A 43,699-nucleotide genomic window follows, 5' to 3' on the forward strand; every position below is an offset into this window, starting at 1 on the left:
TCGGATTAAATCCTTGAACGAGCGTTAACTTTAAATCCTTCGTAAATTTTGTCATACAAAAAACTGCACCTCCAATTGTTAGACTGTGTCTAACAATTGGGGTGCAGTTCACACCCTGAACGGCTTTTCTTATTAAGTTAAATCACGTTTTAAAAACACAGTATATGAAATACATAAAAATACGAACAAATAAAGTAGCAACATACATGATGCAAACGGGAATGTTACTCCATCAATAAAACTTCCGTTCTTTGAAATACTATATAAATCTGTGTTTGCTGGCAATAAATATTTCGCCCAGTTATATCTAGTGGCTGCTAATAACGCAATATTGCCTGATAAAGCAAGGAATAGTGAAATACCAATTGCACCTCCACTAGATCTCGTTAACACAGAAATCATAAATGCAAACGATGCGTACACAACCGTTGGTAACCACGATAAAACATAATATTTACTTGCTTCTACAAAAATGTTTTGTTTTATTATATTTCCATCTTGGAAAATAAACTCACTCCATGCAGGCTGTTGGAATTTATAAATAACAAGTCCACATAAAGCGGAGAAGATCATATTAAATATAAATAATAAAGCTGCAAATATAACGATTGCTAAAAATTTTGCTGTTAAAATTTTAAAGCGACTCGCTGGTCGTATCGTTAAAAATTTATATGTTCCCCAGCTATATTCATTCGCAAAAATTGTACTTGCATACACGAGGATAAATGGGAGCAAAATTGGAAATACGATAAAACCTGTATCTCTCATGAAAGAAAGTGGAGAACTGCTTGCCGGTGCTGTATCCGTATCTAAATGCTTCATCTTAAGCTGGTATTCTTTTACAAGCTCATCCCCTGATTTTTCTGCTAAAATAGCTTCTTTTTTCATGCCAAGCTTTTTCTCAATTTCTACAGTTCGTTCTGTATAATCTACTTTCCATCCTTTTGTTTCCGGTTCAAAATACTTTACCGTAACCCATCCTAATCCGATTATTAATACTGCAATAACTGCAAATGGAATAATCGTTCGCTTCCGCTTAAATATTTTATACAGTTCGTTATATACTAAATTAAACAATATCTTTTCCCCCTGTTAATTCTAAAAATTGCTCTTCTAACGTTTTTCTTTCTTCATATACACGATACACTTGAATATTTTTCTCAAGCAATGTACGAATAACATTTGGGATTTCTTCATCTTTTACATTAATAAGTAATTCATTATCTTTTACTAAAACATCATGCCCTAATATTTCTGCTGCTTTATTCGCATCATCTACACGTATACGGATCGTCTCCATCTCTTCGCTTTGGCTATGCTGAATATTTTGCGTAGCCACATATTCCCCGTGCTGAATAATGATAACTCTGTCACACATTAATTCAACTTCTGAAAGTAAGTGACTTGATACAAGTACAGCTTTTCCTTGTTCATGTGCAATTTTTTTTATGTACATTCTCATTTCATGTATTCCACTAGGGTCTAATCCATTTGTCGGTTCATCTAGTATCAACACGTCTGGATTGTGAATAAGCGCCTGAGCGATTCCTAAACGTTGTCTCATGCCGAGTGAATACGCTTTTACTTTGCGATCAATTACTTGTCCCATCCCTAACAATTTCACTACTTCATCGATACGTTCTTCAGTCACATTACCATTCATTCGTCCGAAATATGTTAAATTTTCATAGCCACTCAAAAAAGGATAAAATTCAGGTGTCTCAATTACCGCTCCAATTTTCGCAGCGGTTTTTTCGAATTGCTGTTTCACAGATTGACCATCAATCCATACTTCACCTTCTGTCATACGGATCATACCAACCATCATTCTCATTAAAGTCGTTTTTCCAGCACCGTTTGGTCCGAGTAAACCGACAACCTCGCCTTTTTTCACTTCAAAACTAATATTTTGTACAAGTGTCTTTGATCCGATTCGCTTCGTTAACCGATCGACTTTTACAATTGATTGTTCATTTGTCATTCTATACAACCTTTCCTTCCCATTCTTTGTCAGGTCTTTTCACTGTAACATGATTATTTTTATGTGTAAAATAGAAAAAAGCATGATTTCTCATGCCCTTTCTTTAAACCGCAACGAATTTTCACCCTTTAAACTTCGAACAAATCGATAACATTGCATCATCGATATTAAAACGACAGTCATAATAATTATACTAATAATTACAACTGCATATATTGTAATTGGCGCACTATTTATTCCTTGTATCCCTGCGATTTTCATAAAGATAACCGTGAATAATTTCAAAAATAGCATCCCATTAATTAATCCGAAAACAAATGCTGCTCCATAAATGAATAATTGCTCCTGACATAATACACATAGTACCTCTTTTCTTTTCATATTTTCTGCTACATAAGATGTAAACTCCTCCCTCCTCACATGCAAAAGAGAGTACATCATTTTATATGTAGTAAAAATACATATGAAAATTAATACAATAAAAAGTGTGTAAAAATACATTTGAAATACAAATGCATCCCCTACTTTCAAAATAGCTCCTTCATTAAATTGTAACGATATCATAAAAAACAAAATCATAGTACTCATAGCAATCCACATAAATTGCTTCATCCTTTTGGTAGCAAATGTTCTAATATTTTTTCTCGCTAACCGACATAAAGACATAACATTCTTCCCCTACCTTATTACATACACATTCTATACTACTAGTGTATAAAAATATGACATTTTAAACATCGCACTACAATCGGAATTTCTTCTAAGTCTTTAGTCCTAGAAAACGAAATGATAAAAAAATCACATTTAGAATATAATTGTAAAAAGGAGGAGATTGCATGCGTATAAAATTACTATCAATCTTGTCTTTATTATTACTCACAAGTTGTAGCCAACTAAAAAACAATGAAATTGCCATTGTTGAGCCATACAAATTAACAAAAGAGCAAGCTTCTATTTTACAAATGACTCCTTTTCAAGAAAGAAATAGCATGTTTTATAACGTTACGCTTAAAAATGATAAAGATGAAATAAATGCTACAATTGATTATTATAACAATGGTAAAAAAACAAAAGAAATTGCTAATATAGCTACCTCACATTTTTCAAAAAAGAAAGTAAAGCTTTCTTTTTTACCACCACATTTCCAATTCGATAAAGATATACAAGAAAAAAGGCAGTGGTATATGAATATTGAAGGTGGTTCAACGCTTGTTCATGAAGAAGAACCACGAAGCGTAAATAGCTCTGCAACTACTACAATTCAATCTATAAAAAATTTAAAATACAATCAAAAAACAACTTTAGCTGCTGTAATTCAAACCAGTAAAGAAACTGTAAGCGTTCCTACCATTGATGAAGAAACAGGTATTGATCTACTCTTAAAAGAAAATGAACACGTTTATCTATTTAGTATCGAGCTAAAAAAAGAACAATAAAGCGGAAATGCAACTTAAGTTGCATTTCCGCTTTATTGTTTAATAAGGTGTACTTTTATAGATTTGAATTAAATCCATTTTCTGTTACTACTATTATTCATCTTCTACTTCTATTCTTTTCTTCTCTCTTGCAATTTTTAAAAACTCTAGCAGCTCTGGATTACTATTCATTTTTTTGTAAGCCACTGACATTTCTGCCACAAAATTAGAATCATATAACTCTTTATATACAACTTCTGTTTTATATAACTTATTTGCCGATACGGGTATTACTGTAATTCCAATCCCTGCTGCTACAAGCCCCATAACTGTTTGATACTCTGTTGCTTCTTGTACAATGCGTGGACTAAATCCAACTTCTCTGCAAAGAGATAAAATTGTATCATACAAAGCTGGCCATACTGGTCTCGTAATAAATACAAACGGCTCATCTCGTAAATCTTCTATATGTATTTCATCTTTCTCTGCAAGTGGATGTGCCTTTGGTAAACATAAGGTGCAAGATAACCTTTGAATTGGCTCTAATTCTAATAATTGTGTTGGAATTGGTGGACGTAAAAAGCCAATATCGATACGGTTATCATGAAGTGCATGAACTTGATCTGGTGTTGACAATTCATGTAATGCAACAGACACTCTCGGAAATTTCTTTCTATATTCCCTAACAATTGATGGTAAAATATCATATATCGCCGCACCTACAAAACCAATTGAAAGTGATCCTACTTCTCCCCTTTGTGCACTTTGTGCAACTTCTACTGCTTTTTCAATTTGTTCAAACGCTTTTTTTACTTCTTTTAAAAACATTTCTCCTGCTTCTGTTAGTTCAACCTTTCTTTTCGTTCTTGAAAATAATGTAACTCCCATTTCTTTTTCTAATTGCTGTATTTGTTGACTAAGTGGTGGTTGTGTCATTTGTAAACGAGCAGCTGCCCGTCCAAAGTGTAACTCTTCTGCCACAACAACAAAATATTGCAAATGCCGTAATTCCATTTTTGGACACCCTTTTCACTTTCGATTAATACGTCTAATATATTAATACCATATAATTTATATATTAGACAAATATTTCGAATGAACGTATAGTAGAAATTGTTAATTCTTTTTTACAATTTTTATGTAAAAAAAGAAAGAGGTGGTTACTGTATGAAATGGTGGAAGTTAAGCGGACAAATTTTATTACTATTTTCTTTCGCTTGGACAGGTGAATGGATTGCAAAACAGGCACACCTCCCAGTTCCAGGAAGTATAATCGGTATTTTTTTATTATTAATTTCATTAAAATTTAACCTAGTTAAAAAAGAATGGATACAGGACGGAGCAGATTTTTTATTAAAAGAACTTATTTTATTTTTCATCCCTTCTGCAGTCGCTGTCATACGTTACAGAGATACACTAACACAATATGGAATCGATCTCATTTTAATTATTATGATTAGCACTCTTTGCGTTACCTTAGTTACAGGACTTTTAACAGAATTGCTACTAAAGCGGAAAGGATCAACGCAATGATCGGATTTCTTTGTTTACTATTAACACTATTCACATATTGGATATCAAAAAAAATGTATCAACGTTGGAATTGGAGTCTACTTTCTCCTCTTCTCGTCTGTCCCATTATTTTAATTGCTTTATTGCTCGGATTAAATACACCTTATGAAACATATGAATCTGGTGGTCACTGGTTAACTGAATTATTAAAACCCGCAACAGTTGCTTTTGCATGGCCAATCTATAAATACTTTGATTTATTAAAGAAACATGGAATGGCTATCTTACTTAATGTCATTGTCGGTTCGTTTTTATCAGTCATTACTTCAGCACTACTAGCAAATTATTTTCAAATTGATTCATCACTAGAACATAGTTTAGCGCCACATATCGTAACAACACCAATCGCAATGGCTATTTCAGAAATGATTGGTGGCATGTCACAATTAACTGCTGTATTTGTCGTTTTAACTGCCTTAACAGGAGCATTGCTCGGTCCTTCTCTCATACGTATTTGCCGTATTAAAACAGCAATCGCAAAAGGTATTATGTTAGGAACAAGCGCAAATGGAACCGGTACATCAAAAGCATTCGAAATCGGTCCTGTGGAAGGAACAATTGCAAGTTTATCTATGCTTTTAACAGCAGGCGCTAGTTTAGTTATCGTTCCGCTTTTCTTGTCTTGGATACATTAAAGAAGCAAGTATTTACATACTTGCTTCTTTATCTATATATTGGCACAGCAATTCATAATCCTCTGGAAAAGCTAAACACAATTGTTCAACTTCATGTATCCCTTTCCAAGCAATTTCATGTATTAACTCATCAGGATCTTGGATTTTCATATTACCGCCTATTTGTTTAACAAAATAATAATGGACATACACTGGAACACCGTATGTAATACCCTCTTTTTCATATATTTTATTTACAACTTCCACATTGTAACCTGTTTCTTCCCAAACTTCCCTAATACAACATTCTTCTAGTGTCTCTCCCTTTTCAAGTCCTCCACTTGGGACAGACCACCTTTTTTCTTCTCCCTCTTTTCCCTGCAGTACCATTAAAACTTCATTTCTTTCATTTACACATACCGCTGCACTACCTATCCATCTCTCCATAAACATCCCTCCCCTACTAAAATTCGCCCTCTTTTTTATTTTCCCCTTGAAAAAAAGAGGAAAATAATAAAACAATGACGAAAAATTACATCAACTTCATAGACAATCCCTTTTTAGAAATTAAAACTGGAAGGATGAAAATATGATTTCTAATTATGTTGTGGAATGTGTCTTTTGTGAAAAAAATCGAAAGCCTCGCCAAGCTATTGTCACCGTTCCCGCCACTACTCAGCTACTAGCCATTGAAAAAGTGCGTGCAGAATGTAAACGTCGTTTCGGAAAAGCTTTATTATTACAAACAGAAATTAAAGAAGAAATAGTTTTTGAACAAAAAGAAAGCTGACCATCAATTGGTCAGCTTTCTTATCCGATCATATTTTCACATGAAGATTAGGGGCATCCTCTTTAAGGATCGGGATTTTCCCATTATGTACGTTCCATAATGGTCATCGAACAATATATTTCTATGCAATTAACTATTGAATAGAATAGGGCAAAACTTGTTCGCATTTTTAGAAAAGGGATAGGGATATAATTCAAGTAGTACTTCGAATACTCGAACTTTACACTCATAATATTAAAACAAATCCTTTTATATGGGAAATATGAATTACCTACATAATTCATTCGTAAAATATATTAATAGTTTGCTATATTAATTTTATCCCGCTATTTGTAAGCAGTCCCCCCTACTTATTATAATTTCACTTTATTCCATCAATAGCATACATCCAGCTAAAACCGGTGTCATAATCATCGAAAACCTCAAAAGCATTCGCGGTGCATAATTTGTAAACTTCGCGCCAATATATGCCCCTAACATGGTCCCAATTAATACTTGCAATAACAATATATAATCTAAATATCCTTCCGAACTATATCCTAGCCCGCCTCCAATTGCAATCGGTAATATAACAAGCATCGTTGTCCCTACAGATTGCTGAATCGTTAGTCCCAATAGAACCATTAATCCAAGTTGAATAAACGGTGCAGAACCAATCCCAAATGAACCAGCCATCATTCCAGTAACTAATCCAAGGCATATACATTTCAACAAGTAGTTAACGGGAAACTCTTTATGTTTATATAAAGACGACTGTTCTTTGTTTTGGAACATAATTAATTTAATAAACATAAAAATTGCCGATAAAAATAACATCCCAGCTGTAAACCAATGAAGAAGATGAGCTGGTATAAGTGAACCAAATTTAGAACCAATATAAGAGCCAATTGCGCCAAATCCCCCAACAATCCCGCCTATAATAAGTGCTACATTGCCTTCACGGTAATGACTGACAACACCTGATAATGTCGTAAACGCCATTGCGGTTAAAGATGTTGCAAGAGCAACATGAATAGGAATATGGAATACTAAAGTGAGTATCGCGATAATAAACCCAGCTCCTCCAGCTCCAACAAATCCTAATAAAATACCCATTACTAACATTGTTATAATAATTGCCACAGACTTTCCCTCCAGTAACACAATTATCCATCATATTTATCCTTACATACAAATAAAAAGCATCCTAAACGGATGCTTTTTATTTCAATGATATGTACTTAATCTTGATTAATCAAAATAACCGCTGGACCAGCGACTACTACTCCAGCTACTTCTATCTTTTCAAATTCCTTTACTGTAATAGATATAACTCCTTCTCTTTCCATCAATTCTTTACTCAGGACATCAGTCGGGATTGCTTTCACCGTCTTACCTCCTTTTCATTTATACAATATGATAAAGTGAAACTTTCATCAGTGGGTTTTTTGTCCGTACTTATTGATTATTAACCCTCAGCAATCGGGCGAATAATCACCCAATGCATCTATATATATGCATCACCTCCGCTTTCATTCCTTATTCCACTCAAAAACCTTCTCCCCCTTCCTTGACATATTGAAAAATAAAAAAGAAGCTATAACATATAGCTTCCCTCCACGTTTCTTTAATCTTTATACACCGTATATTCCATAACTTTACCATCTCTATTAAATTGTAAAACAAGCTGTTCGCTATCTATTGGAATAAAGCCACGTTCAGTCCCAAGATAATACAAAGTGATAACTCCTTCTTCCCCACTTCTCGTTTCCGTTGGGGCTCCTAACAATTGTGTAATTTCTTCATTTGATTTCCCTATTAATTTATATTTTTGTAATAGATCATCTACCATATGTACCCGCTTATCTGCATGATTTAACCATCTATTCTGATTAAACTTTGATGTATATTCATTTACACTTAATTGTACAGTGCACACTATTAATGGTATGAGTGCTACTATTAAAACCCCCAACATTTGCTTCTTTTCTTCATTACGATTTTTAGAAACATATAAAATAACCCTTTGAATCATGACTAATAAAACAAATGGTATGAATACTACAAAAATGCTGCTTACACTTAAGGGTATATGGACCATATCAATGACGAATATAAATACAATGTACATTACTATATACAAACAAAAATAGCCATACAAAATGCTACGCAGCATATCGTTCAGAAAGATCTCCCCTTTTAACTCACTATATAGTTCATCCGGCTAATCATTTCTCGAATCTGTTCTAATTCTTGCTCTGTATATACTACTGTCCCTGTTAAGATTTCATTTCTGAAGAACGTTACAATTTGCTCCCGATCTTTTAATCTAGGTGTTTCCTCACTAGAAAGGTCTACTATTGCTTTTCCATTTTTATTATAAAAATATACAACTGGTTTTACCTTTTCTTTTATACTATTAGCCTGCATTTCATTCAAACAATTGTATAAAATTTTAGATAGTTTCTTCGCCTTATATACTGGATTCCCTTCATTTTTCACTTGTATAGTTGACGAATCTTTACCTACTATATATTCAAATGTCTCTTCTTTATCAACTTCTTGTTGATACTTACCCATTTCATCAATCATAAATGAATATATACCAGCATTTTCTTTCGTTAAACCATGAATTAATTTCTCGTTCCATTCTTTCGTCTCCAGTAGATAAATACCAGTTTTGCACAAGATGAGATGATGGATTCTATTATCGTTTATTTCACTATTATTTTTAATAAAAACATTCGGCATGACTTGAATTTCAGCATCTAATATGATACCTTGCTCTATGAATCCTCGCTTCATATAATGTAATGTTTCGTACGTATTCATTTCAGCACCGTTTTTAGTATATTCTCGTAAATTTGCAATTAATTTTTGAAACATATGTATTTCGTTATTATGTTTATTTTGCATTTCACTACGTTCTTTACTATGCTGCATAGCTAATTGATTTTTCATCATACGCATATTTTCAATTTCTCTATTTGCACTTACTTGTAAATCATTGTATTTTTTCTGTTCCATATTTTTTAAATTATTTTGTTGTTCTTTATGCTCTATCACTGTAGCTGCAATTTCATTTTTATACGTTTCAATCGCTTGTTTCTTTTCAAATTCTACTTGCTGACTCTCTGATTCTAACTGTTTATTTTTATAAAACAGCACAAATGCTACAGCTAATAATATTAAAATCGCACCTATTAGCACATAATTCATATTTTTACTCCTTTATTTCATTTTCGATTATTTTTTATAAATATATCTACTATAGTATACTATGGTTTCGATATAGACTTTGTAAAAGTTGTATATTTTTAATAAAAGGCACCTCTGACGGGGCACCTTTTATTTTCACTCTATTGTACACCATACTGAATATAACTCGGATCGTAGTATATCCATTGATTTGTCCCTAAGCAAAGCCATCCATCTTGCTTACTCCATACTCGATACGATTCACCCTGATGTAACTGTCTTATAACATTTCCATTTAATGATGGAGCATCACGCAAATTTACATTATCACCAGTAATAGTCGCCACATAATGTTTATACTGAATATAACTCGGATCATTATATACCCACTGATTTGTCCCTAAACAAAGCCATCCATCTTGTTCTCCCCAAACTTCATATGTTTCGCCACGATTCAATTGGCGAATTACACTAGACTGTAAAGATGGTCCACTTCTCAAATTCACATTATCTCCATTAATTATAGCAACCCCGTACACTGGAGTTGCATTATTAGGCGGGGAAACATTACCTCCACCACTTGCTCCATTCCCTTTTAAAGCTTCTAATGAAACTGCAGCTGATACATCACAATTTCCTACGCCTGAAATTTGTCCAGAATCTGTGTACTGCCACGCTGTCCATCCACCAGCATCAGCAGGCGGTGTACTCGAGTATTTAGCAATCCAAAGCGGTATATCACTTAATCCGCTAATTCTGAACTCATTAATATACCAAACTCCTGTATATAACATTACATCTTTTCCAGTAGCCTGTTTCACATAATTTATGAAGCTTCTTGCCCAATTCGATATAGCGTTACCAGTTAAATTACTGTTGCTCGGATCTGTTGGTGATTCTAAATCCAGAACTGGCATTAAGTCTGTCTGGTTACTTTGTAATATACTCACAAAATATTTCGCCTCTGAAATTGCATCATTTTGTTCTGGACGTGCAAAATGGTATGCACCAATTAATACATTCGCACTTCGGGCTGCTTGTACATTTTTAGTAAAAGTAGGATCAATGTAGTTTACACCTTCTGTCGCTTTTGCATACGCTGCTGGAATTCCAGATGCCTTCACTGCATTCCAATCAATATTCCCTTCCCAATGAGACACATCAATAAACGTAACATTTGAACTTGATCTGTTTTACATATAAAATCTCCTATCAATTTTTTTACTTCGTATACATACAATATGTACAAGTTTCATAAGAGGACACGACATTTATGCTATAGAAACAAAGAGTAAACATATTTTGTATACAAAATAAAAAAGACCTTGTGTTACAAGGCCTTTTGCAAACTCACTTTATTTTGTAGCAAGTACATATTATAATACAAACCTTGCTCACTTAGTAATTCTTGATGTGTTCCTCTTTCTACTATCTCCCCATCATGCATCACAAAAATTTGATCAGCATCTTGAATTGTAGATAACCTATGCGCAATGGCTATCGTCGTTCTACCTTTTCGCATTTGTTGCAACGCTGTTTGAATAGCCTCTTCTGTTTCTGTATCGATATTAGCTGTTGCTTCATCTAATACTAATACTTTCGGATTCGTTGCTATCGTTCTAGCAAAAGCAATTAATTGTCGTTGACCGCTTGAAAATGCTGCACCTCTTTCTACTACTTCTGTTTCATACTGTTTTGATAACTTTTCAATAAACGTATTCGCTTGCACAAATCGAGCAGCTTCTTTTACTTCTTCATCCGTAATTTCTTCATTATACATACGAATATTTTGCTTTACATTACCAGCAAATAAAAATGCATCTTGCAATACGAGTCCTATTTTCTTTCTAATTTCTCGTTCTTCAAATTTTTCTAAATCTACACCGTCTATTACAATATTTCCTGACTTAATATTATAAAATCGCATTAACAAATTCATAATCGTACTTTTTCCGCTACCAGTATGCCCAACAAAAGCAACCGTTTGCCCTTGTTTCACGTGAAATGATACATTTTTTAAAACGTCACGCTTTCCATCATATGAAAAAGTAACATTTTTAAATTCAATATCTCCATCCACGACTTGAGGATTCTCATTGCCTTTTTGAACCGGTGCTAAATCTTTCTCGTCCATTAAATGAAATACACGTGATGACGAAACAAGTGCCTGTTGGAAAAAGGACAATTTCATCATCATCTCATTTACAGGTTGGAAGAAACGATGTATATAGTTAACAAAAGCATATAAAACTCCTACTTCAACAGGGCTCTTTAAAGCATCAATCCCAAATAAACCTAGTACTAACGCAATAGCTACAATATGCACTAAATCCGTAGCTGGTCGTAAAAGTAATGCGTCTAACTTCAAAGTACGTCGCCCTGCACTATAATGTTTATTATTCACTTCTTCAAACTCTTTTCTCATACGTTTTTCTTGTCTGAAAACTTGAACAATATTCATTCCTTGTATGGACTCGTTCAACTTTGCATTTAACACGCTTAGTTGATTACGTACTTCTAAATAAAAAGCTGCACTTTTCCGGCGATATAATACCATAATCGCAAACATTATCGGAATTAATACGAGAGAAAATAGCGCTAATTTTACATCTAATAAAAACATCGCTACTAAAATGCCTACTAAAAAGACTACATTTTTCACAAATGTTGATAATACACTGACATAAAAATCTTTAATCGCTTCCGTATCATTCGTTATACGAGATACGAGCGTACCAATTGGCGTACGATCAAAGAAACTTAATGACAGCTTTTGAACATGTTCATATACTTCAACTCGCATATCTTGAACAATCTTAAAAGCAATGTTCTGAAAGTACAATAGATTTAAATACGTAAATAATACTTTTAATAAATGAGCAACTATGTAAATTACAAATAAAGTAACGAGCGCTGATCGTTCAAAATCCCGCGGTACTAGGTGTTCATCGAGGAATTGTTTAATTAAAAAAGGACCCATCATTTCCGTTACTGTCGCACCAACTAAAAAGATAAATGCTAAAGATAGCAACCCTTTATATGGCTTCATATAGGAAAGCAATCTACTTAAATCACTTCGCTTCTTCTCTACCATCATACGCCTCCTTTCTCGACTAAAGCTTCTAATTGCTGGCTTTCATACATTTCCTTATACCAGCCGTTTTCCTTCATTAATTCCTCATGTGTACCTCTTTGTACAATTCTACCTTCATCAACAACAAGAATAAGATTGGCATGCTGAATTGCACTTAATCGGTGTGCAGTAATAATCGTCGTTTTCCCTGCTCTTTCCCTCTTTAAGGCACTTAAAATCGTCTCTTCTGTTTTTGCATCTACTGCTGATAAACAATCATCCAAAATTAAAATTTCAGCATTTGTTAATAAAGCACGAGCAATAGAGATTCGCTGTTTTTGACCACCAGATAACGAAACACCTCTTTCCCCTACTACTGTTTCATATCCTTCTGAAAATTGGAGGATGTCATTATGAATACAAGCAATCTCTGCAGCTTCGGTAATTTCATTATATGTAGCATCCGCCTTTCCAAAGGCAATATTCTCACCAATACTTGCTGAAAATAAAAAATGATCTTGCGGCACGTATGAAATGGCAGAACGGACACCATGAAGTGTTATATCTCGAATATCTCGCTTCCCAATTTTTAATTCACCATTAAAATGATCATACTCACGGATTAAACATTTTAATAAAGTCGTTTTCCCTGCGCCTGTACGTCCTACAACTCCTAGTGTTTCACCCTTCTTCAAATCAAAGTGAATATCGGTTAAATGTAACAATTCATTTTTCTTATACGAAAATGAATCAACGGCAAACGAAACATTACCGCTCGCTATTGTATGTACAGCATTTTCGCTATTTACTACATCTGATTTTTGTGAAAGAATTTTTTCTACACGGTCATATGATGCACGCCCACGCTCCATAATATTGAACAACCACCCAAACGCTAACATTGGCCAAACGAGGGTACCTAAATACGTCGTAAATGTAACGAGATCACCTACTGTTAATTCACCTCTTACAACTAATACCGATCCATAACATACTGCGATTAAAAAAGAAAATCCAACGATAAGAGAGATTGTCGGATCAAATAACGAATCAATACGTGCAACTAACACATTTTTATGTACAACATCTTCTGATTTTTTTCGAAACGCCTGCAAATCTTCTTTCTCTTGTCCAAGAGACCGGATTACCTTCATCCCACTCATACTCTCTTGCACTTTATCATTGATTTCCGAAAACGATTGCTGTGCTTTATGAAACCTTTTATGTAATAACGTTCCATAATAATTTGTCGAAATGGCTACAATCGGCATTGGAATTAAACTTAATAATGTTAACTTCCAACTAATTGTAAAACCCATCGCTACGAGTACACATCCTCCGACAGCTAATGAGTCAACAAGCGTCAAAACACCCGCTCCAGCAGTTTGCTGGATCGCTTGAATATCATTGGTCGCATGTGCCATTAAATCACCTGTTCGATTTGACTGATAGAAAGATGGACTCATCTTTGTAAAATGTTCATATAAATTTTTTCGTAATTGGCGAGCTAATTTTAATGAAGACCCGAAAATCATAATACGCCATATGTAACGTAATATGTACATCGTAATACCTACAATTACTAATAATACAACCCATTTTAGTAACTTATCGGTCGTCAATGTTCCATCATTAATTTCATCTACAACGATTCCAATTACTTTTGGTGCTACAAGTTCTAGAAGTGCAACGCCAAACAATAAAATAATTCCAGTTATGTACGCTCGTTTTTCTTGTTTAAAAAACCACGCTAAATTCATAAATACTTTCATTTTTTTCCTCCTCCCTTAAAATGAGCGATGTTTTCAGTTTACCAAAAATACAGAATTTTTAAAAGTTTTAAAAACTATAACTAACAAAAAGAAAGACACTCTTAGCGAGTGTCTTTTAGCGCTTATTTCATTTGTTGCTTGTTCATCGCGCTCATCATTTGATTGATTTTCTTTTGGGAAGGTTTTTGTCCCATTTGCATCATCATCATTTTTAACATTTGTTCGTTAATTGGTGGATTTTTTTGTAAGTAATTCATCATGTATTTGCGGGCAATGAAAAATCCTAACGCCACGCCTGCTACTAGTGCTACTACGCCCACTAGAATACCTAACCAAATTGGCATATATTTTCCTCCTTCATGTTGTCTACCTTACAGTGTACTAAAACCTTTTCAATAAGACAAGATACAATTCGACATTTTTTACACATATGTTCGTACTTGTTTTAGAGGATTCAGCCATCCGTACTTTGTATTTTCATAATCCATCGCTAAAAATGTTAATTCACACTTTCTTAACACCTCAAAGAATGTCGTTTCCATAGAGACATTTCCAGAGGTATTCATACGAATATAGTGCGGTTTCACCATTATTTCGCCGTACTCCGCTCCCGTATAAAGTGTATGTGTATGATGTGTTCTATCATATTTACCAAGAACGCGCAAAGCTTGTTCTAATTTATGATGAATTTTCATTACTTGCAATGGCATCGTTATATACATCATTTGCTTATATAACACTTTTTTCTCCGAAAGGGACCCAGATTCTGAAAATCGAGCAAATAAATCAAAAAACAAATATTCACGACCAAAATAAGCTTTCGCAATATCCTCTTGAATTAAATACAATTCATACGTTTTCATTTTTCCACTCCCAATCTGGACAACCTTTTCTCTTCATTATATATAAGAAAGTTTGCAATGATTGTCTGACTGCGGAGAGATAAAAAACTTTTTCTGTCGAAAAAACTCATTTACATAGAAAAACCTCTCCATGCTGGAGAGATTTTTCTGAAATCATTAAAGCATTTCTTTTACTTTACGAACAACGTTCTCTACAGTAAATCCATACTCTTCCATAATCTTCTCACCAGGAGCAGAAGCACCGAATGTATCGATACCTAACACATCTCCTTCAAGACCTACGTAACGGTGCCATCCGAATGTAGCACCCATTTCAATTGCGAAACGTTTTGTTACTGCTTTTGGTAATACAGATTCTTTGTACTCTGCAGTTTGAGCTTCGAAGCGATCCATAGATGGCATGCTGACAACAGCTGCGTCAACGCCGTCTACTGCTAATGCTTTTTGAGCTTCAACAGCTAGGCTTACTTCAGATCCAGTTGCAAGTAAGATTACATCAGCCGTTTCTTTCTTGCTTGCCGAAACTACATATGCACCTTTTGCTACTTTTTCATACGTATCTTCTTTTGCACCTTCTAATGTTGGAAGGTCTTGACGAGTTAATACTAAAGCAGTTGGTTTGTTTGTAGATTCTAAAGCTAGTCTCCAAGCTGCAACAGATTCGTTACCATCAGCAGGACGGATAACAGAAACATTTGGCATTGCACGAAGCGCTGCTAATTGCTCGATTGGTTCATGCGTTGGACCATCTTCACCAACAGCGATACTGTCATGTGTGAATACATACGTTACTGGCAATTGCATTAATGCTGCAAGGCGAATTGCTGGGCGTAAGTAATCAGAGAATACGAAGAACGTACCACCGTAAGTTTTTAAACCGCCATGTAGTGCAATACCGTTCATTGCTGCACCCATTGCGAACTCACGTACACCGTACCAAATGTTTTTACCGCTGTAATCATCTCTTGTAAAGTCTTTTTCGTTATTCATGTATGTCTTGTTAGAACCAGCAAGGTCAGCAGATCCACCGAAGAATGATGGTACAGACTCTGCAATTGCATTAATTACAGCACCAGAAGAATTACGAGTTGCTGCTTTTGATCCTAATTCATAAGTTGGTAAGTTTTGCTCCCAACCTTCTGGAAGTTGACCGTTCATTGCTGCTTGGAATTCGTTTGCTAATTCTGGGTATGCTTGCGCATATTCACCTAGCATCGTGTTCCACTCAGCTTGCGCAGTTTCACCAACATCTTGTACTGTTTTACGGAAGTTGTCATATACTTCTTCTGCTACATGGAAGTCTTGCTCAGCAGTCCAAGCATATGCTTCTTTCGTTAATTTTGTTTCTTCTACACCAAGTGGAGAACCATGTGAAGCTGATTTTCCTGATTTGTTTGGAGAACCGAAACCAATTGTCGTTCTTACTTCAATTAGCGTTGGGCGTTTTTCGTCAGCTTTCGCTTCTTCAATTGCTTTCGCGATTGCTTCAATATCGTTTCCATCCTCAACACGGATTACTTGCCATCCGTATGCTTTGTAACGATCTTCTACACTTTCAGAGAATGAACGATTTAAATCGCCATCTAATGAAATATCGTTTGAATCGTAAAGCACAACAAGACGACCTAATTGTAAATGAGCAGCTAATGAAGATGCTTCAGCAGAAACGCCTTCCATTAAATCTCCATCACCACAAATAGCGTATGTATAATGATCTACTACATTATACGCATCACGGTTATATTTAGCAGCTAAATGTCTTTCTGCCATTGCCATACCTACAGCAGTTGCAATACCTTGTCCAAGTGGACCAGTCGTTGCATCTACACCAGCTGTATGACCATACTCAGGATGTCCTGGAGTTTTGCTTCCCCATTGACGGAAGTTCTTTAAGTCATCCATTGTTACATCATAACCAGATAGGTGAAGTAGGCTGTATAATAACATTGAACCATGACCTGCAGATAATACGAAACGATCACGGTTAAACCACGTTGGGTTATTTGGATTGTGTTTCATAAATTGAGTCCATAATGTATAAGCCATTGGTGCTGCACCCATTGGCATTCCTGGGTGACCAGAGTTTGCTTTTTCAATCGCATCGATGGATAATGTGCGAATCGTGTTGATAGAAAGTTGTTCGATTGAATGTGACATGCTATTCTTCCCTTCGCTTATATTAGTAAACGTTTTATACATTTATATGATAGCTTCCCACGCAAGATTATACAACATGTATCGACAAATATGTTGATGTTTTTTTGATTTTTTATAAAAAAATCAATGATTCCGGGAATGTATGGGTATTCAATATGACATACTTTTTCATTATTTTTATTTTAAAAAGAAAGAGAATTATCTGTATATTTATACAAATTTCTTCTATACTTACGTTTTTAAAAATATAAAAAGCATCTAACTTCGATGCTTTTCAAATAAGTTAAACAATCCGTTTGCGAATCGAACTTGAAATCAAATCAATTATAATTACCATTAAAATAATACCCAATAAAATAATCCCAACACGAGACCAATTCCGTGAACTCAGCGCAAAAATTAAAGGTGTACCAATCCCTCCTGCTCCGATAACCCCTAAAATCGCAGCGGATCGTACATTAATTTCAAATCTGTATAACGTATACGATAGAAAGTCTGGTAACACTTGCGGTAACACCGCATACCAAAGTATTTGAAAACGATTTGCTCCTGTTGCTAGTAACGCTTCCGTCGGTCCTTTATCTATGTTTTCAATTCCTTCTGAATATAGTTTTCCTAACATTCCAATAGAATGCAATCCTAAGGCTAATACTCCTGCAAAAGAGCCTGGACCAACAGCTTTTATAAATAAAAGAGCCATAACTAATTCAGGAAACGTACGAACAAAACTAAGTACAAATTTCCCAAATCCTGAAGTTAATTTTCCACTACTCATATTCGTTGCCGCCCAAAAAGCAAACGGAACAGATAAAAATGCAGAAATAAATGTACCTAATATCGCAATTGCCAACGTATCAATTAATCCATGTAATAAATCTTCACCATCTGGCAAAGATACATACGACCAGTCTGGAGTCAATATCCCTGTCATAATTGCTTTTGTAATTTCTCCCGCCGTTTCCTTTATTCCCTCTAGCGGTACTCCTGAAAAAGCCCATATATAAACAAATGTAAGTGCTATAAAAATAAACGAGCGATACACACTCGGTTTCTTCGGTTTTGGTACGATTATCGTCGTTTTACTCATTATAATTTCTCCCGCAACAATGTACTTACATAATCAATTACCAATACAACAACAAGAGTATAGATGATAATAGATGCAGTTTGTTGATATTGTAAAAATCCAAGTGTACGATCATAATATAGTCCAATACCACCTGCTCCTACTAAACCTAGGACAGCCGCTGCCCGTACATTCACCTCAAATGTATATAGTACATAGGAAACAAAGTGTGCTTTTACTTGTGGAATGACTCCATAAACAATCCATTGCACCTTATTAGCCCCTACAGCTGTCATCGCTTCTAGTGGGCCAGGGTCAATTGATTCAATTGATTCATACAACAATTTCGCCACGAGCCCAATTGAGAAAAAAGTAAGAGCTAAAATACCCGGAAGTGGTCCTATTCCAAAAATAGCTACGAAAATTGCCGCTAATAATAAATCTGGTATCGTTCGAATAAAATTTAAAATCAATCGAGCTGGACTGTATAAAAATGTACTAGTAAACACATTACTTGCCGCAAACAGTGCAAGTGGAATAGCTAAAATCGCTCCTAAAGTCGTCCCAATAATCGCCATACGTATTGTATCTAACATTGCTGTTGTAATAACTTGAAAATAACTCCAATCTGGCGGCACCATTTCTTTTAACAAATCCATTATATTAGGAAAACCAACTACTAGCTTTGAAAATGATGCGTCGACCTGTATACTACTTCCCCACAACAGTAAAATGAATAGAATAAACGTTAACATATGTTTTAACTTACTCGGCGGCTTCGGTATCGACTTCGAATATATCGTCACATCATTCATTTAGCTGCCACCTCTAACAATTCACTTTTCTGTGCTACGTCACCATAAATTTCAGCAAACTTTTCATCCGTTGCTGCTTCTACTAAACCATCAAAAACAATTTCGCCTGCATGTAATCCAATAATACGCGTCGCATATTGCCTAGCTAAAGCAATAGAATGTAAGTTTACAATTGTTGTAATTCCAAAATCTTCATTAATTTTCTTTAAATCATCTAATACTTGCTTTGTTGTTAACGGATCTAACGACGCAACAGGTTCATCTGCCAATATGATTTTTGCTTCTTGCGCCAATGCTCTAGCTATCGATACACGTTGTTGTTGTCCTCCTGATAATTCATCAGCACGTGCATATGCTTTTTCTAAAATATTCACTCTTTTTAACGCTTGAAATGCGAGCTCCACATCCTCTTTCGGAAACAAACCTAACGTTGTACGCAATGTCGAATGATATCCAACACGGCCAGCTAATACATTCTTCAATACTGTTGATCGCTTTACAAGGTTAAAACTTTGAAAGATCATACCAATATCCCGGCGCATACGTCGTAAATCTTTTCCTTTTGCAGCAGTAATAGACTCACATTCAATCATGATTTCGCCTTCTGTAATCTCATGAAGACGATTTACCGATTTTAGAAGTGTAGACTTTCCAGCTCCGGACAGCCCTACCATTACAACAAACTCACCTTTTTGAATTTTCAAGTTTATATTATTCAATCCTTTTGTACCATTTGGATACACTTTGGAGACATTTCGAAATTCTATCACACATCTTACCTACCTTCTATGTATTCAAAACGGCAAACTAACTGAAAACATTCCCTTTCAGCTAGCTGCCATTTCCATATGTATTATTGCGTTTTTACTTTCTTCCCATATTCACGAACGATGTCAAATTTACTATCATCAGATTTAACATATCCTTCATGTGAATATACTTCTTTAATGATTTTGTGACCTTCCTCATTTTTTCCAATTTCAATGAAAGCATCCTGTAATTTCTTGCTCCACTCTTCATCTAAATCAGAACGTACCGAAATCGTATCGTTTGGAATTTCCTCCGTAAATTTCACTATTTTTGTTTGCTCGAATATATTCGGATAATCTTTTTTTACAATATTACGAGCATCTTGGAATACAACAGCTGCATCTACGTCACCATTTAAAAGAGCAATAAGCGACTGATCGTGACCTTTTAATGTAACAGGTTTCACATCTTTTAACGGATCAATTCCCTCTTTTAATAGAACAGCTGCAGGCCATACATACCCTGCTGATGATGTTACGTCTTGATAACCAATCTTTTTACCTTTTAAATCTTTTACACTATTTATATTAGAGTCTTTTTTAACAACAAACTCAGATTTATAATAATCTACTAAATCTTTTGTAGGAGCTCCTGTTTCATCCTCTACTCCAAAACGTTGTGCTTGTAAAATTACATTTGCAGCCTTCTTTTCATGTGCTAATACGTACGCTGTTGGCGGTAAAAATCCTACATCTACTTGTTTAGATGCCATCGCTTCTACAATTGTATTGTAGTTCGTTGAAATACTAACTTTTACTGGAATATTTAACTTATCACTTAATAGCTTCTCAAGCGGTTTTGCCTTCGCCTCTAACGTATCTGCATTTTGAGAAGGAACAAATTGAACATTTAAAGTCTTCGGTACATACCCTTTTTTCGTATCTTCATTTTTACTTGCACTTGATTCCTTCGTTCCACAGCCACTTAATAATCCCGCTGCTAGTACAACTGTTGTGCTCATTGCAAAAACTTTTTTCAACATATTAATGCCTCCATTTTTCATTGTTATAAAATAACCTTTCATAAACATGAAGAAATATATCACATATTTTTACAAATAATTGATTATTTACAGAATCTTTACACATTCTATACACTCACATTAAAATTCTCTTCACATATTTGATATGATGAATTGGAAGATAACAATAGAAAAGGTGAGTCATATTGGAACAAAATCAAACTGTAACTTTAAACATCTTATTAACAAGCGATATACATGGCACTGTTTATCCTATTCACTACCAAGATAACTCCCCAGCAGAACTTGGTTTAGCTAAAATTTCTACTCTTATAAAAAAAGAACGTTCCCAAAATACAAACGTTCTTTTAATTGATAATGGCGACTTTATTCAAGGAACACCATTTACTTATCATTATGTTACATACGAAAAAAACAAAAAAAACCCAATGTCCTTATTAGCAAATTACTTACAGTATGACGCTGCAATTATCGGCAATCATGAGTTTAATTACGGGATGGGTATATTAAATAACGCTGTGACTACTGCGAACTTCCCGTACCTATCAGCAAACATTTTAGATAAAAACATAAAGAAACCTTATTTCGGAAAACCTTATATAATCAAACAGATTGAATCCAATATAAAAATTGCTATTTTAGGGGTGACAACGCACTACATTACCAATTGGGAACAACCCCATCACATTAAAGACTTACAATTTGAAGATGCATTAGAAACAACGAAAAAGTGGGTTTCTTACATTCGCAAACATGAGAAACCAGATTTACTAGTCGTAGCGTATCACGGGGGAGTTGAACGAGATTTACAAACCGGGGTACCGACTGAAGTTTTAACAGGAGAAAACCAAGGATATGCAATGTGCCATGAAATTGACGACATAGATATTTTATTAACAGGCCACCAACACCGGGAAATTGCTCACACAATGGCTAACGGTGTAACAATTTTACAGACCGGATGTAATGGAAACTCAGTTGGAAAAGTAAAAATAACATTCGAAAAAACAAAACATAAATGGGTTAAAAAAGAGAGTTCTTCTGAATTATTATCTGTACAAGGAGTTGAGGCTGACCAAGATGTACTTTCATTGGTAGCCGATTACGAAGAGAAAACACAAAAGTGGCTTGATCAACCTATTGGAATCATTCAGGGGGATATGCAAATTTCAGATGCTATGCAAACTCGTTTGCATGATCATCCTTTTATCGAATTCATAAATAAAATACAGATGGATATAGCTAATGTATTAATTTCTTGTACAAGTTTGTTCCATAATACATCTCCAGGTTTCCCGGAACATGTAACAATGCGTGACATCGTTTCTAATTATATTTATCCAAACACATTAAAAGTAATTAGAATAACTGGAGCGGATATAAAAAATGCTCTTGAACTCTCTGCTTCTTATTTCACATTAAAAACAGATGGATCCATCACCGTAAGTCCTACCTACATAGAACCAAAGCCACAACATTATAATTATGATATGTGGGAAGGGATTTCATACGTATTAAACATTTCAAAACCAATTGGTGAAAGAGTAGAATCTTTACAGCATAACAGTGCTCCTCTTAATATGAATGAAGAATATGACGTTGTAATGAATAATTATCGTGCAAGTGGCGGGGGAAATTTCTTTATGTTTCAAAACAAACCGGTAGTAAAAGATATACCCACAGATATGTCTGAACTTATCGCTAATTATATATTGGAACATAAAACGATAGAAGCAACAGTTAATAACAACTGGAAAGTTATTAAATAACGATTTTTACATATAAAAAAGATGGGCTTCGCCCATCTTTTAATTTAATTTTGCATTATCTTGCTTTTTTAAAGCTTTTAATTTCGTCGGTGTAACATCTGTACCTTCTTCGTTAACAACTTTAATACCTTTAAGTTCGTTTAACATATTTTGACGAAATCCTTTTAAATATTGTTCACGTAGCGATTGACGCTCACGTTGCTCTTCTTCAGTTAAACCTTCAGCTTTTGCTTTTTTCGCTAAGAAGTTAATGCGTTCAACGAGTTCGTGATTAATCATCTCGAATCCCCCTTCTAATCAAAACTGATTATTATCATACAATAGTTACTCTTCTTTATCAAGCAATTGCTTCGTATACTCTACATATCTACGATGTACAGTCGCCTTTGAAACATTATGACCAAATCCACGTAATGTTGCTGCAATTTCTTCAAACGTGAGTTCACTTTTTCGCAAACGTACAATTTCCTCAATTGGCACTTCTTTTTTCTCTCTTCCTACACTTAAATGACGATTTTTTAAATTTTTTTCTGGACGATAACCTTTTTCTACTGCACGTTGCATACCTCGTTTAATTTTCAAATTATGAATCTTTCTTTGATATTCTTCAACAATACCAATAATATCTAATACCATTGAATCAGAATCCGACAATTGTAATTCACCATTATGTGTATGCGTATATACTTTTATGCCTTCTTTATGTAAACAATGCATTAACGCGATCTTCGCATTTCCTCTACCAAGACGCGTTTCATCTTGTATAAGTAACACATCAATTTGTTCGTCTCGAATTGTATCCAACACCTCTAATATACCGTCACGTTCAATTGTATATCCACTAGCCTGCTCTTCAATCACCTTAGTAACATTCATTTGATAGCGCTCAGCTAAATGCAATAATTCATCTTTTTGACGTAATAATGATGTTTCTTGCGCTTCTTTCGTTGTACTCACACGTGCATAAATAATTGCATTCATTTTGAACCCCCTCTTTCTCCCTATTATTTCCCTATAGTGTAACATAAATCCGCCATTTGTTCGAACTTATGTTTGTAGAATGTTTTTTCACATGTTATACTTATTAATAAGAAAAATGAAAGAAAACGAGGTGTTAGAAAACATGGAAAAGTTAACGAAACGCCAGCAAGACATTCTCGACTTTATTAAGCTAAAAGTACAAGAAAAAGGATATCCACCTTCCGTACGTGAAATTGGTCAAGCAGTCGGCCTCGCTTCTAGTTCTACAGTGCACGGACATTTATCACGATTAGAAGAAAAAGGATACATTCGACGCGATCCAACAAAACCACGTGCCATTGAAATTTTAGGTGAAGACCGAATGGATACGGAAACACAATCTGTTATTCAAGTTCCAATTGTCGGAAAAGTCACTGCTGGTTTACCAATTACAGCGGTCGAAAGCGTAGAAGAACATTTCCCACTTCCAGCTAGTATTGTTGCTGGAGCAGACCAAGTGTTCATGTTACGTATTTCTGGAGATAGTATGATTGAAGCTGGTATTTTCGATGGAGATTTAGTTGTTGTTCGCCAACAGCAGTCTGCATATAATGGTGAAATTGTAGTCGCTTTAACAGAGGATAACGAAGCAACAGTTAAACGTTTCTATAAAGAAAAAGACCATTTCCGTCTACAACCAGAAAACTCTTCATTAGAACCTATCATTTTAAAACAAGTGTCAGTTATCGGGAAAGTAATTGGCGTATATCGTGATTTACATTAAAAATAACAAAAAGAAGATAATTACCTTATTTATATACGGTAATTATCTTCTTTTTGTATTTTGATAGATTTCCATGCATTCTATTTCTTATTAACGAGTTTCGATCGTCACATCTCCCGCAGCCGTTTTACCGCTAATCTTTTTACTACCATTTCCAATTGTTACATTTTTATTTTCTTCATTAAAAATTGTTACATCTCCAGCAGCACTTTGCCCAGTAATTACCGCATCTTGTGGTTTTTCCGATAAAGTAATATCTATATCTCCCGCAGTTGAACTTGCTTCTAGATTATACTTAGAATCATGATCTTGAATATTTATTTCCCCACTTGTTGTTTTTGCGGTCACTCTCCCTAATACCTTCTTAAAGTTCACCTCACCAGCTTTTGTCGATCCCTCCACATTCTTAGCCGTTACTTGTTTCAACTCTACTTCTCCAGCAAGTGTTCTAACACTTACGCTATCACTTTTCACATCACTCATTTCGATTTGTCCAGCAGATGAATTTACTTTTATATCTTGGTAAGAGCGTTCGGGCACAAGGAGAGTCAATTTAGACGTTTGAAACCTAAAATTGTAAAAAGAAAAATCAAATGAAGCACCTTTTTCTCTTTCCCCAATAATTTTTAATGTGTCACCATCTTCTGCGATACGAATCTCTTGTTTACGTACATCTCCCGATTGCTTTACATAAAAAGAAGAGTCAGGAGATTTTTGGACAATAATATCCCCGGCATCTAACTTAACTTCTATATTTTTTAATGTTTCGTTTTTAATTACATTTTCTTTATCGCCTTTTTCAGCAGTTTGTACTGCTTTTTCATATGTTTGGGAAATTCCTATTACTCCAATAATGATACAAGCGATAGCGATTAAAAATAGTTTTTTCATCATTTACTCTCCTTTTATCATTTTGAAGTTCCATATTACATATCGTACACACAATCTCTTAAACCACTTTGTACTATAAAAAGCGATAATACATAACAATAAACCTACCCCAACAAACGTTATACTAACGAAAAGATCCAACCATATAAAAGTACCCATAAATACTTTTCCAATAACGAAAAATGGTGTTACTACACTAGCAATACCACCGATCCAAAAAGAAAATATAAAAGCAATAATTGCGACTAACGGGCCTAACACAATAATAAAATTAAACAAACTAAGTCCAATTGCTGCCATAACAGCTCTTGTCACATTTGAAGTCGATGGATTTTTTTTCATTTCATCGAAGCGATACATCGCAAGTAATTCTTTCGCGATTACTTTCGGAGAACCAAGGCCCTGTATTATTTCCGATTCAGTTTTCCCCTCTTCTAGTCCAAACTGAAAGTGCTCTTCATAATCCAATAAAATATCTTGCCTCTCTTCCTCTGGTAACTTTCTAAGATAACTTGATAATTCTTTAAGAAACCCTTCTTTACTCATCCCATTCCACCCCTTCAATAATTTCTTGTACCCCTTTCGCAAAATCACGCCATTCTGTTACTAACAAATGAAATTGCGTCTCCCCTTGCTCTGTTAATTGATAATATTTACGAGGTGGCCCTTCCGTAGATTCCTTTAAATACGTTTGAAAATACCCTTCTTTCGTCAAACGACGTAATAAAGGGTATACTGACCCTTCCGATATTAAAAATTTATTAGAAATTTGCTGAACAAGTTCATAACCGTAACTATCTTTACGTTTTACAAGTGCTAATACACAAAGTTCAAGCACACCTTTTTTAAACTGAACGTTCAAGTGCCATCCTCCTTTCCTATCTTAGTACTGTTCAATACACGGTACCTGTTTTATCCATAATATACCACTTAGTATTATTTATTGCAAGGTACTAAACTATATTTATTCCCTAAATTTAGAAAATGAACTAACAAAATCCTGAATAAGACTATGTTATAACTAAGCAGCATTCAAAGTTTCATTTCATTTACATTAATATTAGACTTCATTCACTCTTTCCTCTTGAAAAATCCACCACAACCTTATTCACTATAGCTAATGAGAAAAAGCCCCAATACTTATCGGTATTAGGGCTTTTTCTCATTAGCTATATATGAATCGAATTCCTATTTGAGAACCTGCATATGCGACAAATACTTTAATACCATATTTTATTTCTCATCCCCGTTTCCCAAGATTTTTCGCTTAACATCTGATAAATCCTTCGACAACGAACTAAATGCTTTTGCTTGTTCTTCAATGACCTGTTGATTTTTTTCAATAACTTTTTGATATTGTTCTTCGCGCTGTTCATTCTTTTTTTGCGTAGTAAACAGCATCCATACAAATAAAGCTGCGAATGCTCCTTGTTGAATCATTGAATTGAAGATTTGTTCTTCCATCGTTCTCATCTCCTTTTCAAAAATTAAAGAGAATCATACGAGTGATCCTACTCTCATATCCTTATCTCACATTAAAATGTTCTTCTTTTACCCATGTGTTTTGTCCAATGTCAATATAACCATCTTTTCTTGCAAAAATTCCATATGGATAAGATCCATCTACGTTTCCTTTATACTTTCCATTCGGACCATCATATGTGTTAATACCATAACCTGCTGGATATTTTGAGTAAGCATGGAACCACTCTACTTCAAAATGTTCTTCTTTCGCCCACGCTTCCCAACCTAGGCACAACATTTTTTCATTCCCACCATACCAAGCAGCGTCTATAATTAAATATGGCATTTTTGTATTAATGACATTACCTGTGAACCAAGCATCTTTTCCAGGGCCACTATATAAATTGATACCCGATCCTTCTGGGTATTTAGACGTTGCAATTCCTAGTCCTTTTGGTTGTAGTGGTTTATTATTATCTTTGTTAAATGCTTTGTTTATCTTCTCAATGAATTGATCCACTCTTCCTTCATCGAGCATTCGATGTGGGCAATGCTTTCCACTCCACGATTTATGTGTACGTACATTACTAATCGGTATATTGAATTGTTTCATTAACTGAGCAATAACAATTGCTGCATTATCCTCCGCCTTGTAATATCTATCTCCACCGCTTAAAGAGTAACAAATTTCAACCCCGATAGATTTACGATTACCATTCCCGTTACCATCACCAGCATGCCAAGCATTACGATCAAACGGAATACCTTGCACTGCTTCTTTGTCGTCTACTGCAACATGAAACGACACTGAATTATTATTTCCAATCATATACGATATCTCATTTTCTGCTGATGCATCATTGTACGTATTATGTACTGTAATGAATTCTGGTGTCATTGTATTGGGACACTTTATACCATATTTACTTGGATCCACTAATTTTCTTCTAATTTCCATTACTGAACATCTCCTTTTTTTTTTATTTTTTATCATGTAAAATTCCATTGAATTATTAAGTCCATCTAGAAATTAAATGCTCATACATGCCGCATTTTATATAATGAGTTATAATCCTCATATTCAAAAAGGAAAAAGAGCAACCTTTTACATCAGTTGCTCTTTCAAAACTTCCACTCTATATTCCGCCCAGCATTTTACAGATATTACTCTCATCTCAAGAGGTATGATAACAAGTTTTTTCATTCTACTTAATACGTGCAGATTTAAAGATATTATCTTACATTAAAATGCTCTTCTTGTACCCATGTATTTTGTCCAATATCGATATAACCATCTTTTCTCGCAAAAACGCCATATGGATAAGATCCATCTACATTTCCTTTATAATTTCCATTTGGACCATCATATGTGTTAATACCATAACCTGCTGGATATTTTGAATAAGCATGAAACCACTCTACTTCAAAGTGCTCTTCTTTCGCCCATGCTTCCCAACCTAGGCACAACATTTTTTCATTTCCACCATACCAAGCAGCGTCTATAATTAAATATGGCATTTTTGTATTAATGACATGACCTGTGAACCAAGCATCTTTTCCAGGGCCACTATATAAATTGATACCCGATCCTTCTGGATATTTAGACGTTGCAATTCCTAGTCCTTTTGGTTGTAGTGGTTTATTAGAAGGATCAGTTGTACCACCACCGTCTCCTTTTCCTAAGTAATCTAATGGATTCACAGCATTACTCTTATTAACGTTCCAAGACCCTTTATGCAATTCAAAATGCAAGTGTTGACCACTAGAATCCCCTGTGTTCCCCATAATCCCAATAGTTTGTCCTTGTGTAACAGAATCACCTTCTTTTACTGTTCGAGAACCACTACGCATATGGGCATATACCGTTTCCCATGTAATCCCATCAATAGTGTGCACAATCATAATACATTCACCATAACTGGATGAAACATAAGAACGACTAACTCGTCCGCTAGCCGCTGCATAAATTGGATGATAGCCCGATTCAGCAAGGTCTATCCCATGATGATCTGGTCTGCTCCCCCTAAAACCACTTGTTACTCTCGTTGTATCTGTTGGATAAATAAATTTTGCCATAATAATCTTCCTTTCTATTTATAAGTAATATAAAAAGGCACTTAAAGAAGCACCTTTTATAAGATTTTTTCTTAATGTTTAAATTTAATATTTATAATCAAAGAAAAAGAGAACCTTTGTTATTACCTTACATTAAAATGTTCTTCTTTTACCCATGTATTTTGTCCAATATCAATATAACCATCTTTTCTCGCAAAAACGCCATATGGATAAGATCCATCTACATTTCCTTTATAATTTCCATTTGGACCATCATATGTGTTAATACCATAACCTGCTGGATATTTTGAATAAGCATGGAACCACTCTACTTCAAAGTGCTCTTCTTTCGCCCATGCTTCCCAACCTAGGCACAACATTTTTTCATTCCCACCATACCAAGCAGCATCTATAATTAAATATGGCATTTTTGTATTAATGACATTACCTGTGAACCAAGCATCTTTTCCAGGGCCACTATATAAATTGATACCCGATCCTTCTGGGTATTTAGACGTTGCAATTCCTAGTCCTTTTGGTTGTAATGGCTTATTATCACCGCCACCATTTCCTCCATCAAAATCCACATATTGCTTAACAATTTCAGAGTAGAAGAAATTCCCTCCATTTTTATATCGATAGCCACCATTGTAGGCAACAGCAATAGGGTTACTATATTTCACCATAGCACCGGTCGTATTTCCAAGTGATGGCGCAACAACCGTTTTAGAATACAGATCTGCCACCGGTAATGAATGCTGTTTATTGTTAGATGCTAACCAGCGAAGGTAAGCTCGTCCAAAATTATATGATTGAACAATGGCACTTAAATCTGTAATGCCATTTTTCTTCGCATCATCAAAAGCACCCTTTAAATGCTTCACTCCGTAATAAATTGAATCTTTCGGGTTTTTAATTGTATTCATTGCCCACCCTTGTGATTCACTGGATTGCATAATATCAGGTGTCGTTTCAGAATTCCCTCCACTTTCCACCATAATAATTCCAAGCACGTAAGGAACTAACTCAGGTACACCTTGTGCAGAACATTCGCTTTCTACCATTGATTGCCAACGTAACACCTGTTGTGGCAAATTCTTTGTTTTGACTGAAGCAGCTAATAAACTCATCATTAAACATCTCCTTATTTTTCTATTATTTTCGCCTGTAAAACTACTACTTTACTAAATATAACTAGAAGCTAAAGACCTATTAATCCATCAAATCACTTCATATTACTCACCTTCTTTCACACCAAAAAGAGCAACCATAAAAATAGTTGCCCTTTCGTCGAAATCTTATATTACTACTATAAATCACTTTTTCAATACTTTCTGTACACTGCATGTATCCTACAAAAAGGTAACACTAAAATCCATCTAAAAACTTGACAATCTTCCTTATTTCAGCATGTTTTCGGCGTATATAGCCTGTACTATAATGTAATTCAAACGCAATTTGCTCTAAAGTCATTCCATCAACATATTTCATTTTAAGTATTTGATGATCCAGTCCTGTAAACTTATTAATCAAAAGCTTTAAATCATACTCCTCATTCATTTTATGAGCTAATTCATATTCAATTGCTTCAATCCGTCCTTCTACCTTAGCCCCTTCCGATTCAGCGGTTAATCGTACATTTTGCAAATCACCGCTAATCCAACGCTTCAATTCGGCTTTTGATTTATCTAAGTTGTATTCTAAATAAGCAATTTCTTCTTCTAACTTCTTATAATCTTTGAGCCATTCGAACACTTACTGATTCACCCACTTCCGTTCTTTTTACAAAGTCTCTTAATACTAATTTAATAGCATGAATATGCTTATTAGCCTTTTCAATCTTTATTGCTTGTAAATCATCTAGCATTTTTTCTTATGACCTATATTTATTTAACACTTCTTGTAATCTCTCACGCTCTTCATCAGTAGACTGCACGGTTTTTCTTTCCTCTTCTAGATTTGTTGATTCATCATCTTTATATAACCAATCGGGTACAATCTCTTTTCTATTTGAATACTTCCTACCTGTCCCGTTATATTTCTTTTTCTTGCTCATTTCGAAACGTCTATCTAGTATAGCCACATCAACTAATGTTTTAACTTCTTGCTCCTTCCAATTCCTCAATATAGCCTTAATGTAGTTCCATCTTGGCGCATTCTCATCAACAGCTTTATTAATTGCATGCTGAATTAACTCCCCACTAAACAAATTACAAAAGCTCCCCAACTCTGCAATTGCAATTTCACTTAACGGAATGCCCATCCCCTTAATAAAGTTACAACTTACTTTAACCCTCTCATTGATGAATACACGAGATTCTAATTTATCCATATCATCATAATCATTATTATTTCGTTTATTAGTATTTAGTCTATTAGTATTTAGTCTATTAGTATTTAGTAGTTTCTGATTTTCCTCATATGGCTTTACCACATCTTGGTTTTCCATTTGTGGCATGTCCCTTTGTGGCGTTTCGTAAATTTCCGTATCCCACCTTGTAATTTTTTTCGTATTCCCATCACGAACAGGATAACGTTTTACATAACCTAATTCTTTTAATTCCTTAAAACCTGTACGGAGCGAATCTTCTCCATCCTTAGCATGTCGAGCTAATTCACTAATATGAAAAGTCCAATCGTCTGGTAATGTAAGCGCATAGGCTAAGATTCCTTTCGCTTTCCATGACAACCTTTCATCTTTTAAACCAGTATTATTTATAACGGAATAATTACTATCTTTTTTCACTCGAATAATCCCCATACTAGCCACCTCATAAATTCTCAAAAACGGTATTCAATGTTATACTTATCTAGAGATATTTTTTCTTATAGAATCCGCTGCAACGGATTCTTTTCTTATGCATTCATTCAAAACAATCATGCTATCCATATCTATTTTCTTCTAAACCTCTCTTATTCCTCAAGTTCAACATCCACTTGAATTTCGATATTCATTGGAATTTCTTGTGTTATACGAATCACATTTTGACTCATTCCTTTTTGAATAAGCTTTCTAACCTGCTCTTTTGCATCTTCTTTTGTTTTAAATTCACTGACAGTTGGTAACCCTGCTAAACTGCTAGTAATTACTAAAATCTTTCTTTGCATGTTCTTTCCTCCTACTGAATGTCTGCCATATTTATTTGTGAGTTTTTAACTGTAATTTCTTCATTTAAAACAGTTGGAATTGAATATTCTTCATTAATCATTTGTATTGCTCTATCCAAATGATAACGTTTAATAGCTTTATAACTATTCACACCAAATTCCCGATGTAACTGACTATAAATATCTCTATATAACTTCCTTCTAAGGCCGATATCCTGATAAGAATTTGAATTTTTACCTCCCAATAACATAACACCTAACCTTTTTACAGCCCTTGTTATCTCTTCACACTCGATAGCATAAAGCGGCGTATTTTCTCGCAAACCCTTCACCTCAGACTTTATCTCTTGTATCTCCTGAGTATGTCCTTCTAACGCAGCAAATGTTAACTTTAAAACCCCCATTGGGTCCTTTGGCACATTTTGTTGATTTTGTATATATTGCTTCATTCGTTTGAACTCTTTCATAAATTTAATTTTCATTCCAACCGCTTCTCTACTGGTATATCCCATAACAAGTAACGTGAATGCTTCTTCTGTTAAATCATATTTAGGGATTCGCCTATTCTTTGAATTAAAATAAGTGGACTCGTGAAAATTTTCTCCTCCAAACTCTTCACCTACATATACAATTTGTTTTCGAACTTCCTTCAAAACGTCGAAGTGATTTTTTTGAATATCTTCGCAATTACCAAACTATCCGTTACTACTTTGCCATTAACTTCAAATACTAATGAACTATGTACTGATGAGTCAATTAATTGCCCCATCCTCATCTCCTCCTCACTACTAATTTTGGACTATCTTTATTGCATTGAGATAATTTCGCACTACGCATAATTCTTTACTTTCTTTTTACAAATTAACTAGTTATCAGAATTTAAATTAAATACTTTGATATGAACCCTCTTATTAAATCATCATTCAATAATTTGATTATAGGGTTACATTTTAAGTAAATTTCCTCCGATTTCAATTCGCTTCATTTTCTTCAAATTCAAAAAGATATTCCAAACTATGTTCTGGAAAAAAAGTTTTCTTAATTTCAAAAGCTTCATCATAATAAAAACGAAATTTACCATTTATTTTGTCGCTCACTGTTGCGTGGCGAAGTTTCAGATGCGAAGAAATTTGTGTAATCATAATTCTTTTTCTCGCCATCTCTGCACGCAAATTCGGATACATTTACTCACCACCTGTTTTTTGTACGATATTGCGTTCATTTCCATTTAAATATAAACTCAATTTCGTATTTAGTCAACAAAAAAACGTATTTAAATACTCAATTTCGTATGTTTTTCTATTTACTAACAATTTTAGTTAGGTTATGATATATACAGAAATACGCAATATCGTATACATTTTAATAAGAAAGATGGTGAAAGTAATGAAAAAAGCAGAGGTTGTAACACGCTTAATAAAAGAAGCTGGCTATAGTAAAAGAGCCTTCGCCGAAAAAATAGGTCTCCCCCCCACAACACTGCAATCCATGTTATCAAGAGGGATTGGTAAAGCATCTGTTGATAATGTCATAAAAGTTTGTAAGGGATTAGGAATCACTACTGATGATTTAGAAAGACTCGCAACTCAAGAGGACAATACTGTTAAAGAAGAAGTTTCTATTTATGAAACCATCCAAAACGATCAATCAAATATTATTTACATTCCTATCATTGGTTCTGTAGCAGCCGGTACACCAATACTCGCTGAAGAAAATATCGAAGGCTATTTACCCATGCTAAGTACATTTTTAAACAAGCGTAAAAAGTATTTTTATCTTACTGTAAAAGGCACTAGCATGAATCTCGAATTCCCTGATGGTTCTTATGTTTTAGTCGAGGAAACTCCTTATGTTGAAAACGGACAAATTGCTGTTGTAAAAGTCAATGGTTATGATGCTACCGTGAAAAAGATTTCAAAATCCGGAAGCATCATTACTTTAATACCATTGAGTAATGACCCTATCCACGAACCAAAAACTTACGACCTTTCAGCTGAAGATGTAAAAATAATTGGTCGCGTTGTACAGGCAGTAAAGAATTATTAAGTTATAGCACAAGTGATTTAAAAAAAGATAAAATCAATTCTTTTGAAAAGATTTTCTTAGTAACATGATTCAAAATAACCAAAAACAATCCATTATCTAGTAGTTAACATATCCAATAACTTCACTAAAAAAGCCCTGATACCGTAGTATCAAGGCTTTTTCATTTCACAAATTATATAAAACTTACATTTATCTGATAATGTTTTTCTATGATATCACTACTTGTTATTAATTATTGGCTTTTATGTGGCTGTTTTTCATTTTGCAACCACATAAAATTGTAATAATAGGGAATTAAAAAAACCTTGATACGAGTTGTATCAAGGGTTCAAGCCTCTTAGTAAAGAGACATATATTGATCGCGTTCCCATTGGTGAACTTGTGTTCTAAAGATATCCCACTCAATCTCTTTCGCTTCGATGAAGTGCTCAAGTAAGTGTTCTCCTAGTGCACCGCATACTACTTCATTAGATTGTAATGTAACTAACGCTTGCGCTAATGTTGCTGGTAAGTCAACGATACCTGCTTCTTCGCGCTCTTCTTTTGTCATTACATAGATGTTACGGTCTACTGCAGCTGGTGGAGTTAATTTGTTTTTAATTCCATCAAGACCTGCAGCTAATAATGTAGCCATTACTAAATATGGGTTTGCAGCTGGGTCAACACTACGTACTTCTACGCGTGTACTAATACCACGAGATGCAGGGATACGTACTAACGGGCTACGGTTTTGTGCAGACCATGCTACGTAACAAGGCGCTTCATATCCAGGTACTAGACGTTTATATGAGTTTACAGTTGGGTTTGCTATCGCTGTAAATGCTGGTGCATGTTTTAAAATACCTGCGATGAAGTGACGAGCATCATCACTTAATTGTAAGTCACCGTTTGCATCAAAGAATACGTTCTCACCATTTTTAAATAATGATAAGTTACAGTGCATACCTGAACCGTTCACACCGTATAGTGGTTTTGGCATAAACGTTGCGTGTAAACCATGTTTACGAGCAATTGTTTTTACAACAAGTTTGAATGTTTGAATGTCATCACATGAGCGAATTGCATTTGCATATTTAAAGTCAATTTCGTGCTGCCCTGGAGCAACCTCATGGTGAGATGCTTCAATTTCAAATCCCATTTCTTCAAGTTCAAGAACGATATCACGACGACAGTTTTCCCCTAGATCCATCGGCGCAAGGTCGAAGTATCCACCGTTATCGTTTAGTTCTAATGTTGGATTTCCTTTTTCATCAACCTTAAATAGGAAGAATTCTGGCTCTGGTCCAAGATTGAAGTCTGAAAATCCTAAAGCTTCCATTTCTTTTAACACACGTTTTAAGTTGTTACGTGGGTCTCCATCAAATGGAGTGCCATCTGCATTGTAAATATCACAGATTAGTCGAGCTACTTTACCTTTTTCAGCTGTCCAAGGGAAAATTACCCAAGTGTCTAAATCAGGATATAAATACATATCAGACTCTTCAATACGTACGAAACCTTCAATCGAAGATCCATCAAACATCATTTTGTTATCAAGAGCTTTCGTTAATTGTCTCACTGGAATCTCTACGTTTTTAATTACCCCTAAAAGGTCCGTAAATTGTAAACGGATATACTTTACATTCTCTTCTTTCGCCAAACGGAAAATATCTTCTTTTGTGTATCTAGACATTATAAATTCCTCCTTAGTCCCTCTAATCGCCTTCAGAATCAGTTATCTTTAGTGAAAAAATCTTGAAATGTCACCTTGTCGCAATGAAGTTCGATTGAATCTACCTGTATGTTGTAGTTCATCTCGAAGTATTTTGCGAAGCTCAGTTTTTGAAATTTCTTTCGTTTCTTCTTTTACTTTCACTGCTTCTGTTTGATTTTCTTTCATTAGTAACACTTGTTTAATACCAGCCATATTCAGGCCTTGATCTAACAAATCTTTAATTTCTAACAACTTATCTACATCGTTAAATGAAAATAATCTACGATTCCCCTTTGTACGGGTTGGAGAAACAAGATTATGCTCTTCATAGTAGCGAATTTGACGTGCAGACAATTGTGTTAAATCCATAACAATACCAATAGGAAACAGCGGGGCAGAACGTCTATCTTCTTTCATTTTTCAGTTCCTCCTTCGCCTTAACTGCTTCTCATTTTATACCATGTTATGTTTAGTGTCAATAGATGTTAGCTTTTCTCACATGATTTTTTATAATTTTTTTTACGAATTTTTTCATTCTTTTTTCTAATCGCATAAATCATTACTTTTATACGAAAAAAGCTGCCAAAATCGACAGCTTCCCATTAAGAAATTATTAATAAATTCTTTTCAATCAATTCGTCAATCGCAGAACAAATCGCAATTTTAACATGCGAATACGTTAAGCCACCTTGCACATACGCAACATACGGTGGTCTAATTGGACCATCAGCAGACAATTCAATACTTGCACCTTGAATAAACGTTCCCGCCGCCATGATTACATCATCTTCATAACCTGGCATATAGTTTGCATACGGAGTAAAATGCGAATTAATTGGAGATGCATATTGAATCGCTTGGCAGAAGGCAATCATACGGTCTTTATCATCAAATTGAACCGATTGAATTAAGTCTGTTCTTGGCGCATTCCACGCTGGTGACGTGTTCATTCCTAACTTTTCTAAAAACGCAGCTGTAAAAATTGCACCTTTCAGCGCTTGTCCTGCAACATGTGGCGCTAAGAAGAACCCTTGATACATTTCTTGCAGACTGTATAAAGACGCTCCAGCTTCCGCACCAATTCCCGGAGATGTTAAACGATATGCACACGCTTCAACATACTGTTCTTTCCCGACAATATAACCGCCAGTTTTAACAATTCCGCCGCCCGGGTTTTTAATAAGTGAACCCGCCATTAAATCTGCACCAACATGACATGGCTCTTGCTCTTCAATAAACTCGCCATAACAGTTATCTACAAACACAACAACATCAGGTTTAATTTCTTTAACAAACGCGATCATCTCTTTAATTTGAGAAATAGTAAACGATGGACGAGTAGCATAACCTTTCGAACGCTGAATACCGATCATTTTCGTATTATTATGAATCGCCGCTGCAACAGCCTCAAAATCAACAAGCCCAGCACTAGTTAGCGGAACTGCATTGTAACCGATATTATATTCTTTAAATGAACCTACACCTTTCCCACGCACACCAACAATTTCCTCTAACGTATCATACGGTTTCCCAGTGATATACAATAACTCATCTCCCGGGCGTAAAATACCAAATAACGCTGTAGAGATAGCGTGAGTACCTGAAATAATTTGCGGACGAACAAGTCCAGCTTCCGCCCCAAATACATCAGCATACACTTTTTCTAACGTATCACGGCCAATATCATCATAACCATAACCTGTTGTCGGGATAAAATGCGAGTCACTAATTTTATGTTTCCGAAAACTTTCTAATACACGAAACTGATTGCTTTCAATCACTTCATCCGCACGTTTATGTACTTCTGTAATCTGACTCTCTACTTCTTTTACAATTGGAGCAATTTTTTCTCCATTTTTCAAACGATCAAACATTTTTATTTTCTCCTTCTTCCACTAAAAATCTCTTTAATTGCACATTAAGCGATGAATGAGTAAAAATATACCCTGCACAATCATATACAAATTTATCTTCCAGAAACTCCATCTTTGCTAATAGCGTTTCCGTCTTTAAAAGCGTTAATAACTTACCTTCACTCGGAGGGATTTCTACTCGATAACGATCCATTTCTTTCTTCATTTTCATTTCTATCGCTTCTTTTATACGCAATACATCACTTTCTTCAAAAGCACTAGTCATTAAGAAATCACTTTTCGGAAACGGAATAAAGTTTTGATGTAATTCATCTTTTTTATTATATAACGTAATAATAGGAATATGATTAATTTCAAGTTCTGATAATAATCGTTTTACTGTTTTTTCATGCCCTATGTAGTTAGGATCCGCAGAATCAACTACATGTAAAATGACATCTGCTTCCCCCGCTTCTTCCAGTGTCGAACGAAAAGCAGCGATTAATGAAGTGGGTAAATCTTGTATAAAACCAACAGTATCGGTTAGTAATACTGTATAACCAGAAGGTAACGGCATCTTCCTCGTCGTTGGGTCTAATGTTGCAAACAGAAGGTTTTCTTCAAACGTATCAGCTTCCGTTAATCTATTAAACAGTGTCGATTTCCCTGCATTTGTATACCCTATTAACGAAACTTGAAATACTTTATTATCTTTTCTTCTCTCACGATATCTTTTTCGATGTTCCACAACAACTGCAAGTTGTTTCTTTATTTCATCAATACGGGATCGAATATGACGACGATCCGTCTCTAATTTCGTCTCACCCGGTCCTCTCGTTCCAATACCACCACCAAGACGCGATAAGGACAATCCTTGCCCCATAAGACGCGGCATTGTATATTGCAACTGAGCTAATTCTACTTGAAGCTTACCTTCCCTCGACTTCGCACGTTGCGCAAAAATATCCAGTATTAGTTGCGTTCGATCAATTACTCTCGCATCTAATACTGAGGATAAATTCCGAATTTGACTCGGCGTTAATTCATTATTAAATACAATAACATCCGGCTCTAATTCTTCAGTTAACATTGTAAGCTCTTCTAATTTCCCTTTACCTATGTAAGTTGCCGGATGAAACTTTGGTCGTTTTTGCGTTGTTGACACTAACAATTCTGCTCGTGCAGTCTTCGCTAGTGATGCAAGCTCTTTCATGGAATGCATAAATTTTTCATCATCATCTTGTGGCAATTGACAGCCTACTAATATGACTTTTTCTTTTTCTTCCATCAAATATGTTCACTCATCCTTTTCGAAATTTAAACCTTCTAATATAATAGCAGAGGAAGCACATTTCATCTAGTTAGCGGGGGAGAAAATTCATGGCATGGGAGATTTTTAGCATCATAGGCACAATCGCTTTCGCACTAAGCGGAGCCATTGTTGCAATGGAAGAGGATTATGATATTTTCGGGGTGTATATTTTAGGAATGGCAACCGCATTTGGGGGAGGTGCCCTTCGTAATTTATTAATCGGTTATCCGATTGTCGCGTTTTGGCAACAAGACATGTTATTCCAAATCGCACTTTTATCAATGACTATTATTTTTCTTTTTCCAAATAAGTTAATTAGACATTGGAAAAAGTGGGAAAATATCACTGACGCTATCGGCTTATCAGCATTTGCTGTACAAGGAGCATTATATGCCCAAAAATTAAATTTACCAATTAGCGCCACAATTGTAGCAGCTGTTTTAACTGGTATCGGCGGCGGTATCATTCGCGATCTTTTAGCCCGCAGAAAACCTCTCGTTCTTCGAGCTGAAGTATATGCCTTTTGGACAATTTTAGCAGGTTTCTTAATTGGCGCTCAAATTATTGTTAGCGATTGGGCTCTTTACATTTTATTCATTTTAATTGTTTGCTTCCGCATGGTTTCTATTCATTACAAATGGCATTTACCGCACAGACGTATCGAAACGAAAGAACGTTCAATGCATAAATAGCAATCTAACCTCTTTACATATCGTAAAGAGGTTTTTCTTTTCTAACGATTTTTTCTTTATATAATGTTTATACTAATTTTTAAAGTGAGGTGAATACAAATGACAAACCACGTTAATAAAGGAGCTCAAAAAAGCTCAGTAAATCAATTCGGGCACGATCCTAATTCAGCACACGAAAAGAGCGCTAAAATGGAACACTTCCATAAAGCACACCAAGAAAAAGCAAAAAAAGAGTAAACGAACTTATACACAAAAATCGACGCACAGTTTATGTACTGTGCGTCTCCTCTTCGAGCATCAAATCCATACTCGATATTCCAATTAAATCATTTTTATCATAGGCATCTTCTTGCAACAACCGCATCGCCTGTGTACGAATTGATTTTTCAACAATATTCCGTACATACCGCCCATTACTAAACGATGTAATTTGCGACGAATACTTTACAGCATGTAAATGATCCCTAAATTTCCATTCAGCCTCTTTCGATAACTGATATTCACGCTCTTCATACATTCTTTTCCCAATTTCCAACAACTGATTTACCGAGTAATCCGCAAATTCAATAATAAATGGAAAACGAGATTGCAGCCCTGGATTTAATGAAAGAAAGTGATTCATCTCTCTTGAATATCCAGCTAAAATCAATACAAAACCATGTTGTTTATCTTCCATATGTTTTACAAGCGTATCAATTGCTTCTTTTCCAAAGTCCTTCTCTCCTCCTCGAGCTAAAGAATACGCCTCATCAATAAACAAAATACCTCCCATTGCTTTTTTTATTAAGTCTCTTGTTTTTTGGGCTGTATGGCCGATGTACTCTCCTACAAGATCAGCACGTTCAGCTTCAACCAAGTGGCCTTTCGATAGAATATTCATCTCAAACAGCAATTTTCCTATCATTCTAGCAACTGTTGTCTTCCCTGTACCTGGATTCCCTTTAAACAGCATATGAAGTACTTGCTTCTCTGACTTCAATCCCTTCTCTTGTCTTTTTTTATTCACATAAATCCAAGCATATATTTCTTTTATTATCTTTTTTATATCATCCATCCCAACAAGCTTCCCCATCTCTTCTTCAATTCTCTGCAGCATTTCATGTTTAATTGTAGTTTCATTTGAAATTACCGTTTTATTTTCTGCGGCTGGCAAAGAAATTTTCTTTCGATGGTTTAACACAATATTAATTTGATTATTGTTTTTCTTTCGCATCGATTGTTCCATACAATCACCTCATTTTATCCACTCACCAAATATTATTATTCCTGTCCCCCTTGTAAATGCCTATTTTCAGAAAAGTTTGCTATAATATAAGAAATAATTAAGGTGGTGGGACTATGGAGACAACGGAATTCCATGATACAATACAAGCCTTTTCTATTTTTTTATTGAATAAAGGCCGAAAACCCTCAACTATTAAACGTTATGTTTATGACGTTGAAGACTTCGGACATTGGTTAGAAAAAAACAAAAAGCTCCCTTCCAGTAATATATGGGCTACACTTTGTACAAAAGACTACGAAGATTACTTTTCCGATTTAAAAACGAATCGACATTACTCAGAAAAAACGATGCATCGTGTATTTATTGTACTAAATAGAATGCATCATTTTCTAAACATTCCTAATCCATTGAAAAATATGGAGATATCTATTCAACCAGACCGTACACTTCGTAACGAAGATTTCATTTCACCTGATGAAGAAAAAAGGTTAAAGTATATAGTCACTTCATTAGAAGGACTTTCAGAAAAACAACTTCCTGTGCGCCCCTTATTAATGGATCGCAATATTGCTATTTTAAATCTATTGATTGACTACGGTTTATCCTTACAGGAACTTACAGCATTAACAATGCATCACGTTCACTTTGAAACTAACACATTATCAATCCCAGCAACCGCAGGTGTAGAAAGAACAATTACATTAGCAAAAGAAGACAAAAAACAACTATATAATTATTACAAAAGCATCCCGGAACCAGTTCGCCCCAAATACCATAGTGATGATCCATTATTTGTCGCATTCGATTTTAACCGTGGAACATACAGGTGGGTATATGAAAATGATGCACCAAAGGCATTAACGGAAATTGCTATACAAAAAATGATTCGCCTCGAAGTGGCTAGAGCCAATTTACGTAAAGGAATTTCAGGACAACATTTTCGTAACACCTATATTTTAAACTTAATAAAAAAAGAAACTCCTGAATCAGAAATTATAAAACTCGCTGGATTCAAATCAAAAATTTCATTAAAGCGATATTATCAATACGCAGAAAATAGAAAAAACGCCTTATTGTAAGGCGTTTTTTCTATTTTTTCTTTAAACAAACGATTTTACTATGACCATTTAACTAATTTCTGCATCTACTATGATGAGTTTCGTTCACATTTTCGTGAGAAAGGAGAGATTTAATGTCTCGTTATAACGACAATCAAAACAAATTCTCCAAACCATGCTTTCCAAGTAGCGCCGGACGAATCCCAAATACTCCATCAATCCCAATTACTAAAGCTCAACTTAGAACATTTCGTGCGATTATTATTGATTTAACAAAAATAATCCCAAAACTTTTCGCAAATCCATCTCCCCAAAATATTGAAGATCTAATCGATACATTGAACCTACTGAGTAAATTTATTTGTTCACTAGACGCTACTTCCTCCCTGAAAGCACAAGGGTTAGCTATTATTAAAAACTTAATAACTATATTAAGAAATCCAACCTTTGTAGCAAGCGCTGTATTTATTGAGCTTCAAAATCTCATTAACTATTTACTATACATTACAAAATTATTCCGAATTGACCCTTGCACACTTCAAGAGCTCCTTAAATTAATAGCAGCATTACAAACTGCTCTAGTTAATTCTGCTTCGTTTATTCAAGGACCTACCGGACCTACTGGACCAGCAGGCGCTACTGGTGCCACTGGACCTCGAGGTAACACTGGTGCCACTGGACCTCAAGGACCTCAAGGTAATACAGGCGCTACCGGTAATACAGGCGCTCAAGGACCTGCTGGTGCTACCGGCGCTACTGGACCTCAGGGACCTCAAGGTAACACGGGCGCTACCGGCAATACAGGTGCTCAAGGACCTGCTGGTGCTACGGGTGCTACTGGACCTCAAGGTAACACAGGTGCTACCGGCAATACAGGTGCTCAAGGACCTGCTGGTGCTACGGGTGCTACTGGACCTCAGGGGCCTCAAGGTAACACGGGCGCTACCGGACCTCAAGGTGTTCAAGGTAACACGGGTGCTACGGGTGCTACCGGCGCTACTGGACCTCAAGGTGTTCAAGGTAACACAGGTGCTACCGGCGCTACCGGTGCCACTGGCGCTACGGGTATAGGAGTTACCGGACCTACCGGACCTTCTGGCGGGCCTCCTGGACCTACTGGACCTCAAGGTAACACGGGTGCTACTGGTGCTACTGGACCTCAAGGTGTTCAAGGTAACACAGGTGCTACTGGTGCCACTGGCGCTACTGGACCTCAAGGTGTTCAAGGTAACACAGGTGCTACGGGTGCTACTGGTGCTACTGGTGCCACTGGACCTCAAGGTGCTCAAGGTAACACAGGTGCTACTGGTGCCACTGGCGCTACTGGACCTCAAGGTGCTCAAGGTAACACAGGTGCTACGGGTGCTACGGGTGCCACTGGACCTCAAGGTGTTCAAGGTAACACAGGTGCTACGGGTGCCACTGGCGCTACTGGACCTCAAGGTGTTCAAGGTAACACAGGTGCTACGGGTGCTACTGGTGCTACGGGTGCCACTGGACCTCAAGGTGCTCAAGGTAACACAGGTGCTACGGGTGCCACTGGCGCTACTGGACCTCAAGGTGCTCAAGGTAACACAGGTGCTACGGGTGCCACTGGCGCTACTGGACCTCAAGGTGCTCAAGGTAACACAGGTGCTACGGGTGCCACTGGCGCTACTGGACCTCAAGGTGCTCAAGGTAACACAGGTGCTACGGGTGCCAC

General features: G+C 35.4%; 48 protein-coding genes and 1 pseudogene. 11 read left to right on the forward strand and 38 right to left on the reverse strand.

The features are described from left to right. Positions 1-132: 132 nt before the first annotated feature. The 3 genes from ACTFSL_RS29075 to ACTFSL_RS29085 all read right to left on the reverse strand — a co-directional run bounded on the left by ACTFSL_RS29075 (position 133) and on the right by ACTFSL_RS29085 (position 2,647). Entirely contained in the window at positions 133-1,077 is a 945-nt protein-coding gene (locus ACTFSL_RS29075) for an ABC transporter permease (protein WP_000482759.1), read from the reverse strand. Continuing rightward, positions 1,070-1,981, reverse strand: coding sequence for an ABC transporter ATP-binding protein (locus ACTFSL_RS29080; protein ID WP_000180624.1), 912 nt, complete (start codon positions 1,979-1,981; stop codon positions 1,070-1,072). The genes ACTFSL_RS29075 and ACTFSL_RS29080 overlap by 8 nt, the downstream gene beginning before the upstream one ends. 90 nt (positions 1,982-2,071) lie before the next feature. Then, a complete protein-coding gene (locus ACTFSL_RS29085) occupies positions 2,072-2,647 on the reverse strand; it encodes an FtsX-like permease family protein (RefSeq protein ID WP_000050625.1) in 576 nt (191 codons plus the stop codon). A gap of 170 nt (positions 2,648-2,817) precedes the next feature. On the opposite strand from ACTFSL_RS29085, the gene ACTFSL_RS29090 reads away from it, so the two are divergent. Further along, positions 2,818-3,417 (forward strand): hypothetical protein, encoded by a 600-nt coding sequence (locus ACTFSL_RS29090; protein ID WP_001220627.1) that lies wholly within the window; start codon positions 2,818-2,820, stop codon positions 3,415-3,417. A 93-nt stretch (positions 3,418-3,510) separates the two neighbouring features. On the opposite strand, the gene alsR is transcribed toward ACTFSL_RS29090, so the two are convergent. Continuing rightward, the gene (gene alsR / locus ACTFSL_RS29095) at positions 3,511-4,410 is read right to left on the reverse strand and encodes an acetoin biosynthesis transcriptional regulator AlsR (protein ID WP_000423234.1); all 900 of its coding nucleotides are present in this window, start codon (positions 4,408-4,410) and stop codon (positions 3,511-3,513) included. Positions 4,411-4,563: 153 nt separating this feature from the next. On the opposite strand from alsR, the gene ACTFSL_RS29100 reads away from it, so the two are divergent. After that, the gene (locus tag ACTFSL_RS29100; RefSeq protein WP_000872376.1) at positions 4,564-4,929 is read left to right on the forward strand and encodes a CidA/LrgA family holin-like protein; all 366 of its coding nucleotides are present in this window, start codon (positions 4,564-4,566) and stop codon (positions 4,927-4,929) included. Further along, on the forward strand, positions 4,926-5,603 hold the full coding sequence (locus ACTFSL_RS29105; RefSeq protein WP_000578962.1) for an LrgB family protein: 678 nt from the start codon (positions 4,926-4,928) through the stop codon (positions 5,601-5,603). Before ACTFSL_RS29100 ends, ACTFSL_RS29105 begins: the two co-directional genes overlap by 4 nt. Before the next feature lie 12 nt (positions 5,604-5,615). On the opposite strand, the gene ACTFSL_RS29110 is transcribed toward ACTFSL_RS29105, so the two are convergent. Continuing rightward, positions 5,616-6,029, reverse strand: coding sequence for an NUDIX hydrolase (locus ACTFSL_RS29110; RefSeq protein ID WP_000442982.1), 414 nt, complete (start codon positions 6,027-6,029; stop codon positions 5,616-5,618). Between the two features lie 142 nt (positions 6,030-6,171). On the opposite strand from ACTFSL_RS29110, the gene ACTFSL_RS29115 reads away from it, so the two are divergent. Continuing rightward, on the forward strand, positions 6,172-6,372 hold the full coding sequence (locus tag ACTFSL_RS29115) for a DUF3903 domain-containing protein (RefSeq protein WP_000625227.1): 201 nt from the start codon (positions 6,172-6,174) through the stop codon (positions 6,370-6,372). A 366-nt stretch (positions 6,373-6,738) separates the two neighbouring features. On the opposite strand, the gene ACTFSL_RS29120 is transcribed toward ACTFSL_RS29115, so the two are convergent. The 14 genes from ACTFSL_RS29120 to ACTFSL_RS29185 all read right to left on the reverse strand — a co-directional run bounded on the left by ACTFSL_RS29120 (position 6,739) and on the right by ACTFSL_RS29185 (position 21,087). After that, positions 6,739-7,494 (reverse strand): sulfite exporter TauE/SafE family protein, encoded by a 756-nt coding sequence (locus ACTFSL_RS29120; RefSeq protein ID WP_000974657.1) that lies wholly within the window; start codon positions 7,492-7,494, stop codon positions 6,739-6,741. A gap of 98 nt (positions 7,495-7,592) precedes the next feature. Continuing rightward, entirely contained in the window at positions 7,593-7,739 is a 147-nt protein-coding gene (locus ACTFSL_RS29125; RefSeq protein WP_000644411.1) for a BC1881 family protein, read from the reverse strand. A 239-nt stretch (positions 7,740-7,978) separates the two neighbouring features. Further along, complete coding sequence (locus ACTFSL_RS29130; RefSeq protein WP_088338320.1) at positions 7,979-8,527, reverse strand: hypothetical protein; 549 nt, start codon at positions 8,525-8,527, stop codon at positions 7,979-7,981. A gap of 23 nt (positions 8,528-8,550) precedes the next feature. Continuing rightward, entirely contained in the window at positions 8,551-9,570 is a 1,020-nt protein-coding gene (locus ACTFSL_RS29135) for an NERD domain-containing protein (protein ID WP_001110270.1), read from the reverse strand. Between the two features lie 140 nt (positions 9,571-9,710). Continuing rightward, positions 9,711-10,709, reverse strand: coding sequence for a GH25 family lysozyme (locus ACTFSL_RS29140; protein WP_000020118.1), 999 nt, complete (start codon positions 10,707-10,709; stop codon positions 9,711-9,713). Positions 10,710-10,879: 170 nt separating this feature from the next. Then, positions 10,880-12,643: an ABC transporter ATP-binding protein gene (locus ACTFSL_RS29145; RefSeq protein ID WP_440042830.1), complete on the reverse strand. Its 1,764-nt coding sequence runs from the start codon at positions 12,641-12,643 to the stop codon at positions 10,880-10,882. Further along, positions 12,643-14,394: an ABC transporter ATP-binding protein gene (locus ACTFSL_RS29150; RefSeq protein WP_000862451.1), complete on the reverse strand. Its 1,752-nt coding sequence runs from the start codon at positions 14,392-14,394 to the stop codon at positions 12,643-12,645. Before ACTFSL_RS29150 ends, ACTFSL_RS29145 begins: the two co-directional genes overlap by 1 nt. Before the next feature lie 122 nt (positions 14,395-14,516). After that, positions 14,517-14,738: a YneF family protein gene (locus ACTFSL_RS29155; protein ID WP_001123317.1), complete on the reverse strand. Its 222-nt coding sequence runs from the start codon at positions 14,736-14,738 to the stop codon at positions 14,517-14,519. Positions 14,739-14,816: 78 nt separating this feature from the next. Beyond that, entirely contained in the window at positions 14,817-15,257 is a 441-nt protein-coding gene (sirA, locus tag ACTFSL_RS29160) for a sporulation inhibitor of replication protein SirA (RefSeq protein WP_000860645.1), read from the reverse strand. 156 nt (positions 15,258-15,413) lie between these two features. Beyond that, the gene (gene tkt, locus ACTFSL_RS29165; RefSeq protein WP_000019769.1) at positions 15,414-17,414 is read right to left on the reverse strand and encodes a transketolase; all 2,001 of its coding nucleotides are present in this window, start codon (positions 17,412-17,414) and stop codon (positions 15,414-15,416) included. Positions 17,415-17,697: 283 nt separating this feature from the next. After that, positions 17,698-18,501 carry a phosphonate ABC transporter, permease protein PhnE gene (gene phnE, locus ACTFSL_RS29170; RefSeq protein ID WP_000047897.1) on the reverse strand — a complete coding sequence of 268 codons (804 nt, stop codon included), beginning with the start codon at positions 18,499-18,501 and terminating at the stop codon, positions 17,698-17,700. Further along, a complete protein-coding gene (gene phnE, locus ACTFSL_RS29175) occupies positions 18,501-19,295 on the reverse strand; it encodes a phosphonate ABC transporter, permease protein PhnE (protein ID WP_001000763.1) in 795 nt (264 codons plus the stop codon). Before phnE (ACTFSL_RS29175) ends, phnE (ACTFSL_RS29170) begins: the two co-directional genes overlap by 1 nt. After that, positions 19,292-20,065, reverse strand: coding sequence for a phosphonate ABC transporter ATP-binding protein (gene phnC, locus ACTFSL_RS29180; RefSeq protein ID WP_000569244.1), 774 nt, complete (start codon positions 20,063-20,065; stop codon positions 19,292-19,294). Before phnC ends, phnE (ACTFSL_RS29175) begins: the two co-directional genes overlap by 4 nt. A gap of 83 nt (positions 20,066-20,148) precedes the next feature. Continuing rightward, the gene (locus tag ACTFSL_RS29185; RefSeq protein WP_088338322.1) at positions 20,149-21,087 is read right to left on the reverse strand and encodes a phosphate/phosphite/phosphonate ABC transporter substrate-binding protein; all 939 of its coding nucleotides are present in this window, start codon (positions 21,085-21,087) and stop codon (positions 20,149-20,151) included. Between the two features lie 185 nt (positions 21,088-21,272). Between ACTFSL_RS29185 and ACTFSL_RS29190 the strand changes: the two genes are divergently transcribed. Next, positions 21,273-22,856 (forward strand): bifunctional metallophosphatase/5'-nucleotidase, encoded by a 1,584-nt coding sequence (locus tag ACTFSL_RS29190; RefSeq protein ID WP_088338323.1) that lies wholly within the window; start codon positions 21,273-21,275, stop codon positions 22,854-22,856. 39 nt (positions 22,857-22,895) lie between these two features. Here ACTFSL_RS29190 and ACTFSL_RS29195 read toward each other — a convergent pair whose 3' ends face one another. Beyond that, positions 22,896-23,135, reverse strand: coding sequence for a DUF896 domain-containing protein (locus ACTFSL_RS29195; RefSeq protein ID WP_000607015.1), 240 nt, complete (start codon positions 23,133-23,135; stop codon positions 22,896-22,898). Positions 23,136-23,180: 45 nt separating this feature from the next. Further along, the gene (locus ACTFSL_RS29200; protein ID WP_000991469.1) at positions 23,181-23,837 is read right to left on the reverse strand and encodes a YneB family resolvase-like protein; all 657 of its coding nucleotides are present in this window, start codon (positions 23,835-23,837) and stop codon (positions 23,181-23,183) included. Positions 23,838-23,979: 142 nt separating this feature from the next. Between ACTFSL_RS29200 and lexA the strand changes: the two genes are divergently transcribed. Continuing rightward, entirely contained in the window at positions 23,980-24,600 is a 621-nt protein-coding gene (gene lexA, locus ACTFSL_RS29205) for a transcriptional repressor LexA (protein WP_000413738.1), read from the forward strand. Between the two features lie 90 nt (positions 24,601-24,690). On the opposite strand, the gene ACTFSL_RS29210 is transcribed toward lexA, so the two are convergent. The 12 genes and pseudogenes from ACTFSL_RS29210 to ACTFSL_RS29265 all read right to left on the reverse strand — a co-directional run bounded on the left by ACTFSL_RS29210 (position 24,691) and on the right by ACTFSL_RS29265 (position 33,302). Continuing rightward, positions 24,691-25,494, reverse strand: a complete 804-nt coding sequence (locus ACTFSL_RS29210) for a DUF4097 family beta strand repeat-containing protein (protein ID WP_440042832.1) — start codon at positions 25,492-25,494, stop codon at positions 24,691-24,693. Then, positions 25,495-26,037 (reverse strand): DUF1700 domain-containing protein, encoded by a 543-nt coding sequence (locus ACTFSL_RS29215; RefSeq protein ID WP_000031383.1) that lies wholly within the window; start codon positions 26,035-26,037, stop codon positions 25,495-25,497. It lies immediately after the preceding gene. Next, on the reverse strand, positions 26,030-26,353 hold the full coding sequence (locus ACTFSL_RS29220; RefSeq protein WP_001102628.1) for a PadR family transcriptional regulator: 324 nt from the start codon (positions 26,351-26,353) through the stop codon (positions 26,030-26,032). Before ACTFSL_RS29220 ends, ACTFSL_RS29215 begins: the two co-directional genes overlap by 8 nt. Before the next feature lie 371 nt (positions 26,354-26,724). Then, entirely contained in the window at positions 26,725-26,955 is a 231-nt protein-coding gene (locus tag ACTFSL_RS29225) for a BhlA/UviB family holin-like peptide (protein ID WP_000392445.1), read from the reverse strand. A gap of 61 nt (positions 26,956-27,016) precedes the next feature. Next, the gene (locus tag ACTFSL_RS29230; RefSeq protein ID WP_416809855.1) at positions 27,017-27,913 is read right to left on the reverse strand and encodes a peptidoglycan recognition protein family protein; all 897 of its coding nucleotides are present in this window, start codon (positions 27,911-27,913) and stop codon (positions 27,017-27,019) included. Positions 27,914-28,188: 275 nt separating this feature from the next. Further along, positions 28,189-29,031: a M23 family metallopeptidase gene (locus ACTFSL_RS29235; protein WP_063537087.1), complete on the reverse strand. Its 843-nt coding sequence runs from the start codon at positions 29,029-29,031 to the stop codon at positions 28,189-28,191. Between the two features lie 122 nt (positions 29,032-29,153). Continuing rightward, a complete protein-coding gene (locus tag ACTFSL_RS29240; RefSeq protein WP_440042836.1) occupies positions 29,154-30,140 on the reverse strand; it encodes a lysozyme family protein in 987 nt (328 codons plus the stop codon). 238 nt (positions 30,141-30,378) lie between these two features. Further along, positions 30,379-30,765: a DUF1492 domain-containing protein gene (locus ACTFSL_RS29245; protein WP_000464425.1), complete on the reverse strand. Its 387-nt coding sequence runs from the start codon at positions 30,763-30,765 to the stop codon at positions 30,379-30,381. A gap of 118 nt (positions 30,766-30,883) precedes the next feature. Further along, positions 30,884-31,771: a DnaD domain protein gene (locus tag ACTFSL_RS29250; RefSeq protein ID WP_438882495.1), complete on the reverse strand. Its 888-nt coding sequence runs from the start codon at positions 31,769-31,771 to the stop codon at positions 30,884-30,886. A 152-nt stretch (positions 31,772-31,923) separates the two neighbouring features. Continuing rightward, entirely contained in the window at positions 31,924-32,118 is a 195-nt protein-coding gene (locus ACTFSL_RS29255; RefSeq protein ID WP_001189065.1) for a hypothetical protein, read from the reverse strand. An 11-nt stretch (positions 32,119-32,129) separates the two neighbouring features. Beyond that, positions 32,130-32,887 (reverse strand): annotated as a pseudogene (locus ACTFSL_RS29260) (ORF6C domain-containing protein). Positions 32,888-33,089: 202 nt separating this feature from the next. Continuing rightward, on the reverse strand, positions 33,090-33,302 hold the full coding sequence (locus tag ACTFSL_RS29265) for a hypothetical protein (protein WP_000283431.1): 213 nt from the start codon (positions 33,300-33,302) through the stop codon (positions 33,090-33,092). A 202-nt stretch (positions 33,303-33,504) separates the two neighbouring features. Between ACTFSL_RS29265 and ACTFSL_RS29270 the strand changes: the two genes are divergently transcribed. Continuing rightward, entirely contained in the window at positions 33,505-34,164 is a 660-nt protein-coding gene (locus ACTFSL_RS29270; protein ID WP_011110319.1) for a LexA family protein, read from the forward strand. Positions 34,165-34,501: 337 nt separating this feature from the next. On the opposite strand, the gene glnA is transcribed toward ACTFSL_RS29270, so the two are convergent. The 4 genes from glnA to hflX all read right to left on the reverse strand — a co-directional run bounded on the left by glnA (position 34,502) and on the right by hflX (position 38,998). Next, on the reverse strand, positions 34,502-35,836 hold the full coding sequence (glnA, locus tag ACTFSL_RS29275; RefSeq protein WP_000092763.1) for a type I glutamate--ammonia ligase: 1,335 nt from the start codon (positions 35,834-35,836) through the stop codon (positions 34,502-34,504). Between the two features lie 48 nt (positions 35,837-35,884). Continuing rightward, positions 35,885-36,274 (reverse strand): transcriptional repressor GlnR, encoded by a 390-nt coding sequence (glnR, locus tag ACTFSL_RS29280; protein ID WP_000656783.1) that lies wholly within the window; start codon positions 36,272-36,274, stop codon positions 35,885-35,887. A gap of 185 nt (positions 36,275-36,459) precedes the next feature. Next, complete coding sequence (locus tag ACTFSL_RS29285; RefSeq protein WP_000460304.1) at positions 36,460-37,731, reverse strand: methionine gamma-lyase family protein; 1,272 nt, start codon at positions 37,729-37,731, stop codon at positions 36,460-36,462. Next, positions 37,724-38,998 carry a GTPase HflX gene (hflX, locus tag ACTFSL_RS29290; protein WP_000391393.1) on the reverse strand — a complete coding sequence of 425 codons (1,275 nt, stop codon included), beginning with the start codon at positions 38,996-38,998 and terminating at the stop codon, positions 37,724-37,726. The genes ACTFSL_RS29285 and hflX overlap by 8 nt, the downstream gene beginning before the upstream one ends. A 92-nt stretch (positions 38,999-39,090) precedes the next feature. On the opposite strand from hflX, the gene ACTFSL_RS29295 reads away from it, so the two are divergent. Both ACTFSL_RS29295 and ACTFSL_RS29300 read left to right on the forward strand, forming a co-directional pair. Next, positions 39,091-39,714: a trimeric intracellular cation channel family protein gene (locus ACTFSL_RS29295; RefSeq protein WP_000312267.1), complete on the forward strand. Its 624-nt coding sequence runs from the start codon at positions 39,091-39,093 to the stop codon at positions 39,712-39,714. Positions 39,715-39,813: 99 nt separating this feature from the next. Further along, entirely contained in the window at positions 39,814-39,951 is a 138-nt protein-coding gene (locus ACTFSL_RS29300; RefSeq protein WP_000181500.1) for a hypothetical protein, read from the forward strand. A gap of 31 nt (positions 39,952-39,982) precedes the next feature. On the opposite strand, the gene spoVK is transcribed toward ACTFSL_RS29300, so the two are convergent. Next, the gene (gene spoVK, locus ACTFSL_RS29305; protein ID WP_000438178.1) at positions 39,983-40,939 is read right to left on the reverse strand and encodes a stage V sporulation protein K; all 957 of its coding nucleotides are present in this window, start codon (positions 40,937-40,939) and stop codon (positions 39,983-39,985) included. 113 nt (positions 40,940-41,052) lie between these two features. Between spoVK and ACTFSL_RS29310 the strand changes: the two genes are divergently transcribed. Together ACTFSL_RS29310 and ACTFSL_RS29315 are read left to right on the forward strand one after the other, a co-directional pair. Next, on the forward strand, positions 41,053-42,018 hold the full coding sequence (locus tag ACTFSL_RS29310) for a tyrosine-type recombinase/integrase (RefSeq protein WP_000450326.1): 966 nt from the start codon (positions 41,053-41,055) through the stop codon (positions 42,016-42,018). Positions 42,019-42,131: 113 nt separating this feature from the next. Then, positions 42,132-43,699: collagen-like repeat preface domain-containing protein (locus ACTFSL_RS29315; RefSeq protein ID WP_440042834.1), on the forward strand; the 1,568-nt coding region annotated here is incomplete at its 3' end.

The sequence above is a fragment of the Bacillus cereus group sp. MYBK108-1 genome (assembly GCF_051917185.1).
Classification (GTDB): Bacteria; Bacillota; Bacilli; order Bacillales; family Bacillaceae_G; genus Bacillus_A; species Bacillus_A cereus.

Excerpts from the sequence above, each read along its gene's own strand:
- ACTFSL_RS29080 (WP_000180624.1), bottom strand. The coding sequence starts at position 1,981 with ATGACAAATGAACAATCAATTGTAAAAGTCGATCGGTTAACGAAGCGA.
- ACTFSL_RS29085 (WP_000050625.1), bottom strand. The coding sequence starts at position 2,647 with ATGTCTTTATGTCGGTTAGCGAGAAAAAATATTAGAACATTTGCTACC.
- ACTFSL_RS29090 (WP_001220627.1), top strand. The coding sequence starts at position 2,818 with ATGCGTATAAAATTACTATCAATCTTGTCTTTATTATTACTCACAAGT.
- alsR (WP_000423234.1), bottom strand. The coding sequence starts at position 4,410 with ATGGAATTACGGCATTTGCAATATTTTGTTGTTGTGGCAGAAGAGTTA.
- ACTFSL_RS29100 (WP_000872376.1), top strand. The coding sequence starts at position 4,564 with ATGAAATGGTGGAAGTTAAGCGGACAAATTTTATTACTATTTTCTTTC.
- ACTFSL_RS29105 (WP_000578962.1), top strand. The coding sequence starts at position 4,926 with ATGATCGGATTTCTTTGTTTACTATTAACACTATTCACATATTGGATA.
- ACTFSL_RS29110 (WP_000442982.1), bottom strand. The coding sequence starts at position 6,029 with ATGGAGAGATGGATAGGTAGTGCAGCGGTATGTGTAAATGAAAGAAAT.
- ACTFSL_RS29115 (WP_000625227.1), top strand. The coding sequence starts at position 6,172 with ATGATTTCTAATTATGTTGTGGAATGTGTCTTTTGTGAAAAAAATCGA.
- ACTFSL_RS29130 (WP_088338320.1), bottom strand. The coding sequence starts at position 8,527 with ATGCTGCGTAGCATTTTGTATGGCTATTTTTGTTTGTATATAGTAATG.
- ACTFSL_RS29135 (WP_001110270.1), bottom strand. The coding sequence starts at position 9,570 with ATGAATTATGTGCTAATAGGTGCGATTTTAATATTATTAGCTGTAGCA.
- ACTFSL_RS29145 (WP_440042830.1), bottom strand. The coding sequence starts at position 12,643 with ATGGTAGAGAAGAAGCGAAGTGATTTAAGTAGATTGCTTTCCTATATG.
- ACTFSL_RS29150 (WP_000862451.1), bottom strand. The coding sequence starts at position 14,394 with ATGAAAGTATTTATGAATTTAGCGTGGTTTTTTAAACAAGAAAAACGA.
- ACTFSL_RS29155 (WP_001123317.1), bottom strand. The coding sequence starts at position 14,738 with ATGCCAATTTGGTTAGGTATTCTAGTGGGCGTAGTAGCACTAGTAGCA.
- sirA (WP_000860645.1), bottom strand. The coding sequence starts at position 15,257 with ATGAAAACGTATGAATTGTATTTAATTCAAGAGGATATTGCGAAAGCT.
- tkt (WP_000019769.1), bottom strand. The coding sequence starts at position 17,414 with ATGTCACATTCAATCGAACAACTTTCTATCAACACGATTCGCACATTA.
- phnE (WP_000047897.1), bottom strand. The coding sequence starts at position 18,501 with ATGAGTAAAACGACGATAATCGTACCAAAACCGAAGAAACCGAGTGTG.
- phnE (WP_001000763.1), bottom strand. The coding sequence starts at position 19,295 with ATGAATGATGTGACGATATATTCGAAGTCGATACCGAAGCCGCCGAGT.
- ACTFSL_RS29185 (WP_088338322.1), bottom strand. The coding sequence starts at position 21,087 with ATGTTGAAAAAAGTTTTTGCAATGAGCACAACAGTTGTACTAGCAGCG.
- ACTFSL_RS29195 (WP_000607015.1), bottom strand. The coding sequence starts at position 23,135 with ATGATTAATCACGAACTCGTTGAACGCATTAACTTCTTAGCGAAAAAA.
- ACTFSL_RS29200 (WP_000991469.1), bottom strand. The coding sequence starts at position 23,837 with ATGAATGCAATTATTTATGCACGTGTGAGTACAACGAAAGAAGCGCAA.
- lexA (WP_000413738.1), top strand. The coding sequence starts at position 23,980 with ATGGAAAAGTTAACGAAACGCCAGCAAGACATTCTCGACTTTATTAAG.
- ACTFSL_RS29210 (WP_440042832.1), bottom strand. The coding sequence starts at position 25,494 with ATGATGAAAAAACTATTTTTAATCGCTATCGCTTGTATCATTATTGGA.
- ACTFSL_RS29215 (WP_000031383.1), bottom strand. The coding sequence starts at position 26,037 with ATGAGTAAAGAAGGGTTTCTTAAAGAATTATCAAGTTATCTTAGAAAG.
- ACTFSL_RS29225 (WP_000392445.1), bottom strand. The coding sequence starts at position 26,955 with ATGGAAGAACAAATCTTCAATTCAATGATTCAACAAGGAGCATTCGCA.
- ACTFSL_RS29230 (WP_416809855.1), bottom strand. The coding sequence starts at position 27,913 with ATGGAAATTAGAAGAAAATTAGTGGATCCAAGTAAATATGGTATAAAG.
- ACTFSL_RS29235 (WP_063537087.1), bottom strand. The coding sequence starts at position 29,031 with ATGGCAAAATTTATTTATCCAACAGATACAACGAGAGTAACAAGTGGT.
- ACTFSL_RS29240 (WP_440042836.1), bottom strand. The coding sequence starts at position 30,140 with ATGAGTTTATTAGCTGCTTCAGTCAAAACAAAGAATTTGCCACAACAG.
- ACTFSL_RS29250 (WP_438882495.1), bottom strand. The coding sequence starts at position 31,771 with ATGGGGATTATTCGAGTGAAAAAAGATAGTAATTATTCCGTTATAAAT.
- ACTFSL_RS29255 (WP_001189065.1), bottom strand. The coding sequence starts at position 32,118 with ATGCAAAGAAAGATTTTAGTAATTACTAGCAGTTTAGCAGGGTTACCA.
- ACTFSL_RS29265 (WP_000283431.1), bottom strand. The coding sequence starts at position 33,302 with ATGTATCCGAATTTGCGTGCAGAGATGGCGAGAAAAAGAATTATGATT.
- ACTFSL_RS29270 (WP_011110319.1), top strand. The coding sequence starts at position 33,505 with ATGAAAAAAGCAGAGGTTGTAACACGCTTAATAAAAGAAGCTGGCTAT.
- glnA (WP_000092763.1), bottom strand. The coding sequence starts at position 35,836 with ATGTCTAGATACACAAAAGAAGATATTTTCCGTTTGGCGAAAGAAGAG.
- glnR (WP_000656783.1), bottom strand. The coding sequence starts at position 36,274 with ATGAAAGAAGATAGACGTTCTGCCCCGCTGTTTCCTATTGGTATTGTT.
- ACTFSL_RS29285 (WP_000460304.1), bottom strand. The coding sequence starts at position 37,731 with ATGTTTGATCGTTTGAAAAATGGAGAAAAAATTGCTCCAATTGTAAAA.
- hflX (WP_000391393.1), bottom strand. The coding sequence starts at position 38,998 with ATGGAAGAAAAAGAAAAAGTCATATTAGTAGGCTGTCAATTGCCACAA.
- ACTFSL_RS29295 (WP_000312267.1), top strand. The coding sequence starts at position 39,091 with ATGGCATGGGAGATTTTTAGCATCATAGGCACAATCGCTTTCGCACTA.
- ACTFSL_RS29300 (WP_000181500.1), top strand. The coding sequence starts at position 39,814 with ATGACAAACCACGTTAATAAAGGAGCTCAAAAAAGCTCAGTAAATCAA.
- spoVK (WP_000438178.1), bottom strand. The coding sequence starts at position 40,939 with ATGGAACAATCGATGCGAAAGAAAAACAATAATCAAATTAATATTGTG.
- ACTFSL_RS29310 (WP_000450326.1), top strand. The coding sequence starts at position 41,053 with ATGGAGACAACGGAATTCCATGATACAATACAAGCCTTTTCTATTTTT.